Genomic DNA, 55,067 nt, shown 5'->3' with positions numbered 1-55,067 from the left:
CGGGCGCCCGCGCCCGTGCACTGCCTGACCCGATCCGCAGCACGTGGAGCCGGTTCGGCCATCTCGCCGCAATTGCGGTACCTCTCAATTAAGGAACGATCGATGTCCAATGTGTCGCAACGTCGTGCGCCCACGCGCGCGCTGGTGGTTCTAGGTGTGTCCGCGCTGACTTCGCTGCTGGCAGTGCCGGCGTTTGCTGGTCAGGTCAATCTTTCCGGGCTGGATTCGCAGCCCACCCTGGACCGCTTCATCGTCAAGTACAGGGACGGTTCCAGCGCCGCGGTGAGCCCGACCTCGCTGCGCGCATCGCTCAATTCGGTCGCCACCGCCGTGCCGGCCCGCGCCGGCCGTGCGCTGGGCCTGAATCACGTGCGTCGTACCGCACTGGGGTCGGAAGTGCTCAAGACCGACCGTGGCCTGGACCGTGCCGAGGCCGAGACGCTGATGCGCCGGATCGCCGCCGACCCGAGCGTGGAGTACGTGGAAGTCGATCAGATCATGTACCCGACGCTGACCCCCAACGACACCCGTCTGTCCGAGCAGTGGGGTTTCGGCACCACCGCCTCGAGCATCAACGTGCGTCCGGCCTGGGATACCGCCACCGGCACCGGTGTGGTGGTGGCAGTGATCGACACCGGCATCACCAGCCACCCGGACCTCAACGCCAACGTGCTGCCGGGCTACGACTTCATCAGCGACGCGGCGCGTGCGCGCGACAACAATGGCCGCGACAACAACCCGGCCGACCAGGGCGACTGGCGCGCAGCCAACCAATGCGGCTCCGGCGTGGCAGCGGCCAACTCCAGCTGGCACGGGACCCATGTGGCCGGCACCATTGCCGCGGTCACCAACAACAGCACCGGCGTGGCGGGGACCGCATTCAATGCGCGCATCGTGCCGGTGCGTGCGCTGGGCCTGTGCGGCGGCACCACCTCCGACATTGCCGACGCAATCGTGTGGGCATCCGGCGGCACCGTCTCCGGCGTGCCGGCCAATGCCAATCCGGCCGAAGTGATCAACATGTCGCTGGGCGGCAACGGCACCTGCTCGAGCACCTACCAGAACGCCATCAATGGCGCGGTGTCGCGCGGCACCACGGTGGTGGTGGCGGCCGGCAACAGCAATGCAAACGTGGCCAACTTCACCCCGGCCAGCTGCGCCAACGTGATCTCGGTGGCGTCGATCACCTCGGCCGGCGCGCGTTCGAGCTTCTCCAACTTCGGCAGCACCATCGACATCTCCGGCCCGGGCTCGGCGATCCTGTCCACGCTCAACAGCGGCACCACCACGCCGGGCAGCGCCAGCTACGCCTCCTACAACGGTACGTCGATGGCGGCACCGCACGTGGCCGGCGTGGTGGCGCTGGTGCAGTCGGTGGCCAGTCGTCCGCTGACCCCGGCGGCGGTGGAAACGCTGTTGAAGAACACCGCGCGTCCGCTGCCGGGCGCCTGCTCGGGCGGCTGCGGTGCCGGCATCGTCAACGCGGCCGGTGCGGTCAGCCAGACCCCGTAAGACGCCTCGCGGTGCCAGCGGCTGAGCCGTTGGCACCGCTGCGGTCTGCGTGATGCGGTGTGTCTGCAGCACGCTCGATACCCCCATTGCCCCGCCAAAGTGCGGGGCAATGGCGTTTTGGGGGCAGCGCTGGAGGGTGGGACGGCGCGGTCCTGGCCGCCGCCGGCATCTGCCTCTCGAGCGGCCACCTTAACCAACCCGGTGGTTCGCCACGCCTGGCCAGCGATACCGGCTCAGGTCCGCGCATACCCGGTCGATAGCGTGGGCAGGTGGGCAGCGACGCCAGTCGGCGCGCCTCACCACGATGCAAGGGCGGCACAGATGTGCCCTCGTTTGCACCACGACATCCCGGGGAGGGGTCGATCCATGCGTTATTTACCGTTCAAGGGGCTGCGCCATGTCGCGCTGGCCTGTGCACTGCTATGCGGCACTGCGCCTGCATTCGCTGGCGACGTCAGCCTGCAGGGGCTGGGGTCGGCATCGGCCCATCAGCGTTTCATCGTCAGCTACAAGGACAGCAGCGTCGGCAACCGTGGGCGCCTGAGTGGCTCGTTACGCGAGATCGCCCGTGCGGTGCCGGCGCGGCGCGGGCGAGCGCTCGGCCTGTCGTCGTCGCGCTGGCTTGGAGTCGGGCCGCAATTGCTGGTGGCCGATCGCGCGCTGGACCGGGTCGATGCGGAAACCCTGATGCGTCGTCTGGCGGCCGACCCGGCGGTCAAGCGCGTGGAAGTGGACATGCTGCTGCGCCCGATGCTGGTGCCCAACGACAGCCGCCTGTCCGAGCAATGGGCGCTGGGGACCACCAGCGCCGGCATCAACGTGCGCCCGGCCTGGGACAAGGCCACCGGCAGGGGCGCGGTGGTGGCGGTGATCGATACCGGCGTGACCGCGCATCCGGAGCTGTCGGCCAATGTGCTGGCCGGCTATGACTTCATCAGCGATGCCTTCATTGCCCGCGACGGCAACGCGCGCGACACCGATGCCGCCGATCCGGGCGACTGGGCCGCGGCCAACGAGTGCGGCAGCGGCGCAAGCGCGTCCAGTTCCAGCTGGCATGGCACCCATGTGGCCGGCATCGTCGCGGCCGCCGCCAACAATGGCGCCGGCACCGCGGGCGTGGCGTTCAATGCAAAGGTGCTGCCGGTGCGCGTGCTGGGCCGTTGCGGCGGCTATCTGTCCGACATCGCCGATGCGATCGTGTGGGCCTCCGGCGGCACGGTGTCCGGCGTGCCGGCCAATCCGACCCCGGCCAGGGTGATCAACCTGTCGCTGGGCGGCATCGGTTCCTGTTCCACCACCTTGAGCAATGCGATCGCCAGCGCGGTGTCGCGCGGCACCAGCGTGGTGGTGGCTGCCGGCAACAGCAATATCGACGTATCCAAAAGCGTGCCGGCCAATTGCCCGAATGTGATCGCGGTGGCGGCGACCACCTCGGCCGGGGCCAAGGCCAGCTTTTCCAACTTCGGCCAGGGCGTGGATATCGCCGCGCCGGGGCAGGCGATTCTGTCCACGCTCAACAGCGGCAGCGCGGCGGTGGGCACCCCAGGTTACGCGGTCTACAGCGGCACCTCGATGGCGGCGCCGCATGTGGCTGGCGTGGTGGCATTGATGCAGTCGGTGGCGCTCAATCCGCTCAGTGCGGCCAGCGTCGAAGCGATGCTCAAGAGCACGGCGCGTGCATTGCCGGTGGCGTGTCCGCAGGGGTGTGGGGCAGGGTTGGTCAACGCCGATGGTGCGGTGGCTGCGGTGATCGCCTCGACCACCCTGACCAGCAATGCAGCACGCAACGGCCTGGCCGCAGCCACCGGTGGCTCGCTGTATTACCAGGTCAACGTGCCCGCAGGCACGCGCAGCCTGCGGGTGGCGCTCAGCGGTGGCAGCGGCAATGCCGATCTGTCGCTGCGTGCCGGTGCATTGCCGAGCGATACCGCCTACAGCTGCCGCACTGCGGTGGTGGGCAATGCCGACAGCTGCACGCTGAGCGCACCCGCGTCAGGGGTGTACTACGTGCGGCTCAAGGCCACGCTGGCGTTCTCGGCGGTTACGCTGGTGGCTACGTACTGAGCGTGCGCGGAGTCCTGCGCCGGTGGGGTGCAGGACTTCGGTCTTCCTTGGGGCGTGATCTTGCATCGGCCATGTGACGCCGGCGAACCCATCACGCCGCAGCGGAGGTGCGTGATCGCTGCCGCAAACCGGAGCCACCTGTGGATTTCCAGATGCCGGCTTGCGTCAGCCGGCCACGCGGCGCGGTGTCTCGCCGCAGCTAGTCGCAAACACTACAGGGCCGCGCCTGCAATGCGGCAACGATGCCATCGCCCGGCAATTCCAGCAGCAAGCCGCGTTGCCCGGCGTTGATCCACAGCGACGGGGCATCCAGTGCACTGGCTTCGATCACGACCGGCGCCTGGCGTTGCTGCCCCAGCGGGCTGATGCCGCCGACCTTGTAGCCGGTGCGACGCTCGGCATCGGCCACCTCCATCATGCGCGCCGACTTGCCGTTGCAGGCACTGGCCAGTTTCTTCAGCGACACCCGGCGATCGCACGGGATCACCACGCACACCGCCTGGTCGTCGACCCAGGCCATCAATGTTTTCAGCACCGTGTGCGGCGCCAGTCCCAGGGCGTTCGCCGCCTGCACGCCCTTCGCATCGGCATCGGCCTGGTAGGCGTAGGGGTGCAACACGTAGGCCACGCCGGCGGCATCCAATGCCTTGGTCGCGCGGGTGGCCTTGCTCATGGCGTCAGAGCGATTCGAAGCGGTTGGCGGCGACGTTCTTGCGCACCTTTTCCGGATTCCAGATGCGCCCGTTCATGGCGATATACACGCCCGCAGGCAGCGACTGCACCGCGCCGACCGCGCAGCCGATGTTGAACTCGGCATCGGAGCCGCGAAAGCGCGCCGGATTGAGCGCGCCGGTCATCACGATGGTCTTGTCGGCGATGGACTGCAGCACCTTGCCGGTTTCCACCATCGAGTCGGTGCCGTGGGTGATCAGCACGTGGCGGGTCGGCTGGGCGGCGATGGTGGCGCGCACCAGTTCGCGGTCGGCGTCGGTGATGTGCAGCGAATCCTTGCGGATGATCGGAATCACCGAGAAGCGGAAGGTCACGCCCAGCTCCTTGAGGATCTGGCCGATCTGCGGGTCGCCGATCTGGTAGTCCGATTTGTCGTCGAAGTAGATCTTGTCGATCGTGCCACCGGTGGTGACGATCAGGAGGTCTTCCATTGCTGCGGGTCCTTCAAACGGGCGCGGTGCAGGCCGCGCGAGGGCCGTCATGATACGACCCCGGCGCGGGTGCTGCCCAAGCGGGTCAACGTGGAGGGCGCTTGCGGCCGAAGCGCGCCGCCATGCCGGGGCCGCCCACCAGTGCCACCACCAGCAGGGCCAGCAGCACTTCCAGCCAGGCCAGCCCACGCGCCTGCGGCTGGGTCCAGGCGGCCATCACGCCGTGACTGAACCAGCCCAGCGCGAACACGCCGGCCCAGAAACGCGCACGTGCGCTGCGCAGCGCCAGCGTGGCCATCAGCGCCGGCGGCAGTGCGAACACCAGCAGCGCGGCAGTGCGGTGGCGGTCGTCGTGAAACCAGCTCACGAACAGCACCGTCAGCGCGATCAGCGCGGCCGTCAGCAGCCAGTGCGTGGCGCGTAGGCTCATGGGCTGGCCAGGCGCCGGGCGATATCGGCCACCCGGCGGCCCAGCGCACGCGCCAGCAGCGCTTCGTCCTCGCTCGGTTGCGGGTCGCCGCCGGCGCCGGAGACATGGCTGGCGCCATAGGGTGTGCCGCCGCTGGTGGTATGGCTGAGCGCCGGCTCGGTGAACGGGATGCCGACGATCAGGCAGCCGTGGTGCAGCAGCGGCAGGTGCATCGACAGCAAGGTGGATTCCTGGCCGCCGTGCATCGAGGCGGTGGAAGTGAACACGCCTGCCGGCTTGCCGGCCAGGATGCCGCTGGCCCACTCGGCGCCCAGGCCGTCGAGGAAATGCTTCATCGGCGCGGCCATGTTGCCGAAGCGGGTCGGGCTGCCCAGCAGCAAGCCGCTGCATTCGGCCAGATCGGCCTTGTCCACGTACGGCGCGCCCTCGTCCGGCACCGGCGGGGCGCTGGTCTGGGTCACCGCCGCCACCGGCGGTACCGTGCGCAGCCGCGCGCCCATGCCCGGTACTTCGCCGATGCCGCGCGCGATCTGCCGCGCCAGCCGCGCCACCGAACCGCCACGGCTGTAATACAGCACCAGAATCTCCGCCATCGCGCATCTACCGCCTGTGTGAGTTGCCGCAGTATCGGCCAAGCCACCGCCTGCCTGCACGCCGCAGTTGCGGCAAGGCCGCGATGACGGCGCATCGGGTACCCTTGCGCGATGTTGCGCGTGAACAAAATCCACCAATGGAAAGAACGGCTGCGCGACCGCGCGCGGACGGTCAGCTTCGGGCGCTTCCTGTGGCGCCGCTTTCTCGACGACCGCCTGTTCCAGGCGGCCGCCTCGCTCGCTTACACCACGGTGTTCGCGCTGGTGCCGCTGGCGATCGTGGTGTTCGGGGTGCTGTCGGCGTTCCCGGCCTTCAACGAGTGGAAGGACGCGCTGACCGACTTCATCTTCAACAACTTCGTGCCCGGCGCGGCGCGCTCGGTGCAGAACTACCTCAATCGTTCGCTGGAGGATCTGGGCAAGTTCACCGTGGCCGGTATGGTCGCGCTGGTGGCCTCGCTGCTGATCACCCTGCACAGCATCGAGCAGACCTTCAACAGCATCTGGCGGGTCGCCGCCGCACGCCCGAAGGTGACGCGCTTCCTGATCTACTGGACGGTGCTGACCCTGGGCACGATGCTGGCCGCCGCCTCGATGGCGATGGCCGCCTACGTGTTCGCGCTGCCGCTGTTCCGCACCACCGAAGGCCAGTGGCTGGCCGAATTCGCCTGGCGGCTGGCGCCGATGGCGGTGGAATTCGTCTGCATCGTGCTGATCTACCGCGTGGTGCCGCAGCATGGGGTACGCCTGCGGCATGCGCTGCCGGGCGCGTTGCTGGCGGTGATCCTGATGGAAATCGTCAAATGGGGCTTCGGCTTCTATCTGGGCAATTTCCAGACCTACCAGCGCATTTACGGCGCGCTGTCGGCGCTGCCGATCCTGCTGTTGTGGATCTACCTGAGCTGGGTTTCGGTGCTGCTGGGCGCCTCGCTGGCCTCCTCGATGGCGGCATTCCGCTACCAGCCCGAAGCGATGCGGCTGCCGCCGGGTTTCGAGATCTATGGCCTGCTGCGCCTGCTCGGCCGCTTCCGCCAGGCACGCATCCACGGCAACGGCCTGGATGAAGACCGCATCCTGGCGCTGGAGCCGATGCTCACCGACACGCTGATGCAGGAGTTGCTGTGCGAACTCAAACGCATCCGCCTGCTGCGCCGCGACGAGCGCGGCCAATGGCTGCTGGCACGCGACCTGGACGTGGTGCCGCTGGCCGAACTCTACGAAAGCTGCCAGCTGCGCGTGCCGATCGAAGACCGCCCCCTGCCGTGCCGCGACGATGCCTACGGCCAGGCCGCTGCCGCTGCGCTGGAACAACTGCGCCAACCCTTGCGCAGCGTGCTGGCGCAACCGGTCGGCGACCTCTACACCCACCTTCCCGGAGACCTCCCATGACCGTGCGCCTTGTGCGCGGCGCCTGTGCGCTGCTGTTGCCGCTGTTGCTGCTGACCGCCTGCAAGCCCACCGGCGAGGGCACGCCCGCCGCCGGCGGTGCAGCGCCAGCGACCACCGCACAGACGCCGCAAAAGCCGGCCGCTCCCGCCGACCCGGCCAGCCCAACCGACACCTCGGTGGTGCAGCAGACCGCCGAGATGCCCAAGCTGTCGCTGCCGACCGTGACCGGCGAGGCCTACGACCTGGCCGCGCATCGCGGCAAGTGGGTGGTGGTCAATTTCTGGGCCACCTGGTGCGCGCCGTGCCTGAAGGAAATGCCCGAGCTGTCGGCGCTGCACACCATGCGCGACACCGTCGAAGTGGTGGGCCTGGCCTATGAAGACATCAGCAGCGCCGACATGCAGGCGTTCCTGAAGGACCACCCGGTGTCGTACCCGATCGCCATTCTCGACCCTTACCAACCGCCGCAGGACTTCGCCACGCCGCGCGGCTTGCCGATGACGTATCTGATCGGGCCGGACGGCAAGGTCGCCAAGCAGTTCCTCGGCCCGGTGACCGCACGCGACATCGAGACGGCGGTGGGCATCACCGGCAAGGCCGGCTGATGCAGGCGGCGCGCTTTATCGTCACCGGCGTGGTGCAGGGCGTGTGGTTCCGCGCCTCCACCCGCGAGCGTGCGGTTGCGCTGGGCCTGCGTGGGCATGCGCGCAACCAGCCCGACGGCAGTGTGGAGGTGGTCGCTGCCGGGCCCGCCGTCGCGCTGGATGCGCTGGAATCCTGGTTATGGCAAGGCCCGCCGGCGGCCAGGGTCGCGGCGGTGACCCGCACGCCCTGCGCGCCGCCGCCGACTGAAGAATTTGTAACTGGCTGAGTCGCTGCCAGTCGAGCAGGCCAACAGACTTGCGATGCGTCGCCGATAACCTTGTCAGCGCGATCAGGCGTGCAGGGGGAATATATGGCCGCTCCATCTCAAGATCACACCGACGGGCAGGAACTGCCTACCCGCAACCGTCGCCTGGCGCAGCTGGCGCCATGGCTGTACCTGGGCGTCCTGTCGGGCAGTGGCTGGCTGCTGTTTCTGCAGCCGCAGACCCGCGTGCTGCAGCCGGGGCAGGCGGCCACCAGCTGGCTGCTGGCCTGGATCTTCGGCGGCATCGTGATCGCTGCGGTGCTGTGGAGCCTGAAGCTCGCACGTCACGGCCTGGGCGCGTCCGCTGCCAGCTATCCGCTGTCGGCGCGTCTGCCCGATTCCTGGGCCGACGCCTACGCAGCCCTGTTGCGCCCGGCCCCCGCGGTGCCGCTGTCGGCCTCCAGGCCGGATCCCGCCGGCACCCAGCGCGGCGCAGCCTGGCACCGTTTCGGCGGCGGCATGCTCAACGTGGAGAATTTCGATCCCAACGACGCCACCCGCGCGCCCTGGGACACCCTCGATGCCCAGGCCTGCATCGCGCGTCTGGACGATCTCCGTCCGGCCTGGCAGAACGCCACCGCCAACCGCGCGCTGCAACAGGAGCGTCGCTATTGGCTGGACGTGGTGCTGTCGCTGCTCGACCACGGCGTGATGCGCCCGCTGCAGGACGGCTACCTGCCCGACACCGCCACGCTGCGCACCGAACGTTTCCTGCTCGGCGCCGATGCCGGCCCGATCGTCCTGGCCGAAGTGCCGGCGCTGTTCGCACGCCGCCTGGCGCTGGCGATCGAGACCATGCCTGCCCCGCAGCGCGAGGCCGCCGGCGTCCAGTGGCGTCTGCTGCAGCAACTGCACGGCCTGGTTGCCGAGAGCCGCATGCTGGACGAGCGCTCGCAGGTCATCCAGGTGCTGGCGTGGAACCCGGATGTGGACCTGGATCAGGTCGAAGTGGCCTATATCCTGGCTGCCGAGTACCGCCAGGGCATGCGCGACTGGTTGCGCCGCGCCGCGCTGGTGCGTCTGCCCGACAGCGCGCTACGCCTGGACGAAGTGCTGCTGTCGTCCTGCAGCCCGCTCGGTGCGCAGGCCGACGACGTCGACTACATCGAAGCGATGCGCCCGCTGCACCGCGGTTTCATGCAGCTGTTCAGCCAGCGCCTGAGCCAGCTGGTGCTGCAGGCCGAGCAGGCCGAGCGCCAGGCCGGGCTGTACCCCTTGCCACGTGCCACTGCGGCCAGTGACGAGATCTCTCAGGACTGGCCGGCGTAATCGTCGATCGGTTCCAGCACGCCGTAACGTTCCTTGTGCGGCTTGCCGTCCAGTGGCGGCAGCTGCAGCGTGTCATCTGGCACCGCGGTGTCCGGGAGCCGATCCAGCAGATTGCGGATCAGGCTCAACCGGCCGCGCTTCTGGTCGTTGAAATCCACCAGCGTCCATGGCGCGTCCGGCGTATGCGTTACCTCGAGCATGCGCTCACGCGCGGCGGTGTAGTCCTCGTACTTGCTGCGTGACTGCAGATCCACCGGCGACAGTTTCCAGCCCTTGAGCGGATCTTCCTGGCGTTCGGCAAAGCGCTGTTCCTGTTCGGCCTGATCCACGCACAGCCAGTACTTGAACAACAGGATGCCGTCGTCGACGAGCAGTTGTTCGAAGCGCGGCGCCTGCTCCAGAAACGCGTCGTACTGCGCGTCGGTGCAATAGCCCATCACCCGTTCCACGCCGGCGCGGTTGTACCAGCTGCGATCCATCAGCACCAACTCGCCGGCCGCCGGCAGGTGCGCCACATAGCGCTGGAAATACCATTGCGTGCTTTCGCGATCGTTGGGTGTCGGCAACGCCACCACCCGGCACTGGCGCGGGTTCAGATGGCTGGCGATGGCCTGGATCACACCACCTTTGCCGGCGGTGTCGCGGCCTTCCACCAATACCAGCGCGCGCTGGTTGGTATGCCGCAGCCAGCGCGCCATGTTGACCAGTTCCAGCTGCAGCGGTGCCAGCAACTTCTTGTAGGCCTTGCGTTTCAGGTGCGACATGCGCGTTCCAACAGCGATGGAGCGCGCAGGCTATTCGCCCAGACGTGGACGCAGTGTCGCCAGATTGCAGGGCTTGGTCCGCGCATCCAGCTGCGCACGCACGATCTTTTCCCAGGCCGTGCGGCAGGCCGAGGTGGAGCCGGGCAGGCAGAACACAAAACTGTGATTGGCCAGCCCCGCAAACGCGCGCGACTGCAGTGAGGAGGTGCCGATTTCGTCGACACTGACCGCGCGGAACAACTCGCCGAAACCGGGCATGGTCTTGTCCAGCAACGGGGTAATCGCCTCCGGCGTGCTGTCACGGCCGGTAAAGCCGGTGCCGCCAGTGATCAGGATGCCGTCGACCTGCGCATCGGCGATCCACGCAGAGACGATCGCGCGCATGCGGTAGCGATCGTCCGGACACAGGGCGCGCTCGTGCAGCACATGGCCGTCGTGAGTGAGGGCATCGACCAGATAGTCGCCGGAGCGATCATCGGCCAGCGTGCGGCTGTCGGACACCGTCAGCACGCACAGGTGCAAGGGAATGAAGTCGGGATTGGAAGGCATGCCCCAAGCCTAGCGAGCCGGAACGACCGGGTACAGCACCACGGCGTGAAGCCGCACAATGGACGAGTCTCTTTCGAACCCCTCTCCCCCGGGAGAGGGGTTGGGGTGAGGGTACAGCGGAGGACAGCCATCGACCTTGAAAAGGCAAGCAGCCCGCTCTAGTTACCCAACCAACCATGTTGGCGCGCGAGTGCTTGCATCAGATCCGCGAATCCGTCGGCAAACCCATCCATATCGAACACGCCCGACTCGCGCCGACGCTCCGCCACCCGCGCACGCAGCGCACTCAATGCCGCTGGGTCAGTCGCCAACGCCACCGCCTTGGCAACGAACGCAGCGTCATCGGCCACATTCATCTCATCCAGGCCCAGATGATGATTCAGGCTGCCGGCCACGCGCGCGGCAAATGTCTCGCCGGGCGTGGTCAACACCGGGCAACCGGCCCATAAGGCATCCGATGCGGTGGTATGCGCGTTGTACGGATGCGTATCCAGGAACAGGTCCGCATGCCGGTAGCGCGCCAGATACTGCGCGTGCGGCAGCTTCGGCATGAACACCAGGCGCTGCGCAGCCACGCCTTGCGTCTGCGCCACCGCACGCAGGCGTGCATCGGCCTCGCCCGGTCCGGACAACAGCCACAGCACGCTGCCCGGCACCGCACGCAACACGACCAGCATGCGCGCCATGCTGCGGGGATTGAGCTTGTAGCTGTTGTTGAAGCAGCACAGCACTACGCCATGCTCGGGCAAACCGCACTGCGCCCGCGACGGCGGCTCGGCGACCACGCGCGAGGTGTCCGACGGCTGAAACGCACCGTTCAGGCGCAGCACGCGCTCGCGGTAGAACGGCTCCAGCGACGACGGCAGCGCAAACGCATCGCCCAGCACATAGTCCATCCACGGCGCGCCCGACGTGCCCGGATATGCCAGCCAGTTGAGCTGCAGCGGCGCCGGCCGCAGTGCGAACACTTCCGGGCGCCCGCCACCGCCCCAGCCGCGCAGGTCGAACAGCAGATCGATGCGCTGGTCGCGGATGTGCTGCGCGGTGGCCAGGTGCCCGAGCGCGGTGACATCGTGCAGCGTGGTGGCTTGCGCCAGGCGCGCGCGGATCTCGCTGCGGTCGTCATGGCTGGTGGCGAACAGATGCAGTTGTAGCGCCGGCTGCCGGCGCTTCAGCGCTTCGAACAGCGCGACCGTCAGCAAGCCGGTGGGGTGCGCACCAAACCCGTTGGAAACGAAGCCGAGCCGCAACCCGCCCTGGCTGCGCATTGCAGTCGGCGGTAACGGGCGCAACATCGCAGCGACTGCCTGCGCGCGCGTCCGTGCACATGCAAGCTGTTCGGCAGCGCTGGTGTCCTCGCTCAGGAAGGCGAACGGTTCCACCGCGGCAGCGCCCTGCGCCACGGCACTGCGCACCTGCGCAGCGAGCGCATCCAGCTCACGCCAGTCGCACAGGCGGCGTCGCCAGTTGAGCAGTTGCGCAGCGATATACGGCTCATCGGGCAGCAGCTGATGCGCACGCGTATACGCGGCCGCGGCAGCTTCGGCCTGGCCTGCATCTTCCAATGCATGCCCCAGCCACAGCGCGATGCCCGGATGTTGCGGCACCAGGTCCGATGCCTGCTGCAACAACGCTGCCGCGTCGGCATGCCGTTGCTGCGTCCAGCGCACCCGGCCAAGCCGCGCCACCGCTTCCGGATGGCCTGGCTGCAGTGCAAGCGCGCGTTGTACCGCGGCCTCGCCTGCAACGATTGCGCCCATGCCGAGCTCGGCATCGGCCAGCATCAGCCATGCGATGAAGTCGCCCGGCTGGCGTCGCACCGCCTCGCGCAGCTGCAGCAGCTCGCGCGGGACCTGCGCACTCACGGGCTGTCGCTCAACCGTGCCAGTTCGTCGGCCTGATGCTCGTGCAGCAGTCGTGCGATCAGTGCATCCAGATCGCCTTCGATGATGTTGGGCAGGTCGTACAGCGTCAGGCCCTCCACGCGATGGTCGGTGATGCGGCCCTGCGGGAAGCTGTAGGTGCGGATGCGCTGGCTGCGGTCGCCGCTGCCGACCTGCAGCTTGCGCGTCTGCGCTTCGGCGGCGGCCGCCTTGCTGCGTTCGGCTTCCACCAATTGCGCCTTCAGCCGCTTCATCGCTTTGTCACGGTTGGCGTGCTGGCTGCGCTCGGTCTGGCATTCCACCACCACGCCACTGGGCACATGGGTGATGCGGATCGCCGACTCGGTCTTGTTGACGTGCTGGCCGCCGGCACCGGACGAGCGGAAGGTGTCCACCTTCAGGTCGGCCGGGTTGATCACGATCTCTTCCACATCGTCGGCTTCGGGAATGATCGCCACCGTCGCCGCCGAGGTGTGGATGCGGCCCTGCGACTCGGTCGCCGGCACGCGCTGCACACGATGGGTGCCGGATTCGAATTTCAGCCGCGAGTACGCGCCGCGTCCGACCACCCGTGCAACCACTTCCTTGTAGCCGCCGTGCTCGCCGGGGCTGTCGGATTCGATTTCCACCTTCCAGCCCTGGCGCTCGGCATAGCGCGCGTACATGCGGAACAGGTCGCCGGCAAAGATCGCCGCCTCGTCGCCGCCGGTACCGGCGCGTACTTCCAGGAACAGGTTGCCGTCATCGCGCGGGTCGCGCGGCACCAGCAGCAAGGCCAGTTGCGCATCCAGTTCTTCCAGGCGTGCCTGTGCGGCGGCGATCTCCTCTTCGGCCAGCTCGCGCATTTCCGGATCGTTGCGCATCGCCTCGGCAGCGCTCAGGTCGGCCTTGGCGCGCGCTTCGTCTTCCAGGGCCACGGCCACCGGCTCCAGCTGCGACAGTTCGCGCGACAGCGCGCGGAACCTGTCGTTGTTGTTGACCACATCGGGGTCGGAGAGCAGGTGCTGCAGTTCTTCGCGGCGCTCGGCCAGCGCTTCGAGCTTACGGCGCAGGGTCGGCGTCATCGGTCCTCACGATCGGGGTGGCTACAGGGGGATGTCGATAACCCGGCTTTTCCGGGAACAGCCGGTCGGCCGCGTTGGTCAAGTCCAGGTCGTTGTTGAGCGCGGCATCGCGCAGCGCGGCGGTGGGCGGATGCAGCAGCCGGTTGGTCAGCGCATGCGCCAGCTGTTCCAGTACTTCGTCGGCCGGCTTGCCGTTGTGCAATTGCTGGCGCGCCTTGGCCAGCAGTTCGTCGCGGGTGCTGTCGCCGAACGCGCGCAAGCGCTTGAGCGGCGCCTGGCGCGCGTTGGCCTGCAAGGTCTCGACATAGCGAGCCACCTGCAGGTCGATGATGGCTTCGGCCTGGTCGGCGGCTTCACGGCGGCCGCGGCGGTTGTCTTCCACCGCGCGTTCCAGGTCGTCCACCGTGTACAGGTAGGCGTCGCCGAGTTCGGCCACCGAGGCTTCGATGTCGCGCGGCACCGCCAGGTCGAACAGCAGCATCGGCTTGCGCTTGCGCGCGCGCAGTGCCTGTTCCACCTGCACCCGCGTCACGATCGGCTCGCGCGCGGCAGTGGCCGAGAACACCACGTCGGCTTCGGCCAGATGGCGGTCCAGATCGGTCAGCGGCAGCGCGTAACCGCCGTGCTGGCTGGCCAGCGTCTGCGCATGCGCAAGCGTGCGATTGGCGATCAACAAGCGGCGCACGCGGCCTTCGCTCAGATGCTTGGCCGCCAGCTCGATGGTTTCGCCCGCGCCGATCAGCAGCACGGTGGACTCGTTGAGCCGCGCGAAGGATTCCTGCGCCAGTCGTACCGCAGTGGAGGCCACCGACACCGGATTGGCACCGACGCGGGTATCGGTGCGCGCCCGCTTGGCGACCGAGAAGGTCTGCTGAAACAGGCGGTCCAGCCCGCTACCCAGCGCGCCATGTGCACGGGCCACTGCCCAGGCATCCTTGACCTGGCCCAGGATCTGCGGCTCGCCCAGCACCATCGAGTCCAGCCCTGTGGCGACGCGGAACAGGTGGCGCACCGCCGCTTCCTCCTGATGCTGATAGAGGTAACCACTCAAGCCCGGCGCATGGGTTTCCAGCCAGGTCACCAGGCTGTGCGGGTCGTCGGACATCGCATACAGCTCGGTGCGGTTGCAGGTGGACAGCAGCGCGGCCTCGCGCACCTGCGGCAACGCGCGCAGGGATTCGAGCGCGCGCGGCAACGCGTCACCTGCGAACGCCGCGCGTTCGCGCAGGTCCACAGGTGCGGTCTGGTGATTCAGTCCGAGCACCCACAACGTCATTGTTCAGTTGCTTGCGATAAGCTGGCGGCCATTCAGGGCCCCATTTTACGGCCCGGTTGCCCCCGATGCCTGTACCGATTCGCATCCTGTGTGTTCTTTTGCTGGTCGCAGTCTCCGCCAGCGCCACTGCAGCACCCAAGAAAGCACCGCCCGCGCCGCCGCCCGGTCGCGCCGGCGCCACCTCGCTGGAGCCGGTGCTCGCCGGCGAATTTGCCTTGCAGGCCGGGCAGTTGGACGATGCCGCCCGCGCCTACCTGGATGCCGCCAAGGCCGAGGCCGGCGACGCCGGGCTGGCCGAACGCGCCGCCCGCATCGCCATGCTGGCCAACGACGACCCGCGTGCGATCGAGGCCCTGGCGCTGTGGCGCTCACGCGCACCCTCGTCGATGTCCATGCGCAGTACCGAAGCCTCGCTGGCCTTGCGCCGCAACGACCTGCGTACCGCCCGCCGTGATCTGCTCGGCCTGCTCAAGGAGCCAGACCCGCGCGGCTGGCGCTTCGCCCTGATCGCCCTGGCCAATGGCGGGCGCGAGCCGGAAGCCTCCGCCGACGTGCTCGAGGACCTGGTCAAGGCCGGCGCCATCCCCAATCAGATCGAAGCCTGGCAGGAATTCGGCCGGCTTGCCTTGCGCATGGAGCGCCCGGCGCTGGCCAAGCGCATCGTCGACGAAGTGGTGCGCCGCTTCCCCGAAGAGCCGCGCGTGGCCTTGTTGCACGCCACCCAGCTGCAGCAGGAAGGCAAGAACGACGAAGCGCTGGCACTGCTGAAGAATGTCGAGCCGCAGGCGGTCAAGGATTCCGAGCTGCGTGGCGCGCTGGCGTTTGCCTACGACGCCATGGGGCAGACCGAAGCCGCCGCACGGGTGTTGTCGACCGGGCCGCAGGACACCCAGACCTACGGGCTGCGTGCCTCCATGCTGGCCAAGGAAAAGGATCGCACTGCGCTCGAGGCGCTGTACGGCGAGCTCAAGAGCAATGCCGCCAAGCCCGACCCTGACCGCCGCCTGCTGCTCGGCAAGATCGCCGAATTCCTCAAGCGCTACGACGAGGCGGTGGAGTGGTATCGCGGCGTGCCCGGCGGCCCGCAGCTGAGCGAGGCGCGCCTGCGCGCCGCCAGCGCCCTGTACGAGCTGGGCCGCAAGCCCGAGGCGCTCGCCGAAGCGCGCGCATTGCAGAGCGATGCCAGCGCCGACGACGACGCGCGTCGCGACGCCTATGTGCTCGAAGCCGAGCTGCACCAGCGCGCCGACGACGCAGCGGGTGAACTGGATGCCTTCGAGCGCGGCCTGGCCGCCTATCCGGACGACGGCGCGCTGCTGTACGCCCGCGGCCTGGCCTGGGAGCGCCGCGACGATGTCGCGCGTGCCGAGGCCGACCTGCGCAAGATCCTGGTGGCCGAACCGGAAAACGTGGCGGCGCTGAACGCGCTGGGCTACACCCTGGCCGACCGCACCACCCGCTACAAGGAAGCGCTGGCGCTGATCGACCGCGCCCGCACCGCCGACCCGGACAACCCGGCCATCGTCGACAGCTACGGCTGGGTGCTGTATCGCATGGGCCGCACCAAGGAAGCCCTGGTGCAGCTGCGCCGCGCCTGGGCGCTGGTCAAGGACCCGGAAATCGCCGCGCACGTGGGCGAGGTGCTGTGGGTCAGCGGCAAGCAGGACGAAGCGCGGCGCTACTTCGATGAGGCGCGGCGTCTGGATCCGGACAACCGCGCGCTGCAACGCGCCCTGGAAAAATTCGGGCTATGAGCGGGACGATCCGAACACTGGCCCTGAGCGGGCTGGTGCTGGTCGGGCTGTCGGCCTGCGTCAGCGTGCCGCGCGGGCAGGGCGGTGGCGCCGCAGTGGTCGCGCAGGTTTCCGAGGGTGCGCGGCAGGCCGAAGCCGCACGTCAGGCCTGGCTGCAGGCGCATCCGGTCTGGTCGTTCCAGGGCCGGGTGGCGATCAGCAAGGGCAGCAATGGTGGTAGCGGCCGCATCGACTGGCAGCAGGACGGTGCGCAGTATCGCGTGCAGCTCAGTGCGCCGGTAACCCGGCAGAGCTGGGTGCTCACTGGCGACACCGCCAGCGGCGCCGGACGCCTGGAAGGGCTGGACGGCGGCCCGCGCAGCGGTCCGGATGCCGAGCAGGTGCTGCTTGAAGCGACCGGGTGGACCATCCCGGTCAACCAGATGCCGGACTGGGTGCGCGCGCTGCGCATCGCCGACGCCGGTGCCGAACGCGCCGATCTGGATGCGGCCGGGCGGCCGCGTACCGTGCAGCAGGATGGCTGGACCATCGACTTTCTCGCCTGGGCGCCGGCCGGCGCCGGGCAACCCGAGCTGCCGCAGCGCATCGAAGCCCGCAACGGCGAGGCCAAGGTGCGCCTGTTGGTCGATCAATGGACGGTATCGCCCTGATGTCCGCGCTGGAGACGGGCTGGTCGGCCTGGCCTGCGCCGGCCAAGCTCAACCTGTTCCTGCAGATCGTCGGGCGCCGCGCCGATGGCTACCACCTGCTGCAGACCGTGTTCCGGCTGCTGGACTGGGGGGACACCATTCATCTTCGTGTGCGCAACGACGGCCTGATCCGGCGCATCGGCGACAGCCTGCCCGGCGTGGCGGAAGCCGATGACCTGGTCATCCGGGCCGCGCGCCTGCTGCAATCCAGCGCGGGGACGCAGGCCGGCGCCGACATCCGGGTCGACAAACGCATCCCCGCCGGCGGCGGCTTCGGCGGCGGCTCGTCGGATGCCGCCACCGTGCTGGTCGCGCTGAACGCCTTGTGGGGCCTGGGCTTGCCGGTCGACACGCTGGCCGAACTGGGGCTGCGGCTGGGTGCCGACGTGCCGGTGTTCGTGCGCGGGCACAATGCCTGGGCCGAGGGTGTCGGCGAGCGACTGTCCCCGATCGGTCTCCCGGCAGCGTCCTACGTGCTGGTCGATCCGGGAATTCACGTGCCCACCCCGGTCTTATTTCAATCACGGGAATTGACGCGGGATGCCGCGCCCGTGAAAATAGCGGACTTCGCTTCGGGTTCCCTGCTCGACAATGCGTTCGAGCCGGTCCTGCGGCGCCGTGAACCCGCCATCGAGGCAGTGTTCCAGGCGCTGTCCAGGATCGGGATGCCGCGTTTGACCGGGTCGGGGAGCGGGTGTTTCGTCGAATTCGCCACGCGCGCTGCTGCAGAGCAGGCCATGGCGCAGTTGCCGGACAACCTGAGGGCGTGGGTCGTGGAAGGTGCAGCGCACTCGCCACTGCTCGACGCGCTGGACGCGAGACAGGTTTGATGCAGGGGCGTCGCCAAGAGGCCCAAGGCACCAGGTTTTGATCCTGGCATTCGTAGGTTCGAATCCTACCGCCCCTGCCAGTTGTTGATGCAGGTCCCTCTGCAGCAGTCGTATATGCAGGTCCCCTGCAACAGCCGTATATGCAGGTCCCTCTGCAACAGCCCGCACATCCATGTGCGGGGATTCAACGAAAAGCCCGGCATTTGGTCGGCTTTGTCCAGCTCCATCATCGCCCGCACGCTCTTTGCCGCCGCCCGAGAGATCCCATGCAAGACCAACGTAACCTGCTGGTGTTCTCCGGCAATGCCAACAAGCCGCTTGCCCTGAGCATCTGCAAGGAGCTCGGCGTTCGCATGGGCAAGGCGCTGGTCACGCGCTTCTCCGATGGCGAGGTACAGGTCGAGATCGAAGAAAGCGTGCGCCGGCAGGAAGTGTTCGTGATCCAGCCGACCTGCGCGCCGAGCGCGGAAAACCTGATGGAGTTGCTGGTGCTGATCGACGCGCTCAAGCGCGCCAGCGCCGCGTCGGTGACCGCGGTCATCCCGTACTTCGGCTACTCGCGCCAGGACCGTCGCATGCGCTCCTCGCGCGTGCCGATCACTGCCAAGGTCGCCGCCAAGATGATCTGCGCAATGGAGGCCGACCGCGTGTTGACGGTCGATCTGCACGCCGACCAGATCCAGGGCTTCTTCGACGTGCCGGTCGATAACGTCTATGCCTCGCCGCTGCTGCTGGCCGACATCTGGCGCGCCTACGGCACCGACAACCTGATCGTGGTATCGCCGGACGTGGGCGGCGTGGTGCGCGCGCGCGCCGTCGCCAAGCGCCTGGACGATGCGGATCTGGCCATCATCGACAAGCGCCGTCCGCGCGCCAACGTCGCCACGGTGATGAACATCATCGGCGATGTGCAGGGCAAGACCTGCGTGCTGGTCGACGATCTGGTCGACACCGCCGGTACCCTGTGCGCCGCCGCAGCAGCGCTGAAGCAGCGCGGCGCGCTCAAGGTGGTGGCCTACATCACCCACCCGGTGCTGTCCGGCCCGGCAGTGGACAACATCAACAATTCGCAGCTCGACGAGCTGGTGGTCACCGACACGATTCCGCTGAACGAAGCTGCGCGCACCTGCGCCAAGATTCGTCAGCTGAGCGTGGCCGAACTGCTGGCCGAGACCATTCGCCGCATCGCCTTCGGCGAGTCGGTGAGTTCGCTCTACGTCGACTGATGCCGCATTCGGTGCCCGGAGTTCCGGGTGCCGGTACCACGTCTCGCCTGGTCGCGGGTGAGACGCTTCATCGCCGCGAGGCGGTATTCCAATCTAGGTAGTGAAACAACATGGCAAAGACTCACGAAATCAAGGTCGAGCGCCGCGCGAACGAGGGGAAGGGTGCGAGCCGCCGCCTACGTCACGCTGGCGTCATTCCGGCCATCGTTTACGGTGGCGAACTCGAGCCGGTCAGCATCCAGCTCAACCACGAGCAGATCTGGCTTGCCCAGCAGAACGAGTGGTTCTACTCGTCGATCCTCGACCTGAACCTCAATGGCGACGTGCAGCAGGTGCTGCTGCGTGACATGCAGCGCCATCCGTTCAAGCAGCTGATCATCCACATCGACTTCCAGCGCGTCAGCGCCAACGAGAAGCTCAGCGCCGCCGTGCCGCTGCACTTCATCAACGAAGCAGCATCGCCGGCCGGTAAGTCCAGCGAAGTGGTCGTCACCCACGAACTCAACGAAGTTCAGGTCGTCTGCCTGCCGAAGGATCTGCCGGAGTTCATCGAAGTGGACCTCGGTGCCCTGGAAGTGGGCAACGTGATCCACTTGTCCGAGATCAAGCTGCCGGCCGGTGTGGAAATTCCGGAGCTGAAGCTGGGCAAGGAGCACGACGTGGCGGTGGTTGCTGCCAAGCACGTGCGGATCGAGGAAGAAGACGCTGCCGGTGAAGAAGGCAGCGAAGGCGCCGAGACCAAGTAAGCCGTCGGCCGATCCCTCGCACTGCGCGGGATCGGCTGCGGTCACTGGCATGTCTGCACTCCGCCTGATTGTCGGACTCGGGAATCCCGGTCCGGAACACGCGCAAACCCGGCACAACGCCGGGTTTCGTTTCGTCGATGCCCTCGTCGAGCGCCATGGCGTGCGCTGGGGGCTGGACGCCAAGTTGTTCGGCGAGACCGCCAAGGTCGAGATCGCCGGGCAATCTGTCTGGCTGCTCAAGCCGGCCACCTTCATGAATCTCAGCGGCAAATCGATCACCGCCGCGTTGCGGTTCTGGAAGATCGAGCCGGAGCAACTGCTCGTTGCACACGACGAACTGGATCTTGCGCCGGGCATCGCGCGGCTCAAGTTCGATGGCGGCCACGGCGGCCAGAACGGCCTGCGCGACACCATTCGCCTGCTCGGACACGGTAAATTCCATCGCTTGCGGATCGGCATCGGCCATCCCGGCCACAAGGACCGTGTGGTGCCCTGGGTGCTGGGACGGGCAGGGCGCGACGACGACGCGGCAATCGGCGCTGCGGTGGACGCGGCCATCGATGTCCTGCCGCTGGCACTGCAAGGTAATTTCAACGAGGCGATGAAGCGCCTGCATACCAGCAGGGATGCGTGATTGGGGATTGGGGATTTGCAGCCGTGCGGCATGGCGAATCTCCAATCCCGAATCCCAAATCCCGGATGTGACCCATGGGTATCAAATGCGGCATCGTCGGCCTGCCCAACGTCGGCAAGTCGACCCTGTTCAATGCGCTGACCAAGGCGGGCATCGCTGCGGCCAATTTTCCGTTCTGCACCATCGAGCCGAACGTCGGCATCGTGCCGGTGCCGGATCCGCGCCTCAATCAACTGGCTGAGATCGTCAAGCCGCAGAAACTGATTCCGACCGCGGTTGAGTTCGTCGATATCGCCGGCCTGGTGGCGGGTGCGGCCAGCGGCGAAGGGCTGGGCAACAAGTTCCTGGCGCATATCCGCGAAGTCGACGCGATCACCCACGTGGTGCGTTGCTTTGAAAACGACGACGTCATCCATGTGAACAACAAGGTCGACCCGATCAGCGATATCGAAACCATCGATACCGAACTGGCATTGGCCGATCTGGACAGCGTGGAAAAGGCGCTCAACCGTGCCGAGCGTAGCGCTAAGGGTGGCGACAAGGATGCTGCGGCGCGCAAGCCGGTGCTGGCCAAGTTGCAGGCCGCGCTGTCCGATGGCAAGGCGGGGCGTGCAGCCGGCCTGGATGATGATGAAAAGGCGCTGGTGCGCGATCTGTTCCTGTTGACGCTCAAGCCGGTGATGTACATCGCCAACGTGCTAGAGGACGGTTTCGAGAACAATCCGCACCTGGACGCGGTGCGTCGGCATGCGTTGGCCGAAGGTGCGGAAGTTGTGCCGGTCTCGGCAGCGATCGAGGAAGAGCTGTCGCAGCTCGACGACGAGGACCGCGACACCTTCCTGGCCGACCTGGGTCTGGACGAGCCGGGTCTGAATCGCGTCATCCGTGCCGCCTACAAGCTGCTTGGCCTGCAGACCTACTTCACCGCCGGCGTCAAGGAAGTGCGTGCGTGGACGGTCAGGGCTGGCTCGACCGCGCCGCAGGCGGCGGCGGTGATCCATACCGATTTCGAGAAGGGCTTCATCCGCGCCGAGACGATCGGCTTCGACGACTTCATCAAGCACCGCGGCGAAGCCGGTGCGCGCGATGCGGGGCGCCTGCGTCTGGAAGGCAAGGAATACCGCGTGCAGGAAGGCGATGTGCTGCACTTCCGCTTCAACGTCTGACCGGTTGCGCGCGACCCCGGTGGTCGCGCGTCTTCGGCACTGACGATCTGCTCAAAATTTTTGTTGACACCGCATGCATCCGACAACAAAATAACGGGCTGCTTCACCCCGAACCGAATTCGCCTCATCGCGCACCGGTCCGGTAGTAAAAGCTGGAGGGATACCCAAGCGGCCAACGGGGGCAGACTGTAAATCTGCTGGCTTACGCCTTCGGTGGTTCGAATCCACCTCCCTCCACCAGTTTCATGTTGTGGCATGCAGTTCCCGGCGCGGGAGTAGTTCAATGGTAGAACCTCAGCCTTCCAAGCTGATGGTGCGGGTTCGATTCCCGTCTCCCGCTCCATTGAACGCAAATGCATGGCATAATACAAAACTCGCTCACGTAGCTCAGTCGGTAGAGCACCTCCTTGGTAAGGAGGAGGTCGAAGGTTCGATTCCTTTCGTGAGCACCACTACTCAATCGTCTTCAACTCCAAACGATTACCGAGACACGCACCCATGGCAAAAGCTAAATTTGAGCGCACCAAGCCGCACGTGAACGTCGGCACCATCGGTCACGTTGACCATGGCAAGACCACGTTGACAGCCGCGCTGACCAAGATCGGTGCTGAGCGTTTCGGTGGCGAGTTCAAGGCGTACGACGCGATCGACGCGGCGCCGGAAGAGAAGGCGCGCGGCATCACGATTTCGACCGCCCACGTCGAATACGAGTCCCCGACCCGTCACTACGCGCACGTCGATTGCCCCGGCCACGCCGACTACGTCAAGAACATGATCACCGGTGCGGCGCAGATGGACGGCGCGATCCTGGTGTGTTCGGCTGCTGACGGCCCGATGCCGCAGACCCGTGAGCACATCCTGCTCTCGCGTCAGGTCGGCGTGCCGCACATCGTGGTGTTCCTGAACAAGGCCGACATGGTCGACGACGCCGAGCTGCTCGAGCTGGTCGAGATGGAAGTGCGCGAGCTGCTCAGCAAGTACGACTTCCCGGGCGATGACACCCCGATCATCCACGGTTCGGCGCGTCTGGCGCTGGACGGCGACCAGAGCGACATCGGCGTGCCGGCGATCCTGAAGCTGGTCGAGGCGCTGGATTCGTTCATTCCGGAGCCGACCCGAGACGTCGATCGTCCGTTCCTGATGCCGGTCGAAGACGTGTTCTCGATCTCCGGCCGCGGCACCGTGGTGACCGGTCGTATTGAGCGCGGCATCATCAAGGTTGGCGACGAAATCGAAATCGTCGGCATCCGCGACACCCAGAAGACCACCGTCACCGGCGTGGAAATGTTCCGCAAGCTGCTGGACCAGGGCCAGGCAGGCGACAATGCCGGTCTGCTGCTGCGCGGCACCAAGCGTGACGACGTCGAGCGCGGCCAGGTGCTGTGCAAGCCGGGTTCGATCAAGCCGCACACCGAGTTCGAAGCCGAAGTCTACGTGCTGTCCAAGGATGAGGGTGGTCGTCATACCCCGTTCTTCAAGGGCTACCGTCCGCAGTTCTACTTCCGCACCACCGACATCACTGGCGCCTGCCAGCTGCCGGAAGGCGTGGAGATGGTGATGCCGGGCGACAACGTGAAGATGGTCGTGACCCTGATCAACCCGGTCGCGATGGATGAAGGTCTGCGCTTCGCCATCCGTGAAGGCGGTCGTACCGTCGGCGCCGGTGTGGTTGCCAAGATCATCAAGTAAGTGCCTGCATCCAGTCGCCTTGCGGCGGCTGGTGCCAAACGAATGGCGGGCCGGCTGAACCGCGGTCCGCCTTCGTTGTCTTAGGGTTTGCGGTAAACGAGTACATACGCCAGTAGCTCAATTGGCAGAGCAGCGGTCTCCAAAACCGCAGGTTGGGGGTTCGAGTCCCTCCTGGCGTGCCACTCCTCTTTCCGGCCCAGCGATTCGGGTCAGATCGGTAACTAGAGCCGGATGAATAGCAAAATCGAGCCTTCCAAAAGCGCGTCTGCTGCCAGCGCTGATATCGTGAAATACGTCATCTCCGCGCTCCTGGTGATCGCGGGGTTGTTTGTGTGGTTCTGGTTTTCTGCGCCCGAGCGCGCCACCCAGTTTGGTGCCTGGACGCCGCAGTTGCGTGCGCTGGCAGTGATCGTGGGGCTGGTGGCCGGCGCATTCGTGTTTTTGGGAACCGGCAAGGGCCGGGAAACCCGTGAATTCATGTCCGAATCCAGGTTCGAGTTGCGCAAGGTGGTCTGGCCGACGCGTCAGGAAGCCATCCGCACCACCTGGGTCGTGATTGTCGTTGTGATCATTCTGAGTTTGCTGTTGGGCGGCTTCGACTTTGTCATCCAGAAGCTCACGCAGTGGTTCCTGGCTCGTTGAGGAGAATCAAGCAGTGAAGCGTTGGTATGTCGTTCACGCCTATTCAGGCTTCGAAAAATCTGTTGCGCAGGCATTGCGTGACCGTATCGCCCGTGCCGAGATGGAAGACCGTTTTGGCGACGTCTTGGTGCCGACCGAAGAGGTCATCGAAATGCGTGCCGGCCAGAAGCGTCGGTCCGAGCGCAAGTTCTTCCCCGGCTACGTGCTGGTGCAGATCGAGACCCACGAAGAGGCCGGTATCCCGCGCATCGACAATGAAAGCTGGCACTTGGTGAAGGAAACTTCCAAGGTGATGGGGTTCATTGGCGGCACTGCCGACCGTCCGCTGCCGATTCGCGACGAAGAGGCCGATGCAATCCTGCAGCGTGTGCAGGACGGCGTCGAGAAGCCGCGTCCGAAGGTGCTGTTCGAGCCGGGTCAGATGGTGCGCGTCACCGATGGTCCGTTCAACGACTTCAATGGCGTTGTGGAAGAGGTCAATTACGAGAAGAGCAGGCTGCGGGTTGCCGTGCTCATCTTCGGTCGCTCCACGCCGGTCGAGCTCGAGTTCGGTCAGGTCGAGAAGGGCTGACGCCGGCCGGGCGCCGTCTAGGCGTCCGACTTGAATGCTGCTATAGTGCGCGGCTCGCTGACCTGGCGAACCGCCGGGAACCAATGGCTGCCGCATGGCAGCCATCTGCGTGTGGTCAGAAACGTGAAGCCGGGACACGTGATTTCCCGGTCCGATGGGGAGCCTGCAGTCAAGGCGCTAGCACCCGGAGAGTATCGAAATGGCAAAGAAGATAACTGCTTACATCAAGTTGCAGGTCAAGGCCGGTCAGGCCAATCCTGCGCCGCCGGTCGGCCCTGCCCTGGGTCAGCGCGGTCTGAACATCATGGAATTCTGCAAGGCGTTCAACGCAGCGACGTCCAAGCTGGAGCCAGGTCTGCCGACGCCGGTGGTCATCACCGCGTACTCCGACCGTACCTTCACCTTCATCACCAAGAGCACCCCGGCCAGCGTGCTGCTCAAGAAGGCTGCAGGCGTGAGCTCCGGCTCTAAGCGCCCCAACACCGACAAGGTGGGCAAGGTGACGCGCAAGCAGCTGGAAGAGATCGCCAAGGTCAAGGAAGCCGATCTGACGGCAGCCGAGCTGGAAGCGGCAGTGCGCACGATTGCGGGTTCTGCCCGCAGCATGGGTTTGACGGTGGAGGGCTAAGACATGGCACAGAGCAAGCGCGTTAAGGCCATTGCGGCCGCTGTCGTTCCAGGCAAGACCTATGCCTTCGAAGACGCAATCAAGATCCTGAAGACCGTGACCAAGGCCAAGTTCGTCGAGTCGATCGACGTTGCCGTGCGCCTGGGCGTTGACGCCAAGAAGTCCGACCAGCAGGTGCGCGGTTCGACCGTGCTGCCGGCCGGTACCGGCAAGAGCGTGCGCGTTGCGGTGTTCGCGCCGGCCGGTGCCAAGGCTGACGAAGCCCTGGCCGCTGGTGCCGAGGCGGTGGGCATGGACGACCTGGCCGAGAAGATGCAGGCCGGCGATCTGAGCTACGACGTGGTCATCGCCACCCCGGACGCGATGCGCGTCGTCGGTAAGCTCGGCACCCTGCTGGGCCCGCGCGGCCTGATGCCCAACCCGAAGGTCGGCACCGTGTCGGCTAATCCGGGCGAAGCGGTCAAGAATGCCAAGTCGGGTCAGGTGCGTTACCGCACCGACAAGGCCGGCATCATCCACTGCACCATCGGCAAGGCCAGCTTCGATGACGAAGCGCTGAAGTCGAACCTGCAGGCGCTGTTGCTGGACCTGATCAAGGCCAAGCCGGCCACCTCGAAGGGGACCTACCTGCAGAAGGTGTCGGTCAGTTCGACGATGGGTCCTGGCGTGACGGTCGACCAGTCCAGCCTTGCGCTGAAGTGAGTTGAGGGGTCAGGCCTGTCATGGGCCTGACCCGTCTGTGTAGTACAGCATCGTTTTTCCGGCCCGGGTCACCGTGTGCTGGGAGTCCGTTCCCTCCTTTGGGGTAACGGACATTTTGAAGGCGATCGCCGGCATGTCCGGCGGTAGCCGTCAAAGACCGCAGGCGCGGTCAGCGCAGATCGACGACGGGCATGGATGCTCGCTTTGGCAAGGAGTCGCCGTCGATGCAGCGGGATCGCTTAATCAGGTTCGCAAGAGCCGGCCGGCGTAGATGGTGTCGCCCTTCTGGAGCTTTCTGGTTTACGCGCGTCTGGGACATCCCGGATCGAGCCCACTCCAGGTCTAGAACGGCCACCAAAGGAACATCGGTCGATGTTCCCGGCTTCCAGGAAGGAGGCTGCCCTGGACCGCAACCGGCAGGAGCCGCGAGCGGAGTAGTTTGAAGCTGGGATTGGAGATTCGGCATTGGGGATTGGCAGAAGCGGCTTCATCAGCTCTGGCGAATCCCGAATCGCTAATCCCGAATCCCGGCTTTAACGGAGGAGTGCAATGGCTCTCAATCTGTCTCAGAAGCAAGAAGTAGTCGCCGAGCTGGCAGACATCGCCGCCAAGGCTCACTCCTTGATCGCCGCCGAATACGCTGGCATCACGGTCTCCCAGATGACCGCGATGCGCAAGCAGGCCCGCGAAACCGGCGTGTTCTTGAAAGTTGTCAAGAACACCCTGGCTGCGCGCGCCGTTGAAGGTACTGATTTCGCTGTCGTCGCTGACAAGCTGGTCGGTCCTTTGCTGTATGCGTTTTCGATGGAGGAGCCCGGTGCTGCCGGTCGCCTGATCAAGGAATTCGCCAAGGGCAACGACAAGTTGCAGGCCAAGGTCGTGTCCATCGGCGGGGAACTGTTCCCGGCTGGCCACGTCGACGTGTTGGCTTCGCTGCCGACCCGCGATCAGGCCCTGGCCATGCTGGCCCGCGTGCTGTCCGAACCGGCTGCCATGTTTGCCCGTGCCGTCAAGGCCGTGGGCGACAAGCAGGGTGGTGGCGACGAAGCCGCCGCGCCGGTCGCCGAGACTGCCGAAGCTTGATGTCCTAGCGTTCGCTAGAACCCCAATCCAGAAAATCATTTAAAGGTAATCACAATGTCCCTTACCAACGAACAGATCGTCGACGCCATCGCCGAGAAGTCCCTGATGGAAGTGATGGAGCTGGTCAAGGCCATCGAAGAAAAGTTCGGCGTCTCCGCCGCCGCTCCGGTCGCTGCTGCTGCAGCTGGCCCGGCTGCCGTGGTCGAAGAGCAGACCGAGTTCAACGTGGTGCTGACCAACTGCGGCGCCAACAAGGTCGGCGTCATCAAGGCCGTCCGCGCCGTGACCGGCCTGGGTCTGAAGGAAGCCAAGGATCTGACCGAAGCCGGTGGCATGCTGAAGGAAGGCGCGTCGAAGGACGAAGCCGAGAAGATCAAGAAGGAACTGACCGAAGCTGGCGCGACTGTCGAAATCAAGTAAGCAGTCCCTTGCATCGCCAGCGTTTCACGGTGATGCACTGAAGGCTGGGAGCGTAAAGCTCCCGGCCTTTGGCCGTTGATGGAAAGCCGGGATTTGAGAGGCGGAATTCGGGATTCGAAGGCAATCTTCGCGCATCCCCAATCACGCGATTCCCAATCCCCGCTTCACCGAGTTGGTAGTTGGAAGTAGCGGGAGAAGGCGTGCTGGTGCCGGCAATACCAGCGACTTCCAACTGACAATTTTGTTATTTCAGGGCCGCCGCGACGCGGCCCCCGCAGCCTAGGGTGAAGACTCATGACGTCTTATTCGTTCACCGAAAAAAAGCGTATCCGCAAGGACTTCGGCAAGCAGCGCTCGATTCTCGAAGTGCCGTTCCTGCTTGCCATCCAGGTCGATTCCTACCGCGAATTCCTGCAGGAAGACGTGGAGCCGAACAAGCGTAAGGACCTCGGTCTGCACGCGGCATTGAAGTCGGTGTTCCCGATTTCCAGCTACAGCGGCAATGCCGCGCTGGAATACGTGGGCTATAAGTTGGGTCAGCCGGTGTTTGACGAGCGTGAATGCCGTCAGCGTGGCATGAGCTATGGCGCGCCGCTGCGCGTGACCGTGCGCCTGGTGATCTACGACCGCGAGTCGTCGACCAAGGCCATCAAGTACGTGAAGGAGCAGGAGGTCTATCTGGGCGAAATCCCGCTGATGACCGACAACGGTACCTTCATCGTCAACGGCACCGAGCGCGTCATCGTCTCGCAGCTGCACCGCTCGCCGGGTGTGTTCTTCGACCACGACCGTGGCAAGACCCACAGCTCGGGCAAGCTGCTGTATAGCGCCCGCATCATTCCGTACCGCGGTTCCTGGCTGGACTTCGAGTTCGACCCGAAGGACGCGCTGTTCACCCGTATCGACCGTCGCCGCAAGCTGCCGGTGTCGATCCTGCTGCGCGCGCTCGGCTACAGCAACGAAGAGATGCTGGCCGAGTTCTTCGAGATCAATACGTTCCACATCAATCCGGACGAAGGCGTGCAGCTGGAGCTGGTGCCGGAGCGTCTGCGTGGCGAAACGCTGAACTTCGATCTGGCCGATGGCGACAAGGTCATCGTGGAAGCGGGCAAGCGCATCACCGCCCGTCACGTCAAGCAGCTCGAAGCCGCCGGCGTCGCCGCGCTGGCCGTGCCGGACGACTATCTGCTCACCCGCATCCTGTCGCACGACGTGGTCGATGGTTCCACCGGCGAACTGCTGGCCAATGCCAACGACGAGATCACCGAAGACCAGCTGGCAGCGTTCCGCAAGGCCGGCGTCGATGCGGTCGGCACCCTGTGGGTGAACGATCTGGACCGCGGTCCGTACCTGTCCAACACCCTGCGGATCGATCCGACCAAGACCCAGCTCGAAGCGCTGGTCGAGATCTATCGCATGATGCGTCCGGGCGAGCCGCCGACCAAGGAAGCCGCACAGAACCTGTTCCACAACCTGTTCTTCACCTTCGAGCGCTACGACCTGTCCACGGTCGGCCGCATGAAGTTCAACCGTCGCGTCGGCCGCAAGGACGTGCTGGGCGAGTCGGTGCTGTACGACAAGAAGTATTTTGCCGAGCGCAATGACGAAGAATCCAAGCGTCTGGTCGCCGAGCACACCGACACCTCCGACATCCTGGAAGTGATCAAGGTGCTCACCGAGATCCGCAACGGTCGCGGCGTGGTCGATGACATCGATCACCTGGGCAACCGTCGCGTGCGTTCGGTCGGCGAAATGGCCGAGAACGTGTTCCGCGTGGGCCTGGTCCGCGTCGAGCGCGCGGTCAAGGAACGCCTGTCGATGGCCGAGTCCGAGGGCCTGACCCCGCAGGAACTGATCAACGCCAAGCCGGTGGCTGCCGCGATTAAGGAATTCTTCGGTTCCTCGCAGCTGTCGCAGTTCATGGATCAGAACAACCCGCTGTCGGAAGTCACGCACAAGCGTCGCGTCTCCGCACTGGGCCCGGGCGGTCTGACCCGCGAACGCGCCGGCTTCGAAGTGCGCGACGTGCATCCGACCCATTACGGCCGCGTCTGCACCATCGAAACCCCGGAAGGCCCGAACATCGGCCTGATCAACTCGCTGGCCGTGTTCGCCCGCACCAACCAGTACGGCTTCCTCGAGACGCCGTACCGCAAGGTGCTGGACGGCAAGGTCTCCGACGACGTCGAGTACCTGTCGGCGATCGAGGAAAACGAGTACGTGATCGCCCAGGCGAACGCGCTGACCGACGCCAAGAACATGCTCACCGAGCAGTTCGTGCCGTGCCGGTTCCAGGGCGAGTCGCTGCTCAAGCCGCCGGCCGAAGTGCACTTCATGGACGTCTCGCCGATGCAGACCGTGTCGGTCGCCGCGGCGCTGGTGCCGTTCCTGGAGCACGACGACGCCAACCGCGCACTGATGGGCGCCAACATGCAGCGCCAGGCCGTGCCGACGCTGCGTTCGCAGAAGCCGTTGGTCGGTACCGGTATCGAGCGTGCGGTTGCGCGCGACTCGGGTGTGACCGTCAATGCCTTGCGTGGTGGCGTGATCGAGCAGATCGACGCGGCCCGCATCGTGGTCAAGGTCAACGAGGCAGAAATCGGCGGCGGCACCGATGCCGGCGTGGATATCTACAACCTGATCAAGTACACCCGCTCCAACCAGAACACCTGCATCAACCAACGTCCGCTGGTGAACGTGGGTGACGTGATCGCACGCGGCGACGTGCTGGCCGACGGCCCGTCCACCGACATCGGTGAGCTGGCGCTGGGTCAGAACATGCTGATCGCGTTCATGCCGTGGAACGGCTACAACTTCGAAGACTCCATCCTGCTTTCCGAGCGCGTAGTGGAAGAAGATCGTTACACCACGATCCACATCGAAGAACTGACCTGCGTTGCGCGCGACACCAAGCTGGGGCCGGAGGAAATTTCCGCCGACATCCCGAACGTGTCCGAGCAGGCCCTGAACCGTCTGGACGAGAGCGGCGTGGTGTACATCGGTGCGGAAGTGCGCGCCGGCGACATCATGGTCGGCAAGGTCACGCCGAAGGGCGAGAGCCAGCTGACGCCGGAAGAAAAGCTGCTGCGTGCGATCTTCGGTGAGAAGGCGTCCGACGTGAAGGACAGCTCGCTGCGCGTGCCCCCGGGCATGGACGGCACCGTCATCGACGTGCAGGTCTTCACCCGCGACGGCATCGAGAAGGACAAGCGTGCGCGTCAGATCGAAGAGTCCGAAATCAAGCGCGTCAAGAAGGATTTCGACGACCAGTTCCGCATCCTGGAAGCGGCCATCTACGCACGTCTGCGCTCGCAGATCGTGGGCAAGGTCGCCAACGGTGGTCCGAACCTGAAGAAGGGCGACAACGTCACCGACGCGTATCTGGACGGGCTGAAGAAGTCCGACTGGTTCCAGCTGCGCATGAAGGACGAAGACGCTGCCGATGCCATCGAGCGTGCGCAGAAGCAGATCCAGGCGCACGAAAAGGAATTCGAGGCACGCTTCGCCGACAAGCGCGGCAAGATCACCCAGGGCGACGACCTCGCACCGGGCGTGCTGAAGATGGTCAAGGTGTTCCTGGCAGTGAAGCGCCGCATCCAGCCGGGCGACAAGATGGCAGGCCGCCACGGCAACAAGGGTGTGGTCTCCAACGTCGTGCCGGTCGAGGACATGCCGTACATGGCCACCGGCGAGCCGGTCGACATCGTGCTGAACCCGCTCGGCGTGCCGTCGCGTATGAACATCGGCCAGATTCTGGAAGTGCATCTGGGCTGGGCCGCCAAGGGCCTGGGTCGCAAGATCCAGCGCATGCTGGAAGCCCAGGCCGCGGTCAGCGAACTGCGCAAGTTCCTGGACGACATCTACAACCACGACAGCGCGATCAATGCACAGCGCGTGGACCTGTCGCAGTTCAGCGATGAGGAGTTGCTCAACCTGGGCAAGAACCTGGTCGATGGCGTGCCGATGGCCACCCCGGTGTTCGACGGTGCCAGCGAAGCGGAGATCAAGCGCATGCTGGAACTGGCCGAACTGCCGCAGAGCGGTCAGACCCAGTTGTACGACGGTCGTACCGGCGAAGCGTTCGATCGCAAGACCACGGTCGGCTACATGCACTACCTGAAGTTGAACCACCTGGTCGACGACAAGATGCATGCACGCTCGACCGGTCCGTACTCGCTCGTCACCCAGCAGCCGCTGGGCGGCAAGGCGCAGTTCGGTGGTCAGCGCTTCGGTGAGATGGAAGTCTGGGCGCTGGAAGCCTACGGCGCGGCCTACACCCTGCAGGAAATGCTGACGGTGAAGTCCGACGACGTGCAGGGCCGCAACCAGATGTACAAGAACATCGTCGATGGTGAGCACGAGATGGTCGCGGGCATGCCGGAATCCTTCAACGTGTTGGTGAAGGAAATCCGCTCGCTGGCGATCAACATGGAACTGGAAGAGTGATCGAGCTGGATCCTGGCGCCGCGATGCGGCGCCGGGATCCGGAACGTACGGCCCTCGGTTTCATCTCAGCTACGAAATTCCTCCGACCCGGAGATATCAAATGAAAGACCTACTCAACCTCTTCAATCAACAGCGCCAGACGCTGGATTTCGACGCGATCAAGATCGCGCTGGCATCGCCCGACCTGATCCGTTCGTGGTCCTACGGCGAAGTGAAGAAGCCCGAAACCATCAACTACCGTACCTTCAAGCCCGAGCGTGACGGCCTGTTCTGCGCCGCCATCTTCGGACCGATCAAGGACTACGAGTGCCTGTGCGGCAAGTACAAGCGCATGAAGCACCGCGGTGTGGTCTGCGAAAAGTGCGGCACCGAAGTCACCCTGGCCAAGGTGCGTCGCGAGCGCATGGGTCACATCGACCTGGCCTCGCCGGTCGCGCACATCTGGTTCCTCAAGTCGCTGCCCTCGCGCATCGGCCTGATGCTGGACATGACCCTGCGTGACATCGAGCGCGTGCTGTACTTCGAAGCCTACGTGGTCACCGAGCCGGGCCTGACCCCGCTCGAGCGCCGCCAGCTGCTGACCGAAGAGCAGTACCTGACCGCACGCCAGGAGTACAACGACGACTTCGACGCCGCCATGGGCGCCGAGGCCGTGTACGAGCTGCTGCGCACGATCGACCTGCAGTCGGAAATGACCCGCCTGCGCGAGGAAATCGCCAGCACCGGTTCGGAAACCAAGCTCAAGCGCCTCACCAAGCGCATCAAGCTGATCGAAGCCTTCCTGGAATCGGGCAACCGTCCGGAGTGGATGGTCATGACCGTGCTGCCGGTGCTGCCGCCGGATCTGCGTCCGCTGGTGCCGCTGGATGGTGGCCGCTTCGCGACCTCGGATCTGAACGATCTGTACCGCCGCGTGATCAACCGCAACAACCGTCTGCGTCGTCTGCTCGAGCTCAATGCGCCGGACATCATCGTGCGCAACGAGAAGCGCATGCTGCAGGAATCGGTCGATGCGCTGCTGGACAACGGCCGTCGCGGCCGTGCCATCACCGGCACCAACAAGCGTCCGCTGAAGTCGCTGGCCGACATGATCAAGGGCAAGCAGGGCCGGTTCCGTCAGAACCTGCTCGGCAAGCGCGTGGACTACTCCGGCCGTTCGGTCATCACCGTCGGTCCGTACCTCAAACTGCACCAGTGCGGCCTGCCGAAGAAGATGGCGCTGGAGCTGTTCAAGCCGTTCGTGTTCGCCAAGCTGCAGCGTCGCGGCCTGGCCACCACCATCAAGGCGGCCAAGAAGCTGGTCGAGCGCGAAGAAGCCGAAGTCTGGGACATCCTGGAAGAGGTGATCCGCGAGCATCCGGTGCTGCTGAACCGTGCGCCGACCCTGCACCGTCTGGGCATCCAGGCGTTCGAACCGGTGTTGATCGAAGGCAAGGCCATCCAGCTGCATCCGCTGGTGTGTACTGCATTCAACGCCGACTTCGACGGTGACCAGATGGCCGTCCACGTGCCGCTCTCGCTGGAAGCCCAGCTGGAAGCGCGTGCGCTGATGATGTCCACCAACAACATCCTGTCGCCGGCCAACGGCGAGCCGATCATCGTGCCGTCGCAGGACGTGGTGTTGGGCCTGTACTACATGAGCCGCGCCCTGGAGAACAAGAAGGGCGAGGGCATGGTGTTCGCCAACACCAGCGAAGTGAAGCGCGCCTACGACAACCGCGTGGTGGAACTGCACGCCAAGGTCAAGGTCCGCATCACCCAGGTGGACGTGGAAGCTGACGGCAAGCGCAGCAGCGGCACCTCGATCGTGGACACCACGGTCGGTCGGGCGCTGCTGAGCGAAATCCTGCCCGAAGGCCTGCCGTTCCAGCTGGCCAACACCGAGATGACCAAGAAGAACATCTCGCGTCTGATCAACTCCAGCTATCGTCTGCTGGGCTTGAAGGACACCGTCGTGTTCGCCGACAAGCTGATGTACACCGGCTATGCCTACGCAACCCGCGCAGGTGTGTCGATCGGTATCGACGACATGCTGATCCCGGACGAGAAGAAGGGCATCCTCACCGAGGCCGAAGCCGAAGTGCTGGAAATCCAGGAGCAGTACCAGTCCGGTCTGGTCACCGCCGGCGAGCGCTACAACAAGGTCGTGGACATCTGGTCGCGTACCAGCGAGCGCATCGCCAAGGCGATGATGGACACCATCGGTACCGAGAAGGTCGAAAACGCCAAGGGCGAGACCATCGACCAGAAGTCGATGAACTCGCTGTACATCATGGCCGACTCCGGTGCGCGTGGTAGCCAGGCGCAGATCCGTCAGCTGGCCGGCATGCGCGGCCTGATGGCGCGTCCGGACGGCTCGATCATCGAGACGCCGATCAAGGCGAACTTCCGCGAAGGCCTGAACGTGCAGGAGTACTTCAACTCCACCCACGGTGCCCGTAAGGGTCTGGCCGATACCGCGCTCAAGACCGCGAACTCGGGTTATCTGACCCGTCGTCTGGTCGACGTGGCGCAGGACGTGGTGATCACCGAAGTCGATTGCGGCACCACCGAAGGGTTGATCATGACCCCGATCGTGGAAGGCGGCGACGTGGTGGAGCCGTTGAGGGAGCGCGTGCTGGGCCGTGTGGTGGCCGAGGACGTCTACCTGCCGGGCAACGACGAAGAGCCGATCGTCACCCGCAACACGCTGCTGGACGAAGCCTGGGTTGCCAAGCTGGAAGACGCCAGCGTGCAGTCGGTGAAGGTGCGTTCGACCATCAGCTGCGAGTCCTCGTTCGGCGTGTGCGCACGTTGCTACGGTCGCGATCTTGCACGCGGTCACCAGGTCAACATCGGTGAAGCGGTCGGCGTCATCGCCGCCCAGTCGATCGGCGAGCCGGGTACCCAGCTGACCATGCGTACGTTCCACATCGGTGGTGCGGCATCGCGTGCGGCGGCAGTGGACAACATCACCGTCAAGACCACCGGTTCGGTGAAGTTCAACAACCTCAAGTCGGTGGCGCACGCCAGCGGCGCGTTGGTCGCTGTCTCGCGTTCGGGCGAACTGTCCGTGCTCGACGGCCACGGCCGCGAGCGCGAGCGTTACAAGCTGCCGTACGGCGCCACCATCACCGCCAAGGACGGTGATGCGGTCAAGGCCGGACAGAGCGTGGCGAACTGGGATCCGCATAACCACCCGATCGTGTCGGAAGTGGCCGGCTTCATCCGCTTCATCGACTTCGTCGACGGCGTCACCGTCATCGAGAAGACCGACGAACTGACCGGTCTGGCCTCGCGCGAAATCACCGACCCGAAGCGTCGCGGTGCACATGCCAAGGAACTGCGCCCGATCGTGCGCATCGTCGATGGCAAGGGCAACGACCTGACGATCCCGAATACGGATCTGCCGGCCCAGTACCTGTTGCCGCCGCGCTCCATTGTCAACCTGCAGGACGGCGCCGCCGTCGGCGTGGGCGACGTGGTTGCCAAGATCCCGCAGGAAGCGTCCAAGACCCGCGACATCACCGGTGGTCTGCCGCGCGTTGCCGACCTGTTCGAAGCACGCAAGCCGAAGGATCCTGCGATCCTGGCCGAGCGCTCGGGCATCATCAGCTTCGGTAAGGACACCAAGGGCAAGCAGCGCCTGATCATCAAGGACACCGATGGGTCGGAACACGAAGAGCTGATCCCGAAGTACCGCCAGATCATCGTGTTCGAAGGCGAGCATGTGACCAAGGGCGAGACCGTGGTGGACGGCGAGCCGAGCCCGCAGGACATCCTGCGTCTGCTGGGTGTCGAGCCGCTGGCTGCGTACCTGGTCAAGGAAATCCAGGACGTGTACCGCCTGCAGGGCGTGAAGATCAACGACAAGCACATCGAGGTGATCACGCGCCAGATGCTGCGCAAGGTCGAGATCGTCGACCAGGGCACCAGCAAGTTCCTCAACGGCGAGCAGGTCGAGCGCCAGCGCGTCATCGAGGAAAATGTCCGCCTGGTCAAGCGCAACGAGCTGCCGGCCAAGTACGATCCGGTGCTGCTGGGTATCACCAAGGCCTCGCTGGCCACCGAGTCGTTCATCTCGGCGGCCTCGTTCCAGGAGACCACCCGCGTGTTGACCGAGGCTGCCGTGCGCGGCACCCGCGACAACCTGCGCGGTCTGAAGGAAAACGTGATCGTGGGTCGTCTGATCCCGGCCGGTACCGGCCTGGCGTATCACGCCGGACGTCGCAAGTCGTCGGGTCTGACCGACTCGGAAATGGAAACGCTGTCGGGCAAGCCGGCGGTGGCCGAACCGGTCGCAGCCGTGGCCGACGCTGGCGCGGACGAGGAGTAAGCGCTCCGACGGCGGTCGCAAGACCGCCGTAAGCCAAGCGAAAAGGAGGGCAGGAGGCCCTCCGTTTTCCGGCCTTGGATGGGCCAGCAGGGTTAGAATTCCGTGAAGTTGACGGAGTTTCGTCCTGCCAGCTATACTTCCCTGTCTCGGCGGGCCGTTTTTCGGCCTGCCTTTGTTTTCGTGCAAGGCCGTCTCGGCCTCTCAATCAGAAGAATCAACTGATGACGACGATCAATCAGCTGGTCCGCAAGCCTCGGCAAGCGACCACCTACAAGAGTGCCTCCCCGGCACTGGACAAGTGTCCGCAGCGCCGTGGCGTCTGCACACGCGTCTACACCACTACCCCGAAGAAGCCGAACTCGGCCCTGCGTAAGGTTGCCAAAGTGCGCCTGACGAACCAGGAAGAGGTCATCAGCTACATCGGTGGTGAAGGCCACAACCTGCAGGAGCACTCCGTGGTCCTGATTCGTGGTGGCCGCGTCAAGGATCTTCCCGGTGTGCGTTATCACACCGTCCGTGGTTCGCTGGACGCCGCCGGCGTCGCAAAGCGCCGTCAAGGTCGTTCCAAGTACGGCGCCAAGCGCCCGAAGAGCTAAGGAAACACTCCAATGTCCCGTAAAGGTTCTACTCCGCAGCGCACCGTCCTGCCTGATCCAAAGCATGGCAGCGAAACCATTGCCCGCTTCATCAATATGGTGATGCAAAGTGGCAAGAAGTCGGTTGCTGAGAAAATTGTCTATGGCGCGATGGACGTCATTGGCGAAAAGAATCCGAATGCCGTCGAGCTGGTGCAGAAAGCACTGGACAACGTGGCCCCGGCTGTCGAAGTTAAATCGCGTCGCGTCGGTGGTGCTACCTATCAGGTGCCCGTCGAAGTGCGCTCCTCCCGTCGCATGGCGCTGGCAATGCGCTGGTTGATCGACTCCGCGCGCAAGCGTGGCGAGAACACCATGCCGCGCAAGCTGGCTGCAGAACTGCTGGACGCCTCGGAAAGCCGCGGCGGCGCGATCAAGAAGCGCGAAGAGACGCACCGTATGGCGGAGGCGAACAAGGCGTTCGCACATTACCGCTGGTGACCTCGTGGGCCTTGGTAACGGGGCCCTTCAGCACCATCTGAGTGCTGTTTGCGACGCGTTACGCGTCGCATCCAATCCGAAGGCCGCCGAAAGGCGGCGTTCGGCCATCCGAAATCCAAGAAATTGAGAGGCTCCCCGTGGCCCGCACCACCCCTATCGAGCGTTACCGCAACTTCGGCATCATGGCCCACATCGATGCCGGCAAGACCACCACTTCCGAGCGCATCCTGTTCTACACCGGTGTCAGTCACAAGATCGGCGAAGTCCATGACGGCGCTGCAGTGATGGACTGGATGGAGCAGGAGCAGGAGCGTGGTATCACCATCACCTCCGCTGCGACCACCGCGTTCTGGTCGGGCATGGACAAGTCCATGCCGCAGCACCGCTTCAACATCATCGACACCCCCGGGCACGTTGACTTCACCATCGAAGTGGAGCGCTCCTTGCGCGTGCTCGACGGTGCGGTGTTCGTGTTGTGCGCCGTCGGTGGCGTGCAGCCGCAGTCCGAGACCGTGTGGCGTCAGGCCAACAAGTACTCGGTGCCGCGCATGGCCTTCGTCAACAAGATGGACCGTACCGGTGCCAACTTCGACAAGGTCGTCGAGCAGCTGAAGGCCCGTCTGGGTGCCTACGCTGTGCCGATGCAGGTGCCGATCGGCGCTGAAGACGGCTTCGAGGGCGTGGTCGACCTGCTCAAGATGAAGGCGATCCATTGGGATACCGCATCGCAGGGCACCACCTTCGAATACCGCGACATCCCGGCCGATCTGGTCGAGATCGCGACCGAGGCGCGTTCGTTCATGGTCGAGGCGGCTGCAGAAGCCAGCGAAGACCTGATGGACAAGTACCTCAACGAGGGCGACCTGAGCGAAGAAGAGATCCTGGTGGGTCTGCGCGAGCGCACCCTGAAGGTCGAAATCGTGCCGGTGTTCTGCGGTTCGGCGTTCAAGAACAAGGGCGTGCAGGCCATGCTCGACGGCGTCGTGCACCTGTTGCCGTCGCCGGCCGACCGTCCGCCGGTCCAGGGTATCGATGAGGACGAGAAGGAAGACACCCGTCCGGCCACCGATACCGCGCCGTTCTCGGCGTTGGCGTTCAAGATCATGACCGACCCGTTCGTGGGCTCGCTGACGTTCTTCCGTGTCTACTCGGGCACGTTGAACTCCGGCGACCAGGTCTACAACCCGGTCAAGTCGAAGAAAGAGCGCGTGGGCCGCATCCTGCAGATGCACTCCAACAATCGCGAAGAGATCAAGGAAGTGCGCGCTGGTGACATCGCCGCTGCCGTGGGTCTGAAGGACGTCACCACCGGCGACACGCTGTGTGCGCAGGACAAGGTCATCACCCTGGAGCGCATGGTGTTCCCGGAGCCGGTGATCTCGATGGCGGTGGAGCCCAAGACCAAGTCGGACCAGGAAAAGATGGGCATGGCCCTGGGCCGTCTGGCGCAGGAAGATCCCTCGTTCCGCGTCAAGACCGACGAGGAATCCGGCCAGACCATCATCTCGGGCATGGGCGAGTTGCACCTGGACATCATCGTTGACCGTATGCGTCGCGAGTTCAATGTCGAGGCCAACGTCGGCAAGCCGCAGGTGGCCTACCGCGAAACCATCCGCAAGTCCGACGTCAAGTCCGACTACAAGCACGCCAAGCAGTCCGGTGGTAAGGGTCAGTACGGTCACGTGGTGATCGAGCTGTCGCCGATGACCGAGGACGATCGCAAGAGCGACAACGTCAAGGACGATTTCCTCTTCATCAACGACATCACCGGCGGCATCATTCCGAAGGAATTCATCCCCTCGGTCGAAAAAGGTCTGCGCGAGACGATCACCAGTGGTCCGATCGCTGGCTTCCCGGTGGTGGGCGTGAAGGTCAAGCTGGTGTTCGGCTCGTACCACGACGTCGACTCCTCGGAAATGGCGTTCAAGCTGGCCGCGTCGATGGCGTTCAAGCAGGGCTTTGCGAAAGCCAGCCCGGTGTTGCTGGAGCCGATCATGAAGGTCGAAATCGTCAGCCCGGAGGATTACCTGGGTGACGTGATGGGCGACGTGAGCCGCCGTCGTGGCGTGTTGCAGGGTCAGGACGACAGCCCGTCGGGCAAGATCATCAACGCGATGATTCCGCTCGGTGAAATGTTCGGCTACGCGACCTCGCTGCGCTCGATGAGCCAGGGCCGCGCGACGTTCTCGATGGAATTCGACCACTACGAAGAGGCACCGGCCAACATCGCCGACGCCGTCACCAAGAAGGGCTGAGTTCGCTCAGCCGCTTCTCACAAATTTTTCAATTAGAGGTAGTTAGTCATGGCAAAAGCTAAATTTGAGCGCACCAAGCCGCACGTGAACGTCGGCACCATCGGTCACGTTGACCATGGCAAGACCACGTTGACAGCCGCGCTGACCAAGATCGGTGCTGAGCGTTTCGGTGGCGAGTTCAAGGCGTATGACGCGATCGACGCGGCGCCGGAAGAGAAGGCGCGCGGCATCACGATTTCGACCGCCCACGTCGAATACGAGTCCCCGACCCGTCACTACGCGCACGTCGATTGCCCCGGCCACGCCGACTACGTCAAGAACATGATCACCGGTGCGGCGCAGATGGACGGCGCGATCCTGGTGTGTTCGGCTGCTGACGGCCCGATGCCGCAGACCCGCGAGCACATCCTGCTCTCGCGTCAGGTTGGCGTGCCGCACATCGTGGTTTTCCTGAACAAGGCCGACATGGTCGACGACGCCGAGCTGCTCGAGCTGGTCGAGATGGAAGTGCGCGAGCTGCTCAGCAAGTACGACTTCCCGGGCGATGACACCCCGATCATCCACGGTTCGGCGCGTCTGGCGCTGGACGGCGACCAGAGCGACATCGGCGTGCCGGCGATCCTGAAGCTGGTCGAGGCGCTGGATTCGTTCATTCCGGAGCCGACCCGCGACGTCGACCGTCCGTTCCTGATGCCGGTCGAAGACGTGTTCTCGATCTCCGGCCGCGGCACCGTGGTGACCGGTCGTATCGAGCGCGGCATCATCAAGGTTGGCGACGAAATCGAAATCGTCGGCATCCGCGACACCCAGAAGACCACCGTCACCGGCGTGGAAATGTTCCGCAAGCTGCTGGACCAGGGCCAGGCAGGCGACAACGCCGGTCTGCTGCTGCGCGGCACCAAGCGTGACGACGTCGAGCGCGGCCAGGTGCTGTGCAAGCCGGGTTCGATCAAGCCGCACACCGAGTTCGAAGCCGAAGTCTACGTGCTGTCCAAGGACGAGGGTGGTCGTCATACCCCGTTCTTCAAGGGCTACCGTCCGCAGTTCTACTTCCGCACCACCGACATCACTGGCGCCTGCCAGCTGCCGGAAGGCGTGGAGATGGTGATGCCGGGCGACAACGTGAAGATGGTCGTGACCCTGATCAACCCGGTCGCGATGGACGAAGGTCTGCGCTTCGCCATCCGTGAAGGCGGTCGTACCGTCGGCGCCGGCGTGGTTGCCAAGATCATCAAGTAAGTGTCTGCAATCCAGCGGCTTTAGTCGCTGGATCTGCAAGAAGGAGGGTCGGCGCAAGCCGGCCCTTTTTTTGTTCGCCAGGTCGGGTGGATGTGCTTGCGGGGGCGTATTGACAGACCAGGGCGCTTGCACAGGTAAAAGTCCATCGCTATAATGCGCGGCTCGGTGTCCCTGGGTAGGGCGCTGAGTTACAGCGAAAAGAACGGCAGGATGCCGCTCGTGTTCGCCAGACCGGGAAGGTCGCGTTGCATGGAGCACTCAACAACTCACATGTTGTTGACCGTGCTCTTGTTGCGCACTATACTTTTCCGTCTGGGCGGGCCGGTTTACCGGTCTGCCTCAGTTTTTGGGCGGAGGAAATGCCCTCGCCAGCAGGATGCGCGGCGATTTCATCTACGTCAGGAATATCGGGGCAGGTATCCCAGAGGCCTTGCCCGTCGCTCTTTTAACGAAGGAAGCTTCCGTCATGTCGGAACAAAAGATCCGGATTCGGTTGAAGGCGTTCGATCATCGTTTGATCGACCGTTCGGCCAGCGAGATCGTCGAAACGGCTAAGCGGACCGGCGCGCAAGTGCGTGGCCCGATCCCGTTGCCGACCAAGATCGAACGTTACACCATCCTCGTATCCCCGCATGCCGACAAGGATGCGCGTGACCAGTACGAAACCCGCACGCACAAGCGTGTGCTCGATATCGTCGACCCGAACGACAAGACCGTGGACGCGCTGATGAAGCTCGAACTCGCGGCTGGCGTCGACGTACAGATCAAGTTGACCTGAGGACTACGACCATGACGAAGAAATATTCGTTGGGCTTCGTGGGCCGCAAGGCTGGCATGAGCCGCGTCTTCACTGAAGACGGCCGCTCGGTGCCGGTTACGCTGATCGAAGCAACTCCGAACCGCATCGCGCAGATCAAGACCGTTGAAACCGACGGTTACAGCGCAGTGCAGATTACCGTTGGCGCGCGTCGCGCCGCACTGGTCAACAAGCCGGCCGCTGGTCACTTCGCCAAGGCGAAGGTGGAAGCGGGTCGCGGCTTGTGGGAATTCCGCGTTGAAGATGCGCAGCTCGGCGATTTCGCCGTCGGCGGCGAAATCAAGGCGGACATCTTCGAGGTCGGCCAGAAGGTCGACGTCCAGGGCGTCACCAAGGGTAAGGGTTTCCAGGGCACCATCAAGCGCTACAACTTCCGTATGGGCGATGCAACTCACGGTAACTCGCTGTCGCATCGCGCGCCGGGTTCGTTGGGTCAGCGCCAGACCCCGGGTCGCGTTTTCCCGGGTAAGAAGATGTCGGGCCACATGGGCGCCGTGCAGCAAAGCACGCAGAACCTGGAAGTGGTCAAGGTCGACGTCGAGCGTGGTCTGATTGCTATCCGCGGCGCCGTGCCTGGCGCAGCTGGTGGCGACGTGATCGTCCGTCCGGCGAGCAAGGCATAAGGAGAGATGACGATGGAACTCGTTATCACGGGTAGCAACAACAAGGTCTCGGTCTCCGATGCCGTGTTCGGTCGCGAATTCAGCGAAGATCTGGTTCACCAGGTCGTCGTCGCTTATCGCAATGCCGGCCGCGCTGGTACCAAGGCTCAGAAGACGCGTTCGGAAGTTGCGGGCACGACCAAGAAGTCGAAGAAGCAGAAGGGCGGCGGTGCGCGTCATGGCGCGCTGACGGCTCCGATCTTCATCGGCGGCGGCGTGACCTTTGCGGCCAAGCCGCGCAGCTTCGAACAGAAAGTCAACCGCAAGATGTACCGTGCGGCCATCTGCGCGATCTTCTCTGAGCTTAATCGCCAGGGTCGCCTGATGATCGTCGATGCGTTCGACGTCGAAACCACCAAGACCCAGGGTCTGATCGAGAAGCTGAAGGGACTGGACGTGGGCAAGCGCCCGCTGATCGTCACCGAGGAAGCGTCCGAGCACCTGTATCTGTCCGCCCGCAATCTGCCTTATGTGCAGGTGCGTGATGTGCAGGGTCTGGATCCGGTCGCTCTGGTCGGGGCCGATACGGTCGTGATCACCGCCGATGCGGTCAAGAAGGTCGAGGAGTGGCTGGCATGAGCAGCAACGAAAAAATCTTCAGCGTGCTGCGTGCTCCGCGAGTCTCCGAAAAGACCGCGCGCCTGCAGGAAATCTCCAACCAGTATGTCTTCGAAGTTTCGAACGAAGCCACCAAGGCCGATGTAAAGGCCGCGGTTGAGCAGCTGTTCGACGTCAAGGTCAAAGCAGTCAACGTGGTCAACGTCAAGGGCAAGAGCAAGTCCTTCCGTAACCGTGCTGGCAGCCGTGGCAATTGGCGCAAGGCGTACGTCCGCCTGGTTGATGGTCAGTCCATCGACGTAACGGCCAAGGCCTGAGGTCCATCCCATGCCATTGATGAAGTTCAAACCCACCTCTCCCGGCCGTCGTTCCGCCGTGCGCGTGGTCACCCCCGATCTGCACAAGGGCGCACCGCACGCGGCGCTGCTCGACTCGCAGAGCAAGTCCGGTGGTCGTAACCACCATGGCCGCATCACCGTGCGTCACGTCGGTGGTGGCCACAAGCAGCACTACCGCATCATCGACTTCAAGCGCAACAAGGAAGGTATTCCGGCGCGTGTGGAGCGGATCGAATACGATCCGAACCGTACCGCTCATATCGCCCTGCTGTGCTACGTCGACGGCGAGCGTCGCTACATCATCGCCCCCAAGGGCTTGAAGGCTGGCGATCAGGTCATTGCCGGTGCCAACGCACCGATCAAGACCGGCAATACGCTGCCGCTGCGCAACATCCCGGTCGGTACGACGGTTCACGGTATCGAGCTGAAGCCGGGTAAGGGCGCTCAGATCGCACGTGCTGCCGGTGCAGCCGTCCAGCTGGTCGCTCGCGAAGGCATCTATGCCACGCTGCGTCTGCGCTCGGGCGAAATGCGCAAGGTGCCGGTCGAGTGCCGCGCCACCATCGGCGAAGTCGGCAACGACGAGCACAACCTCGAGAAGCTGGGCAAGGCTGGCGCCAAGCGCTGGCGCGGTGTTCGTCCGACCGTTCGCGGTGCGGCCATGAACCCGGTCGATCACCCGCACGGTGGTGGTGAGGCCAAGGCTGGCCAGGGTAATCCGCATCCGGTCACCCCGTGGGGTGTTCCGACCAAGGGTTACAAGACGCGCAAGAACAAGCGCACCCAGCAATTCATCGTCCGCGATCGTAGGGGCTAATCGACCATGGCACGTTCACTTAAGAAGGGCCCGTTCGTCGATCACCACCTTGCAAAGAAGGTGGAGTCCGCTGCGGGTAGCAAGAAGCCGATCAAGACCTGGTCGCGCCGTTCGATGATCCTGCCGGAAATGGTAGGCATCACCATCGCCGTGCATAACGGCAAGAACCACATTCCGGTGCTCGTCAACGAGAATATGGTCGGCCACAAGCTCGGCGAATTTGCCGTCACCCGGACCTTCAAGGGTCACGGTGGCGACAAGAAGTCGAGCAGGTAAGGAGAGATGACGATGGAAGCGAAAGCAATCCTGCGCACCGCGCGCATCTCCCCGCAGAAGGCCCGTCTGGTCGCTGACCAGGTGCGTGGACTGTCCGCCGAACGTGCGGTCAATCTGCTGAAGTTCTCGGACAAGAAGGCTGCGCACCTGATCAAGAAGGTTGTGGAGTCGGCTATTGCCAATGCCGAGAACAATCAGGGCGCGGATGTCGACGAGCTGAAGGTCAAGACCATCATGGTTGATGAAGGTCCCTCCCTGAAGCGTTTCATGGCGCGGGCGAAAGGCCGCGGTACCCGCATCCTCAAGCGCACCAGTCACATCACTGTGATTGTCGGCGCCGCCAAGTAAGCGGAAAGGAAAAGACCATGGGTCATAAAGTTCATCCGACTGGAATTCGCCTTGGCATCGCCAAGGACTGGAATTCCAAGTGGTACGCAAGCAAGGCCGACTTCGCCGCCTACCTGGCAGCCGACCTGAAAGTGCGTGAAATGCTGCGCAAGAAGCTCGCGCAGGCAGGTATCAGCAAGATCTTGATCGAGCGCCCTGCCAAAACCGCCCGCGTGACGATCCACACCGCCCGTCCGGGCGTGGTGATCGGCAAGCGTGGCGAGGACATCGAAAAGCTGCGTAAGGAAGTGAGCGCGATGATGGGTGTTCCTGCCCACATCAACGTCACCGAAGTGCGCAAGCCGGAGCTGGATGCGCAGCTGGTCGCCGAGTCGATCGCGCAGCAGCTTGAGCGTCGCATCATGTTCCGCCGCGCAATGAAGCGCTCGGTCGGCAACGCGATGCGCTTGGGTGCCCTGGGCATCAAGGTCAATGTGGCTGGCCGCCTCAACGGTGCAGAAATCGCCCGTTCGGAGTGGTACCGCGAAGGCCGCGTGCCGCTGCACACGCTACGTGCCGACATCGATTACGGTTTTGCCGAGGCGTCCACGACGTACGGCATCATCGGCATCAAGGTCTGGATCTATAAGGGTGAGGTCTTCGACTTCTCCCAGGTTGGCCAGGAGAAGCAGGACGACAGCCCGCGCAACGATCGTAACGATCGCGGCGACCGTGGTGACCGTCCTTCGCGCCCGGCTCGTGAAGCGAGGTAACGGCAATGTTGCAACCCAAGCGAACCAAATATCGCAAGATGCACAAGGGCCGTAACGACGGCCTGGCATGGAGCGGAAACGCCGTCAGCTTCGGCGAGTACGGCCTCAAGGCAACCGCGCACGGTCAGCTGACCGCGCGTCAGATTGAAGCAGCACGTCGTACGATCAGCCGCCACGTCAAGAAGGGCGGCAAGATGTGGATTCGTGTGTTCCCCGACAAGCCGATCACCAAGAAGCCGATCGAAGTCCGCATGGGCTCCGGTAAGGGCAACGTGGAGTACTGGGTCGCGCAGATTCAGCCGGGCCGCATGATCTATGAAATCGAGGGTATTCCCGAGGATATCGCACGTGAGGCGTTCCGCCTTGCCGCCGCGAAATTGTCGGTGACCACCACTTTCGTGACCCGGACGGTGCGCTGATGGATATCAAACAACTCCGCGAGAAGTCGGCTGACGAACTGAAGGCCCACCTGACCGATCTGCGTAAGGAGCAGTTCTCGCTCCGTATGCAGCAGGTCACCGGCCAGCTGCCGAAGACCCACGATACCCGCCGGGTGCGCCGCGAGATTGCTCGCGTCAAGTACCTGCTCGGCAGCACCAAGTAAGGACGGCCGCGATGAGCGACAACAACGAAAAGCAAGCGCTGCGCACGGTCGAAGGCCGTGTCGTCAGCAACAAGATGGACAAGACGGTCACCGTGTTGGTGGAGCGCCAGGTCAAGCACCCGTTGTACGGTAAGTACATCAAGCGCTCGTCCAAGCTCCACGCACACGACGCCGACAATGCCTGCAACGAAGGCGATGTCGTGCGTGTGACCGAGATTGCTCCAATGTCCAAGACCAAGAACTGGCGGGTGGTCGAAATCGTCACCCGTTCGGCCGAATAAGGGAGATCTGAATCATGATCCAGATGCAGAGCTACCTCGATGTCGCCGACAATTCGGGTGCCAAGGAAGTGATGTGCATCAAGGTGCTGGGCGGCTCCAAGCGCCGTTACGCACACATTGGCGACATCATCAAGGTGACCGTCAAGGACGCCATTCCGCGCGGTAAGGTCAAGAAGGGCGAAGTCTACGACGCCGTCGTGGTGCGTACCCGCAAGGGTGTGCGCCGTCCCGACGGTTCGCTGATCCGCTTCGATGGCAACGCCGCTGTGCTGTTGAACAATAAGCAGGAGCCGATCGGGACCCGCATCTTCGGGCCGGTGACGCGCGAGCTGCGTTCCGAGAAGTTCATGAAGATCGTCTCGCTCGCTCCCGAAGTGCTGTGAGCGGAGGACATATACATGGCTAACCGTATCAAGAAGGGCGACCAGGTCGTCATCAACACCGGCAAGGACAAGGGTAAGCAGGGTGAAGTTGTGCGTGTGGATGGCGATCGCGTGATCGTCTCCAATGCCAACGTCATCAAGCGCCACACCAAGCCGAACCCGCAGGCGGGTGTCGCCGGCGGCGTGGTCGAGCGTGAAGCGTCGATCCATATCTCCAACGTCAATATCGTCAACCCGGCAACGGGCAAGGGCGAGCGCGTTGGCTTCAAGGTGCTGGAGGATGGACGCAAATTGCGTGTGTTCCGCTCCAGCGGTGAGGCGCTCGACGCCTGAGGAATGCGATCATGAACACTCGTCTCGAAAAGTTTTACAAGGAAAACGTGGTTCCGGCCCTGATGAAGGAATTCGGCTACACCAATCCGATGGAAGTGCCGAAGCTGGTCAAGGTCACGCTCAACATGGGCGTGGGCGAGGCGGCTACCAACAAGAAGATTCTGGAAAATGCGGTCGCCGACATGTCCAAGATCTCCGGTCAGAAGCCGGTGGTCACCAAGTCGCGCGTTTCGGTCGCATCGTTCAAGATTCGTGACGGTTGGCCGATCGGCTGCAAGACCACGTTGCGTCGCGCCAAGATGTACGAGTTTCTGGATCGTCTGATCAACATCTCGCTGCCGCGCGTGCGCGACTTCCGTGGTGTTTCGGGTCGCTCCTTTGACGGTCGTGGCAACTTCAACATGGGTGTGAAGGAACAGATCATCTTCCCGGAAATCGACTTCGACGCCGTCGACGCGATCCGCGGTATGGATATCGCCATCACCACCACCGCCAAGACGGATGCGGAAGCGAAGGCGCTGCTGGCAGCGTTCAAGTTCCCGTTCCGTAACTGACCGTCGAGGACATCCGAAATGGCAAAGACCTCCATGATCCACCGCGACATCAAGCGTGCAAAGCTGGCGAAGAAATTCGCCGGCAAGCGTGATGCGCTGAAGAAGATCCTCTCCAGCCAGGATGCGTCCTACGAAGAGAAGATCGACGCGTCGACCAAGTTGCAGAAGCTGCCGCGCGATTCGTCGCCGAGCCGCCACCGCAACCGTTGCGAGTTGTCCGGTCGTCCGCGCGGTGTCTACCGCAAGTTCGGTCTGGGTCGCAACATGCTGCGCAAAGCCACCATGAACGGCGACGTTCCGGGCCTGCGCAAGGCAAGTTGGTAACAGCATTGCCGGTCGCTCGCGGCCGGCTTGAGCAGGATGGTTCTGTTCAACATGGGAGTCCGACGCAAGTCGGGCTCTTTTGTCGTATACTTCCGCTTCTGTCTTGCCCGCACGGGCCTGGCATGGCGTAAAGGGTCCTGGCCCATCCCCAGGAAAACACAAGATTTTCGCGAAAGCGGATATCGGTGCACTCAAAGGTACTCATATGAGCATGACTGATCCCATCGCCGACCTGCTGGTACGCATCAAGAATGCGGCCGCGGTTGGTAAGCAGACGGTGAAATTGCCGTCGTCCAAGATCAAGGTCGCGATCGCCCAAGTCCTGAAGGACGAGGGTTACATCACCGACCTGCGCGTGACAGCGACCGAGAACAACAAGTCGGAGCTGGAAATCGTGCTGAAGTATTTCGAAGGCCGTCCGGTCATCGAGACCCTGAAGCGTTTCTCGCGCTCGGGTCTGCGCCAGTACCGCGGCAAGACCGAGCTGCCCAAGGTCCTGGGTGGCCTGGGTATCGCCATCATTTCCACGTCGAAGGGCATCATGACCGATGCGCAGGCTCGCGAAGCCGGCGTTGGTGGTGAAGTCCTGTGCTTCGTGGCCTAAGGGAAGGAATCGATCATGTCCCGTGTAGCCAAGAAGCCTGTCTCCCTTCCGAAGGGTGTTGAACTCAAGGTCCAGCCCGAGCTGGTCAGCGTCAAGGGCCCGAAGGGCACCCTGACCCTGCCGAAGCCGGTTGGCGTCGAAATCGCCGTTGACGGCGACGTTGCCACGCTGTCGGCCAACGAGCCGTCGCAGATCGCCATCACCGGCACCGTGCGCGCCATCCTTGCCAATATGGTCAAGGGCGTGTCCGAAGGCTTCGAGCGCAAGCTCGAGCTGGTGGGCGTCGGTTACCGTGCCGCCATGCAGGGCAAGGACCTGAGCCTGGCGCTCGGCTTCTCGCACCCGCTGGTGTTCGTGGCGCCGGAAGGCATCACGCTGTCGACCCCGACCCAGACCGAAATCGTGGTCCAGGGCGCCGACAAGCAGCGCGTCGGCGAAGTTGCCGCCAAGATTCGCGGTTTCCGTCCGCCGGAGCCCTACAAGGGCAAGGGTGTGAAGTACGCCGGTGAAGTCATCATTCGCAAGGAAGCCAAGAAGGCTTAATGGCGAGTCCCTCGCAAGAGCCCGCACATCCCTGTGCGGACTTTTGATAGGAGCGCGCTTTCCCTTCAGCTTCCGTAGGATAAATATCATGAGCATCAACAAGAACATCGCCCGTCTGCGTCGCGCAAAGTCCACCCGTTCGCACATCCGTGAACTGGGCGTCGCTCGCCTGTCGGTGCTGCGCACCGGCCAGCATCTGTATGCGCAGGTCTTCACCGCCGACGGCTCCAAGGTGATCGCTGCGGCGAACACCCTGCAGGCCGACGTCAAGGAAGGCCTGAAGAACGGCAAGAACAGCGATGCGGCCGTCAAGGTCGGCAAGCTGATCGCCGAGCGCGCCAAGGCTGCGGGCATCGAGAAGGTCGCATTCGACCGCTCGGGCTATCGCTACCATGGCCGTATCAAGGCGCTGGCCGACGCAGCTCGCGAAGGCGGCCTGCAGTTCTAAGCACTGCTGCGGATGTGGCCATCGGCCACATCCGCGTTACCGCCGGCAGGGGAGATGCCGGACCGTCCCGTTCTTTTGCAACGGTGCCGGGAACACAGCGTGACTTCACAACCATAAGCGGCTTCGAGCCGTACATACCCAATCAATCAAGGAATCAAGATGGCAGAAGAACGTGCACCGCGGGGTCGTGATCGCGACCGTAACCGCGAAGAGAAAGTCGACGATGGCATGATCGAAAAGCTGGTCGCGGTCAATCGCGTCAGCAAGACGGTCAAGGGCGGTCGCCAGTTCACCTTCACCGCGTTGACCGTGGTCGGCGATGGTCTGGGCAAGGTCGGTTTCGGTTATGGCAAGGCGCGCGAAGTACCGGTCGCCATCCAGAAGTCGATGGAGCAGGCGCGCAAGAACCTGGCCACTGTGGATCTGAACAACGGTACCTTGTGGCACGCCGTCAAGTCCGGCCACGGCGCAGCACGCGTCTACATGCAGCCGGCGTCGGAAGGTACGGGCGTCATCGCCGGCGGCGCCATGCGCGCCGTGCTGGAAGCGGTCGGCGTCAAGAACGTGCTGGCCAAGGCGGTTGGTTCGCGTAATCCGATCAACCTGGTCCGTGCAACCCTGAAGGGTCTGTCGGAAGTGCAGTCGCCGGCCCGTGTTGCGGCCAAGCGCGGCAAGAAGGTGGAGGAGCTCAACCATGGCTAAGGACACCAACAAGACCGTGAAGGTGCGCCTGGTGCGTGGCCTGCGTGGAACCCAGTCGCGTCACCGCCTGTCGGTGCGTGCGTTGGGCCTGAATAAGCTCAACGATGTGCGTGAACTGAAGGACAGCCCGCAGGTTCGCGGTCTGATCAATACCGTTCACTACCTCGTCAAGGTTGAGGACTAATCCCATGACTTTGCATCTCAATGACCTCAAGCCCGCCGACGGCGCCCGTACCGAGCGCACCCGCGTCGGTCGCGGCATCGGTTCCGGTCTCGGCAAGACCTGCGGCCGCGGCCACAAGGGTTCGTTCGCTCGCAAGGGCGGCGGCAAGATCAAGGCCGGCTTCGAAGGCGGCCAGACGCCGATGCAGCGCCGTCTGCCGAAGATCGGCTTCCGTTCCAAGATGGCGCGTGACAGTGCCGAAGTGTTGTCCTACCAGCTGGACAAGCTGGAAGCCGGTGAGATCGACTTTGCAGCGCTGCGTGCGGCCAATCTGGTCCCGAGCCGCGCCAAGAAGGCGAAGATCGTGCTGAAGGGCGAGCTGAGCAAGAAGTTCGTGCTGAAGGGTGTCGCCGCAAGTGCGGGCGCCAAGGCAGCAATCGAAGCTGCCGGCGGCAGCGTAGAGGAGTAATCGGCAGATGGCGCAGGCTGGCATTGGTAACCTCGGTGGCGGGCTCGGCAGGTTCACGGAACTTCGCCAGCGGCTACTGTTCGTCCTCGGGGCATTGATCGTCTATCGCATCGGCTGCTATGTGCCGGTGCCTGGCGTGAATCCCGATGCCATGCTTTCGTTGATGCAGGCGCAGGGCGGCGGCATCGTGGACATGTTCAACATGTTCTCGGGCGGCGCCCTGCACCGTTTCAGTATTTTTGCGTTGAACGTGATGCCGTATATCTCGGCATCGATCGTGATCCAGTTGGCCACGCACATCTTTCCCGCCCTCAAGGCGATGCAGAAGGAAGGCGAATCCGGCCGACGCAAGATCACCCAGTATTCGCGCATCGGTGCGGTGTTGCTGGCGGTGGTGCAGGGCGGCAGTATCGCGCTGGCACTGCAGAACCAGACCGCACCTGGTGGCGCTCCGGTGGTGTACGCGCCGGGCATGGGCTTTGTGCTCACCGCAGTGATTGCGCTGACTGCCGGCACCATCTTCCTGATGTGGGTGGGCGAGCAGGTCACCGAGCGTGGCATCGGTAACGGCGTGTCGCTGATCATCTTTGCCGGCATCGTTGCAGGCCTTCCGTCGGCGGCGATCCAGACCGTCGAGGCCTTCCGCGAAGGCAATCTGAGCTTCATCTCGCTGCTGCTGATCGTCATCACCATTCTGGCGTTCACGCTGTTCGTGGTGTTCGTCGAGCGCGGGCAGCGGCGTATCACAGTCAATTACGCACGCCGCCAGGGCGGCCGCAATGCGTACATGAACCAGACCTCGTTCCTGCCGTTGAAGCTCAACATGGCAGGCGTGATTCCGCCGATCTTCGCCTCTAGCATCCTGGCCTTCCCGGCCACGCTGTCGATGTGGTCGGGTCAGGCGGCGTCTGGCAGCGGTGTGGGTTCGTGGCTGCAGAAGATCGCCAATGCGCTCGGGCCCGGCGAGCCGGTGCACATGCTGGTGTTCGCCGCACTGATCATCGGTTTCGCGTTCTTCTATACCGCGCTGGTGTTCAACTCGCAGGAAACCGCTGACAACCTCAAGAAGTCGGGCGCACTGATTCCCGGTATCCGTCCGGGCAAGGCGACGGCTGACTATGTGGACGGCGTGCTGACGCGCCTGACCGCAGCGGGTTCGTTGTACCTGGTGATCGTCTGCCTGCTGCCGGAAATCATGCGCACCCAGCTGGGCACCTCGTTCCACTTCGGTGGTACGTCGTTGCTGATCGCCGTGGTGGTGGTGATGGACTTCATCGCGCAGATCCAGGCCCATCTGATGTCGCATCAGTATGAGAGCCTGCTGAAGAAGGCCAACCTCAAGGGTGGCTCGCGCGGCGGTCTGGCGCGCAGTTAAGTGGTACACTAGATCTTCATTGCGTGAAGACGGCCTGGTTCCCGGGCCACGATCTTCCGATCAGAAGGGCGGCTCGCGCGACGTCTCGCGCGCGGGTGTGACGAGGTGGTCCTGTGCGGGAGTAGCACAGGCGATTCGGAGAAATTTTCTGGATCAACATCGTCCGGCGCCGGAGCGAGGGCACACTCCCCACGCCGGGTCCATGGAACTTTTGGTTCCACGGGCTTCAAAGCAATCCGAGGCCTTGCTACAATTCCGAGTTCACTTTTGATCCATCCTGCCCGATGGCGCCTGGGCGCTGTCGGGCCATCACTCAGTTGGAGAATCGCGTCATGGCGCGTATTGCAGGCGTCAACCTGCCAGCCCAGAAGCACGTCTGGGTCGGGTTGCAAAGCATCTACGGCATCGGCCGTACCCGTTCGAAGAAGCTCTGCGAATCCGCAGGCGTTACCTCGACCACGAAGATTCGTGATCTGTCCGAACCCGAAATCGAGCGCCTGCGCGCCGAGGTCGGCAAGTATGTCGTCGAAGGCGACCTGCGCCGCGAAATCGGTATCGCGATCAAGCGACTGATGGACCTGGGCTGCTATCGCGGTCTGCGTCATCGCCGTGGTCTCCCGCTGCGTGGTCAGCGCACCCGTACCAACGCCCGCACCCGCAAGGGTCCGCGCAAGGCGATCAGGAAGTAAGGGATAGATCATGGCAAAGCCAGCAGAAAAGAAAACGAAGAAGAAGATCAAGCGCGTCATCACTGACGGCGTCGCTCACGTCCACGCTTCGTTCAACAACACCATCGTCACCATCACCGATCGCCAGGGCAATGCACTGTCGTGGGCCACGTCCGGCGGCGCCGGCTTCCGTGGTTCGCGCAAGTCGACCCCGTTCGCTGCTCAGGTTGCCGCCGAAAAGGCTGGCCGCGCTGCGCTCGACTACGGCGTGAAGTCGCTGGAAGTGCGTATCAAGGGTCCGGGTCCGGGCCGTGAGTCGGCCGTGCGTTCGTTGAACAACGTGGGCTACAAGATCACCAACATCATCGACGTGACGCCAATCCCGCACAACGGGTGCCGTCCGCCGAAGAAGCGTCGCGTCTAAAGGGAGCGATAAGAAATGGCTCGTTATATCGGTCCTACCTGTAAGCTCGCCCGCCGCGAAGGCGTCGATCTTTCCCTCAAGAGCCCGGCGCGCGCGCTGGACTCCAAGTGCAAGCTTGAGCAGAAGCCCGGCCAACACGGCGCGGCTCGCAAAGGCAAGCTCTCCGACTATGCCACCCAGCTGCGCGAAAAGCAGAAGGTCAAGCGCATCTACGGTTTGCTGGAGCGTCAGTTCCGCAACTACTACAAGAAGGCCTCGACCAAGAAGGGCAACACCGGCGAGAACCTGCTGCAGTTGCTGGAAACCCGTCTGGACAACGTCTGCTACCGCATGGGCTTTGCCGTCACCCGTCCGGCCGCGCGCCAGCTGGTGTCGCACCGTGGCGTGTTGGTCAATGGCAAGTCGGTGAATCTGGCTTCGTACCAGATCAAGGCTGGCGATGCGATCACGCTGTCGGAAAAGGCACAGAAGCAGCTTCGCGTGCAGGAAGCCCTGACCGTGGCTGAGCAGCACGACATGACGCCGTCGTGGGTCGAAGTCGATTCGAAGAAGTTCAGCGGCGTGTTCAAGGCCGTTCCGGATCGCGCTGACCTGCCTTCGGATATCAACGAAGCGCTGATCGTCGAGTTGTATTCGAAGTAATTCACATTGGAGAGCCTCCGGCACCGCCGGAGGTTCGCAGGAGACCCCGCAACATGACGGTTACCGCCAACCAGGTTCTGCGCCCCCGTGGTCCGCAGATCGAACGTCTTACCGACAATCGCGCAAAGGTCGTGATCGAGCCCTTGGAGCGCGGTTACGGGCACACGCTGGGCAATGCCCTGCGTCGTGTGCTGTTGTCGTCGATCCCGGGTTTTGCGATCACCGAGGTCGAGATCGACGGCGTGCTGCACGAGTACACCACGGTCGAAGGGCTGCAGGAAGACGTGCTTGACGTCCTGCTCAACCTGAAAGACGTGGCGATTCGTATGCATAGTGGCGACAGCGCGACGCTGTCGTTGTCCAAGCAGGGTCCGGGCACGGTCACTGCGGCCGACATCAGGACCGATCACAACGTCGAGATCATCAACGGCGACCACGTGATCTGCCACCTGACCAAGGACACGGCGCTGAACATGCGCCTGAAGATCGAGCGTGGTTTCGGCTATCAGCCGGCTGCCGCGCGTCGTCGTCCGGACGAAGAGACCCGCACCATCGGTCGTCTGATGCTGGATGCGTCGTTCTCGCCGGTGCGTCGCGTTGCCTATGCCGTGGAAGCTGCGCGCGTTGAACAGCGCACCGACCTCGACAAGCTGGTGATCGATATCGAAACAAACGGCACGATCGATGCCGAGGAAGCCGTGCGCACCGCCGCCGACATCCTCAGCGATCAGCTGTCGGTGTTCGGCGATTTCACCCACCGCGATCGCGGTGCGGCCAAGCCGGCTGCCAGCGGCGTGGATCCGGTGCTGCTGCGCCCGATCGACGACCTCGAGCTGACCGTGCGTTCGGCCAACTGCCTGAAGGCCGAGAGCATCTACTACATCGGTGATCTGATCCAGAAGACCGAAGTGGAGCTGCTCAAGACCCCGAACCTCGGCAAGAAGTCGCTGACCGAAATCAAGGAAGTGCTGGCACAGCGCGGCCTTGCACTGGGCATGAAGCTGG

The 55,067-nt window shown here is 64.1% G+C and carries 61 protein-coding genes and 5 tRNA genes (1 of these 66 cut by a window edge); 57 read left to right on the top strand and 9 right to left on the bottom strand.

The genetic code is table 11. The features are described from left to right. The first annotated feature begins 102 nt into the window (after positions 1–102). Together DYQ94_RS07110 and DYQ94_RS07105 are read left to right on the top strand one after the other, a co-directional pair. Positions 103–1,512: a S8 family peptidase gene (locus tag DYQ94_RS07110; RefSeq protein ID WP_024938590.1), complete on the top strand. Its 1,410-nt coding sequence runs from the start codon at positions 103–105 to the stop codon at positions 1,510–1,512. Between the two features lie 366 nt (positions 1,513–1,878). Further along, the gene (locus DYQ94_RS07105) at positions 1,879–3,576 is read left to right on the top strand and encodes a S8 family peptidase (protein ID WP_126966981.1); all 1,698 of its coding nucleotides are present in this window, start codon (positions 1,879–1,881) and stop codon (positions 3,574–3,576) included. Positions 3,577–3,775: 199 nt separating this feature from the next. Here the strand turns inward: DYQ94_RS07105 and ybaK are convergent, their stop codons facing one another. From ybaK to wrbA, 4 genes are all read right to left on the bottom strand, one after another. After that, entirely contained in the window at positions 3,776–4,249 is a 474-nt protein-coding gene (gene ybaK / locus DYQ94_RS07100) for a Cys-tRNA(Pro) deacylase (protein ID WP_024938588.1), read from the bottom strand. Positions 4,250–4,253: 4 nt separating this feature from the next. Beyond that, complete coding sequence (locus tag DYQ94_RS07095) at positions 4,254–4,739, bottom strand: asparaginase domain-containing protein (protein ID WP_016900703.1); 486 nt, start codon at positions 4,737–4,739, stop codon at positions 4,254–4,256. An 85-nt stretch (positions 4,740–4,824) separates the two neighbouring features. After that, a complete protein-coding gene (locus DYQ94_RS07090) occupies positions 4,825–5,169 on the bottom strand; it encodes a DUF2069 domain-containing protein (protein WP_126966980.1) in 345 nt (114 codons plus the stop codon). Next, positions 5,166–5,822, bottom strand: a complete 657-nt coding sequence (wrbA, locus tag DYQ94_RS07085; protein WP_172454310.1) for an NAD(P)H:quinone oxidoreductase — start codon at positions 5,820–5,822, stop codon at positions 5,166–5,168. The genes DYQ94_RS07090 and wrbA overlap by 4 nt, the downstream gene beginning before the upstream one ends. 51 nt (positions 5,823–5,873) lie before the next feature. Between wrbA and DYQ94_RS07080 the strand changes: the two genes are divergently transcribed. From DYQ94_RS07080 to DYQ94_RS07065, 4 genes are all read left to right on the top strand, one after another. Further along, the gene (locus DYQ94_RS07080) at positions 5,874–7,151 is read left to right on the top strand and encodes a YihY family inner membrane protein (RefSeq protein WP_024938585.1); all 1,278 of its coding nucleotides are present in this window, start codon (positions 5,874–5,876) and stop codon (positions 7,149–7,151) included. Beyond that, positions 7,148–7,756: a TlpA family protein disulfide reductase gene (locus tag DYQ94_RS07075; protein ID WP_024938584.1), complete on the top strand. Its 609-nt coding sequence runs from the start codon at positions 7,148–7,150 to the stop codon at positions 7,754–7,756. The genes DYQ94_RS07080 and DYQ94_RS07075 overlap by 4 nt, the downstream gene beginning before the upstream one ends. Next, positions 7,756–8,022 (top strand): acylphosphatase, encoded by a 267-nt coding sequence (locus DYQ94_RS07070; RefSeq protein WP_102252735.1) that lies wholly within the window; start codon positions 7,756–7,758, stop codon positions 8,020–8,022. Before DYQ94_RS07075 ends, DYQ94_RS07070 begins: the two co-directional genes overlap by 1 nt. A gap of 84 nt (positions 8,023–8,106) precedes the next feature. Beyond that, complete coding sequence (locus DYQ94_RS07065; RefSeq protein ID WP_126966979.1) at positions 8,107–9,330, top strand: hypothetical protein; 1,224 nt, start codon at positions 8,107–8,109, stop codon at positions 9,328–9,330. Here DYQ94_RS07065 and ppk2 read toward each other — a convergent pair. The 5 genes from ppk2 to hemA form a co-directional block, all read right to left on the bottom strand. After that, positions 9,312–10,094, bottom strand: a complete 783-nt coding sequence (gene ppk2 / locus DYQ94_RS07060; protein WP_024938581.1) for a polyphosphate kinase 2 — start codon at positions 10,092–10,094, stop codon at positions 9,312–9,314. The two genes, DYQ94_RS07065 and ppk2, sit on opposite strands and share 19 nt — an antisense overlap. A 30-nt stretch (positions 10,095–10,124) precedes the next feature. Then, complete coding sequence (gene moaB / locus DYQ94_RS07055; protein ID WP_024938580.1) at positions 10,125–10,643, bottom strand: molybdenum cofactor biosynthesis protein B; 519 nt, start codon at positions 10,641–10,643, stop codon at positions 10,125–10,127. Positions 10,644–10,801: 158 nt separating this feature from the next. Next, positions 10,802–12,508 carry an O-linked N-acetylglucosamine transferase, SPINDLY family protein gene (locus DYQ94_RS07050; protein WP_126966978.1) on the bottom strand — a complete coding sequence of 569 codons (1,707 nt, stop codon included), beginning with the start codon at positions 12,506–12,508 and terminating at the stop codon, positions 10,802–10,804. After that, entirely contained in the window at positions 12,505–13,590 is a 1,086-nt protein-coding gene (prfA, locus tag DYQ94_RS07045; protein WP_046345802.1) for a peptide chain release factor 1, read from the bottom strand. Before prfA ends, DYQ94_RS07050 begins: the two co-directional genes overlap by 4 nt. Continuing rightward, on the bottom strand, positions 13,568–14,866 hold the full coding sequence (hemA, locus tag DYQ94_RS07040; RefSeq protein WP_065031998.1) for a glutamyl-tRNA reductase: 1,299 nt from the start codon (positions 14,864–14,866) through the stop codon (positions 13,568–13,570). The genes prfA and hemA overlap by 23 nt, the downstream gene beginning before the upstream one ends. A gap of 65 nt (positions 14,867–14,931) precedes the next feature. On the opposite strand from hemA, the gene DYQ94_RS07035 reads away from it, so the two are divergent. The 51 genes from DYQ94_RS07035 to DYQ94_RS06785 all read left to right on the top strand — a co-directional run. After that, positions 14,932–16,620, top strand: a complete 1,689-nt coding sequence (locus tag DYQ94_RS07035; RefSeq protein WP_126966977.1) for a tetratricopeptide repeat protein — start codon at positions 14,932–14,934, stop codon at positions 16,618–16,620. Then, positions 16,617–17,270 (top strand): lipoprotein insertase outer membrane protein LolB, encoded by a 654-nt coding sequence (gene lolB / locus DYQ94_RS07030; protein WP_126966976.1) that lies wholly within the window; start codon positions 16,617–16,619, stop codon positions 17,268–17,270. The genes DYQ94_RS07035 and lolB overlap by 4 nt, the downstream gene beginning before the upstream one ends. Beyond that, on the top strand, positions 17,252–18,139 hold the full coding sequence (gene ispE, locus DYQ94_RS07025; RefSeq protein WP_126966975.1) for a 4-(cytidine 5'-diphospho)-2-C-methyl-D-erythritol kinase: 888 nt from the start codon (positions 17,252–17,254) through the stop codon (positions 18,137–18,139). Before lolB ends, ispE begins: the two co-directional genes overlap by 19 nt. Positions 18,140–18,142: 3 nt before the next feature. Then, positions 18,143–18,219, top strand: a tRNA-Gln gene (locus tag DYQ94_RS07020). A gap of 186 nt (positions 18,220–18,405) precedes the next feature. After that, positions 18,406–19,365: a ribose-phosphate diphosphokinase gene (locus DYQ94_RS07015; protein ID WP_002811729.1), complete on the top strand. Its 960-nt coding sequence runs from the start codon at positions 18,406–18,408 to the stop codon at positions 19,363–19,365. A gap of 110 nt (positions 19,366–19,475) precedes the next feature. Further along, positions 19,476–20,111: a 50S ribosomal protein L25/general stress protein Ctc gene (locus DYQ94_RS07010; RefSeq protein ID WP_016900688.1), complete on the top strand. Its 636-nt coding sequence runs from the start codon at positions 19,476–19,478 to the stop codon at positions 20,109–20,111. A gap of 49 nt (positions 20,112–20,160) precedes the next feature. Beyond that, the gene (gene pth / locus DYQ94_RS07005) at positions 20,161–20,745 is read left to right on the top strand and encodes an aminoacyl-tRNA hydrolase (RefSeq protein WP_065031994.1); all 585 of its coding nucleotides are present in this window, start codon (positions 20,161–20,163) and stop codon (positions 20,743–20,745) included. Positions 20,746–20,819: 74 nt separating this feature from the next. Continuing rightward, the gene (ychF, locus tag DYQ94_RS07000; RefSeq protein WP_054591844.1) at positions 20,820–21,911 is read left to right on the top strand and encodes a redox-regulated ATPase YchF; all 1,092 of its coding nucleotides are present in this window, start codon (positions 20,820–20,822) and stop codon (positions 21,909–21,911) included. Positions 21,912–22,065: 154 nt separating this feature from the next. After that, positions 22,066–22,151, top strand: a tRNA-Tyr gene (locus tag DYQ94_RS06995). Between the two features lie 29 nt (positions 22,152–22,180). Beyond that, positions 22,181–22,254, top strand: a tRNA-Gly gene (locus tag DYQ94_RS06990). 33 nt (positions 22,255–22,287) lie between these two features. Continuing rightward, positions 22,288–22,363, top strand: a tRNA-Thr gene (locus tag DYQ94_RS06985). 46 nt (positions 22,364–22,409) lie between these two features. Beyond that, the gene (gene tuf, locus DYQ94_RS06980; RefSeq protein WP_003486726.1) at positions 22,410–23,600 is read left to right on the top strand and encodes an elongation factor Tu; all 1,191 of its coding nucleotides are present in this window, start codon (positions 22,410–22,412) and stop codon (positions 23,598–23,600) included. Positions 23,601–23,706: 106 nt separating this feature from the next. After that, positions 23,707–23,782, top strand: a tRNA-Trp gene (locus DYQ94_RS06975). A gap of 49 nt (positions 23,783–23,831) precedes the next feature. Then, positions 23,832–24,242, top strand: coding sequence for a preprotein translocase subunit SecE (secE, locus tag DYQ94_RS06970; RefSeq protein WP_016900684.1), 411 nt, complete (start codon positions 23,832–23,834; stop codon positions 24,240–24,242). A gap of 13 nt (positions 24,243–24,255) precedes the next feature. Then, entirely contained in the window at positions 24,256–24,813 is a 558-nt protein-coding gene (gene nusG / locus DYQ94_RS06965; RefSeq protein ID WP_047128216.1) for a transcription termination/antitermination protein NusG, read from the top strand. Positions 24,814–25,012: 199 nt separating this feature from the next. After that, a complete protein-coding gene (gene rplK, locus DYQ94_RS06960; RefSeq protein WP_046345810.1) occupies positions 25,013–25,441 on the top strand; it encodes a 50S ribosomal protein L11 in 429 nt (142 codons plus the stop codon). A gap of 3 nt (positions 25,442–25,444) precedes the next feature. Then, entirely contained in the window at positions 25,445–26,143 is a 699-nt protein-coding gene (gene rplA / locus DYQ94_RS06955) for a 50S ribosomal protein L1 (protein ID WP_016900681.1), read from the top strand. A 549-nt stretch (positions 26,144–26,692) separates the two neighbouring features. Next, entirely contained in the window at positions 26,693–27,226 is a 534-nt protein-coding gene (gene rplJ / locus DYQ94_RS06950; protein ID WP_016900680.1) for a 50S ribosomal protein L10, read from the top strand. A gap of 54 nt (positions 27,227–27,280) precedes the next feature. Further along, on the top strand, positions 27,281–27,646 hold the full coding sequence (rplL, locus tag DYQ94_RS06945; protein ID WP_008574194.1) for a 50S ribosomal protein L7/L12: 366 nt from the start codon (positions 27,281–27,283) through the stop codon (positions 27,644–27,646). Between the two features lie 294 nt (positions 27,647–27,940). Beyond that, positions 27,941–32,092 (top strand): DNA-directed RNA polymerase subunit beta, encoded by a 4,152-nt coding sequence (rpoB, locus tag DYQ94_RS06940; RefSeq protein ID WP_024938570.1) that lies wholly within the window; start codon positions 27,941–27,943, stop codon positions 32,090–32,092. A gap of 100 nt (positions 32,093–32,192) precedes the next feature. Then, positions 32,193–36,407, top strand: coding sequence for a DNA-directed RNA polymerase subunit beta' (gene rpoC / locus DYQ94_RS06935; protein ID WP_126966317.1), 4,215 nt, complete (start codon positions 32,193–32,195; stop codon positions 36,405–36,407). Positions 36,408–36,628: 221 nt separating this feature from the next. Beyond that, on the top strand, positions 36,629–37,003 hold the full coding sequence (gene rpsL, locus DYQ94_RS06930; RefSeq protein ID WP_002811712.1) for a 30S ribosomal protein S12: 375 nt from the start codon (positions 36,629–36,631) through the stop codon (positions 37,001–37,003). A 12-nt stretch (positions 37,004–37,015) separates the two neighbouring features. Continuing rightward, on the top strand, positions 37,016–37,483 hold the full coding sequence (rpsG, locus tag DYQ94_RS06925) for a 30S ribosomal protein S7 (protein ID WP_005993356.1): 468 nt from the start codon (positions 37,016–37,018) through the stop codon (positions 37,481–37,483). Between the two features lie 137 nt (positions 37,484–37,620). Beyond that, complete coding sequence (gene fusA / locus DYQ94_RS06920) at positions 37,621–39,738, top strand: elongation factor G (protein ID WP_024938568.1); 2,118 nt, start codon at positions 37,621–37,623, stop codon at positions 39,736–39,738. A 48-nt stretch (positions 39,739–39,786) separates the two neighbouring features. Continuing rightward, entirely contained in the window at positions 39,787–40,977 is a 1,191-nt protein-coding gene (tuf, locus tag DYQ94_RS06915) for an elongation factor Tu (protein WP_003486726.1), read from the top strand. A gap of 466 nt (positions 40,978–41,443) precedes the next feature. Further along, positions 41,444–41,755 (top strand): 30S ribosomal protein S10, encoded by a 312-nt coding sequence (gene rpsJ / locus DYQ94_RS06910; protein WP_003486723.1) that lies wholly within the window; start codon positions 41,444–41,446, stop codon positions 41,753–41,755. A gap of 11 nt (positions 41,756–41,766) precedes the next feature. Next, complete coding sequence (gene rplC, locus DYQ94_RS06905; protein ID WP_005993363.1) at positions 41,767–42,417, top strand: 50S ribosomal protein L3; 651 nt, start codon at positions 41,767–41,769, stop codon at positions 42,415–42,417. Positions 42,418–42,429: 12 nt separating this feature from the next. After that, positions 42,430–43,035 carry a 50S ribosomal protein L4 gene (rplD, locus tag DYQ94_RS06900; protein ID WP_024938567.1) on the top strand — a complete coding sequence of 202 codons (606 nt, stop codon included), beginning with the start codon at positions 42,430–42,432 and terminating at the stop codon, positions 43,033–43,035. Continuing rightward, the gene (gene rplW, locus DYQ94_RS06895) at positions 43,032–43,331 is read left to right on the top strand and encodes a 50S ribosomal protein L23 (RefSeq protein ID WP_002811694.1); all 300 of its coding nucleotides are present in this window, start codon (positions 43,032–43,034) and stop codon (positions 43,329–43,331) included. The genes rplD and rplW overlap by 4 nt, the downstream gene beginning before the upstream one ends. Before the next feature lie 10 nt (positions 43,332–43,341). Then, positions 43,342–44,169 (top strand): 50S ribosomal protein L2, encoded by an 828-nt coding sequence (gene rplB, locus DYQ94_RS06890; RefSeq protein WP_003486715.1) that lies wholly within the window; start codon positions 43,342–43,344, stop codon positions 44,167–44,169. A gap of 6 nt (positions 44,170–44,175) precedes the next feature. Next, a complete protein-coding gene (rpsS, locus tag DYQ94_RS06885) occupies positions 44,176–44,445 on the top strand; it encodes a 30S ribosomal protein S19 (RefSeq protein WP_005993369.1) in 270 nt (89 codons plus the stop codon). Between the two features lie 12 nt (positions 44,446–44,457). Next, positions 44,458–44,793 (top strand): 50S ribosomal protein L22, encoded by a 336-nt coding sequence (rplV, locus tag DYQ94_RS06880; RefSeq protein WP_002811686.1) that lies wholly within the window; start codon positions 44,458–44,460, stop codon positions 44,791–44,793. 17 nt (positions 44,794–44,810) lie between these two features. Further along, positions 44,811–45,545 (top strand): 30S ribosomal protein S3, encoded by a 735-nt coding sequence (gene rpsC / locus DYQ94_RS06875; protein WP_024938565.1) that lies wholly within the window; start codon positions 44,811–44,813, stop codon positions 45,543–45,545. A gap of 5 nt (positions 45,546–45,550) precedes the next feature. Beyond that, complete coding sequence (gene rplP / locus DYQ94_RS06870; RefSeq protein WP_011036127.1) at positions 45,551–45,964, top strand: 50S ribosomal protein L16; 414 nt, start codon at positions 45,551–45,553, stop codon at positions 45,962–45,964. Beyond that, entirely contained in the window at positions 45,964–46,149 is a 186-nt protein-coding gene (gene rpmC, locus DYQ94_RS06865) for a 50S ribosomal protein L29 (protein ID WP_006450638.1), read from the top strand. The genes rplP and rpmC overlap by 1 nt, the downstream gene beginning before the upstream one ends. Positions 46,150–46,160: 11 nt before the next feature. Then, positions 46,161–46,430 (top strand): 30S ribosomal protein S17, encoded by a 270-nt coding sequence (rpsQ, locus tag DYQ94_RS06860; RefSeq protein ID WP_016900663.1) that lies wholly within the window; start codon positions 46,161–46,163, stop codon positions 46,428–46,430. 14 nt (positions 46,431–46,444) lie between these two features. After that, the gene (gene rplN / locus DYQ94_RS06855; RefSeq protein WP_003486699.1) at positions 46,445–46,813 is read left to right on the top strand and encodes a 50S ribosomal protein L14; all 369 of its coding nucleotides are present in this window, start codon (positions 46,445–46,447) and stop codon (positions 46,811–46,813) included. 15 nt (positions 46,814–46,828) lie between these two features. Beyond that, the gene (gene rplX / locus DYQ94_RS06850; RefSeq protein WP_003486696.1) at positions 46,829–47,146 is read left to right on the top strand and encodes a 50S ribosomal protein L24; all 318 of its coding nucleotides are present in this window, start codon (positions 46,829–46,831) and stop codon (positions 47,144–47,146) included. An 11-nt stretch (positions 47,147–47,157) separates the two neighbouring features. Further along, positions 47,158–47,700 carry a 50S ribosomal protein L5 gene (gene rplE, locus DYQ94_RS06845; protein ID WP_010371090.1) on the top strand — a complete coding sequence of 181 codons (543 nt, stop codon included), beginning with the start codon at positions 47,158–47,160 and terminating at the stop codon, positions 47,698–47,700. 18 nt (positions 47,701–47,718) lie between these two features. Then, on the top strand, positions 47,719–48,024 hold the full coding sequence (gene rpsN, locus DYQ94_RS06840; protein ID WP_005917137.1) for a 30S ribosomal protein S14: 306 nt from the start codon (positions 47,719–47,721) through the stop codon (positions 48,022–48,024). 205 nt (positions 48,025–48,229) lie between these two features. Continuing rightward, positions 48,230–48,628: a 30S ribosomal protein S8 gene (gene rpsH, locus DYQ94_RS06835; protein WP_010371096.1), complete on the top strand. Its 399-nt coding sequence runs from the start codon at positions 48,230–48,232 to the stop codon at positions 48,626–48,628. A gap of 15 nt (positions 48,629–48,643) precedes the next feature. Beyond that, positions 48,644–49,171 carry a 50S ribosomal protein L6 gene (gene rplF, locus DYQ94_RS06830; protein ID WP_024938564.1) on the top strand — a complete coding sequence of 176 codons (528 nt, stop codon included), beginning with the start codon at positions 48,644–48,646 and terminating at the stop codon, positions 49,169–49,171. 88 nt (positions 49,172–49,259) lie between these two features. Beyond that, positions 49,260–49,619, top strand: a complete 360-nt coding sequence (gene rplR, locus DYQ94_RS06825) for a 50S ribosomal protein L18 (protein ID WP_016900655.1) — start codon at positions 49,260–49,262, stop codon at positions 49,617–49,619. 159 nt (positions 49,620–49,778) lie between these two features. Beyond that, on the top strand, positions 49,779–50,321 hold the full coding sequence (gene rpsE / locus DYQ94_RS06820) for a 30S ribosomal protein S5 (RefSeq protein ID WP_003486682.1): 543 nt from the start codon (positions 49,779–49,781) through the stop codon (positions 50,319–50,321). Then, positions 50,314–50,505 carry a 50S ribosomal protein L30 gene (gene rpmD, locus DYQ94_RS06815; protein WP_024938563.1) on the top strand — a complete coding sequence of 64 codons (192 nt, stop codon included), beginning with the start codon at positions 50,314–50,316 and terminating at the stop codon, positions 50,503–50,505. Before rpsE ends, rpmD begins: the two co-directional genes overlap by 8 nt. 4 nt (positions 50,506–50,509) lie before the next feature. Beyond that, a complete protein-coding gene (rplO, locus tag DYQ94_RS06810) occupies positions 50,510–50,953 on the top strand; it encodes a 50S ribosomal protein L15 (RefSeq protein WP_016900650.1) in 444 nt (147 codons plus the stop codon). A 7-nt stretch (positions 50,954–50,960) separates the two neighbouring features. After that, positions 50,961–52,328 (top strand): preprotein translocase subunit SecY, encoded by a 1,368-nt coding sequence (gene secY / locus DYQ94_RS06805; protein ID WP_160954698.1) that lies wholly within the window; start codon positions 50,961–50,963, stop codon positions 52,326–52,328. A 332-nt stretch (positions 52,329–52,660) separates the two neighbouring features. Continuing rightward, the gene (gene rpsM, locus DYQ94_RS06800; protein ID WP_003486672.1) at positions 52,661–53,017 is read left to right on the top strand and encodes a 30S ribosomal protein S13; all 357 of its coding nucleotides are present in this window, start codon (positions 52,661–52,663) and stop codon (positions 53,015–53,017) included. A 10-nt stretch (positions 53,018–53,027) separates the two neighbouring features. Continuing rightward, on the top strand, positions 53,028–53,420 hold the full coding sequence (gene rpsK, locus DYQ94_RS06795; RefSeq protein WP_003486671.1) for a 30S ribosomal protein S11: 393 nt from the start codon (positions 53,028–53,030) through the stop codon (positions 53,418–53,420). Between the two features lie 15 nt (positions 53,421–53,435). Continuing rightward, positions 53,436–54,062, top strand: a complete 627-nt coding sequence (gene rpsD / locus DYQ94_RS06790) for a 30S ribosomal protein S4 (protein WP_024938562.1) — start codon at positions 53,436–53,438, stop codon at positions 54,060–54,062. Positions 54,063–54,115: 53 nt separating this feature from the next. After that, positions 54,116–55,067, top strand: partial view of a DNA-directed RNA polymerase subunit alpha gene (locus DYQ94_RS06785; RefSeq protein ID WP_002811635.1) — the 5' portion only. 47 nt of this gene lie beyond the right edge of the window; only the first 952 of its 999 coding nucleotides appear in the window; it begins with the start codon at positions 54,116–54,118; the stop codon falls past the right edge of the window.

Origin of the sequence: Xanthomonas sp. LMG 8993 (assembly GCF_009835065.2) — a bacterium.
In the GTDB taxonomy this organism is placed as follows: Bacteria; Pseudomonadota; Gammaproteobacteria; order Xanthomonadales; family Xanthomonadaceae; genus Xanthomonas; species Xanthomonas arboricola.
Note: the sequence above shows the minus strand (reverse complement) of the source record. Positions and strands in the feature narration are given on the sequence as shown.

Coding starts and splice junctions, on each gene's coding strand:
- secE (WP_016900684.1), top strand. CDS start 23,832: ATGAATAGCAAAATCGAGCCTTCCAAAAGCGCGTCTGCTGCCAGCGCT.
- rpsL (WP_002811712.1), top strand. CDS start 36,629: ATGACGACGATCAATCAGCTGGTCCGCAAGCCTCGGCAAGCGACCACC.
- rplF (WP_024938564.1), top strand. CDS start 48,644: ATGTCCCGTGTAGCCAAGAAGCCTGTCTCCCTTCCGAAGGGTGTTGAA.
- hemA (WP_065031998.1), bottom strand. CDS start 14,866: ATGACGTTGTGGGTGCTCGGACTGAATCACCAGACCGCACCTGTGGAC.
- rplO (WP_016900650.1), top strand. CDS start 50,510: ATGACTTTGCATCTCAATGACCTCAAGCCCGCCGACGGCGCCCGTACC.
- rplW (WP_002811694.1), top strand. CDS start 43,032: ATGAGCAGCAACGAAAAAATCTTCAGCGTGCTGCGTGCTCCGCGAGTC.
- rpsD (WP_024938562.1), top strand. CDS start 53,436: ATGGCTCGTTATATCGGTCCTACCTGTAAGCTCGCCCGCCGCGAAGGC.
- rpsS (WP_005993369.1), top strand. CDS start 44,176: ATGGCACGTTCACTTAAGAAGGGCCCGTTCGTCGATCACCACCTTGCA.
- secY (WP_160954698.1), top strand. CDS start 50,961: ATGGCGCAGGCTGGCATTGGTAACCTCGGTGGCGGGCTCGGCAGGTTC.
- DYQ94_RS07065 (WP_126966979.1), top strand. CDS start 8,107: ATGGCCGCTCCATCTCAAGATCACACCGACGGGCAGGAACTGCCTACC.
- rpsK (WP_003486671.1), top strand. CDS start 53,028: ATGGCAAAGCCAGCAGAAAAGAAAACGAAGAAGAAGATCAAGCGCGTC.
- rpoB (WP_024938570.1), top strand. CDS start 27,941: ATGACGTCTTATTCGTTCACCGAAAAAAAGCGTATCCGCAAGGACTTC.
- rplP (WP_011036127.1), top strand. CDS start 45,551: ATGTTGCAACCCAAGCGAACCAAATATCGCAAGATGCACAAGGGCCGT.
- ispE (WP_126966975.1), top strand. CDS start 17,252: ATGGACGGTATCGCCCTGATGTCCGCGCTGGAGACGGGCTGGTCGGCC.
- prfA (WP_046345802.1), bottom strand. CDS start 13,590: ATGACGCCGACCCTGCGCCGTAAGCTCGAAGCGCTGGCCGAGCGCCGC.
- moaB (WP_024938580.1), bottom strand. CDS start 10,643: ATGCCTTCCAATCCCGACTTCATTCCCTTGCACCTGTGCGTGCTGACG.
- rplR (WP_016900655.1), top strand. CDS start 49,260: ATGAGCATCAACAAGAACATCGCCCGTCTGCGTCGCGCAAAGTCCACC.
- rpsG (WP_005993356.1), top strand. CDS start 37,016: ATGTCCCGTAAAGGTTCTACTCCGCAGCGCACCGTCCTGCCTGATCCA.
- pth (WP_065031994.1), top strand. CDS start 20,161: ATGTCTGCACTCCGCCTGATTGTCGGACTCGGGAATCCCGGTCCGGAA.
- rplV (WP_002811686.1), top strand. CDS start 44,458: ATGGAAGCGAAAGCAATCCTGCGCACCGCGCGCATCTCCCCGCAGAAG.
- ychF (WP_054591844.1), top strand. CDS start 20,820: ATGGGTATCAAATGCGGCATCGTCGGCCTGCCCAACGTCGGCAAGTCG.
- DYQ94_RS07090 (WP_126966980.1), bottom strand. CDS start 5,169: ATGAGCCTACGCGCCACGCACTGGCTGCTGACGGCCGCGCTGATCGCG.
- rpoC (WP_126966317.1), top strand. CDS start 32,193: ATGAAAGACCTACTCAACCTCTTCAATCAACAGCGCCAGACGCTGGAT.
- DYQ94_RS07010 (WP_016900688.1), top strand. CDS start 19,476: ATGGCAAAGACTCACGAAATCAAGGTCGAGCGCCGCGCGAACGAGGGG.
- DYQ94_RS07070 (WP_102252735.1), top strand. CDS start 7,756: ATGCAGGCGGCGCGCTTTATCGTCACCGGCGTGGTGCAGGGCGTGTGG.
- rplL (WP_008574194.1), top strand. CDS start 27,281: ATGTCCCTTACCAACGAACAGATCGTCGACGCCATCGCCGAGAAGTCC.
- rpsJ (WP_003486723.1), top strand. CDS start 41,444: ATGTCGGAACAAAAGATCCGGATTCGGTTGAAGGCGTTCGATCATCGT.
- rpsM (WP_003486672.1), top strand. CDS start 52,661: ATGGCGCGTATTGCAGGCGTCAACCTGCCAGCCCAGAAGCACGTCTGG.
- DYQ94_RS07080 (WP_024938585.1), top strand. CDS start 5,874: ATGTTGCGCGTGAACAAAATCCACCAATGGAAAGAACGGCTGCGCGAC.
- rplJ (WP_016900680.1), top strand. CDS start 26,693: ATGGCTCTCAATCTGTCTCAGAAGCAAGAAGTAGTCGCCGAGCTGGCA.
- rpsQ (WP_016900663.1), top strand. CDS start 46,161: ATGAGCGACAACAACGAAAAGCAAGCGCTGCGCACGGTCGAAGGCCGT.
- lolB (WP_126966976.1), top strand. CDS start 16,617: ATGAGCGGGACGATCCGAACACTGGCCCTGAGCGGGCTGGTGCTGGTC.
- rplN (WP_003486699.1), top strand. CDS start 46,445: ATGATCCAGATGCAGAGCTACCTCGATGTCGCCGACAATTCGGGTGCC.
- DYQ94_RS07035 (WP_126966977.1), top strand. CDS start 14,932: ATGCCTGTACCGATTCGCATCCTGTGTGTTCTTTTGCTGGTCGCAGTC.
- rplC (WP_005993363.1), top strand. CDS start 41,767: ATGACGAAGAAATATTCGTTGGGCTTCGTGGGCCGCAAGGCTGGCATG.
- DYQ94_RS07095 (WP_016900703.1), bottom strand. CDS start 4,739: ATGGAAGACCTCCTGATCGTCACCACCGGTGGCACGATCGACAAGATC.
- DYQ94_RS07015 (WP_002811729.1), top strand. CDS start 18,406: ATGCAAGACCAACGTAACCTGCTGGTGTTCTCCGGCAATGCCAACAAG.
- rplX (WP_003486696.1), top strand. CDS start 46,829: ATGGCTAACCGTATCAAGAAGGGCGACCAGGTCGTCATCAACACCGGC.
- rplB (WP_003486715.1), top strand. CDS start 43,342: ATGCCATTGATGAAGTTCAAACCCACCTCTCCCGGCCGTCGTTCCGCC.
- ybaK (WP_024938588.1), bottom strand. CDS start 4,249: ATGAGCAAGGCCACCCGCGCGACCAAGGCATTGGATGCCGCCGGCGTG.
- rplK (WP_046345810.1), top strand. CDS start 25,013: ATGGCAAAGAAGATAACTGCTTACATCAAGTTGCAGGTCAAGGCCGGT.
- rpsC (WP_024938565.1), top strand. CDS start 44,811: ATGGGTCATAAAGTTCATCCGACTGGAATTCGCCTTGGCATCGCCAAG.
- rpsN (WP_005917137.1), top strand. CDS start 47,719: ATGGCAAAGACCTCCATGATCCACCGCGACATCAAGCGTGCAAAGCTG.
- tuf (WP_003486726.1), top strand. CDS start 39,787: ATGGCAAAAGCTAAATTTGAGCGCACCAAGCCGCACGTGAACGTCGGC.
- rpmC (WP_006450638.1), top strand. CDS start 45,964: ATGGATATCAAACAACTCCGCGAGAAGTCGGCTGACGAACTGAAGGCC.
- ppk2 (WP_024938581.1), bottom strand. CDS start 10,094: ATGTCGCACCTGAAACGCAAGGCCTACAAGAAGTTGCTGGCACCGCTG.
- rpsH (WP_010371096.1), top strand. CDS start 48,230: ATGAGCATGACTGATCCCATCGCCGACCTGCTGGTACGCATCAAGAAT.
- DYQ94_RS07075 (WP_024938584.1), top strand. CDS start 7,148: ATGACCGTGCGCCTTGTGCGCGGCGCCTGTGCGCTGCTGTTGCCGCTG.
- rpmD (WP_024938563.1), top strand. CDS start 50,314: ATGGCTAAGGACACCAACAAGACCGTGAAGGTGCGCCTGGTGCGTGGC.
- rplD (WP_024938567.1), top strand. CDS start 42,430: ATGGAACTCGTTATCACGGGTAGCAACAACAAGGTCTCGGTCTCCGAT.
- DYQ94_RS07105 (WP_126966981.1), top strand. CDS start 1,879: ATGCGTTATTTACCGTTCAAGGGGCTGCGCCATGTCGCGCTGGCCTGT.
- tuf (WP_003486726.1), top strand. CDS start 22,410: ATGGCAAAAGCTAAATTTGAGCGCACCAAGCCGCACGTGAACGTCGGC.
- rplE (WP_010371090.1), top strand. CDS start 47,158: ATGAACACTCGTCTCGAAAAGTTTTACAAGGAAAACGTGGTTCCGGCC.
- rpsE (WP_003486682.1), top strand. CDS start 49,779: ATGGCAGAAGAACGTGCACCGCGGGGTCGTGATCGCGACCGTAACCGC.
- rplA (WP_016900681.1), top strand. CDS start 25,445: ATGGCACAGAGCAAGCGCGTTAAGGCCATTGCGGCCGCTGTCGTTCCA.
- DYQ94_RS07110 (WP_024938590.1), top strand. CDS start 103: ATGTCCAATGTGTCGCAACGTCGTGCGCCCACGCGCGCGCTGGTGGTT.